The sequence below is a fragment of the Nostoc sp. UHCC 0870 genome, from assembly GCF_022063185.1.
Classification (GTDB): Bacteria; Cyanobacteriota; Cyanobacteriia; order Cyanobacteriales; family Nostocaceae; genus Trichormus.
Window position 1 is genome coordinate 6,092,200 of record NZ_CP091913.1, and the last position, 57,671, is coordinate 6,149,870.

The following is a 57,671-nucleotide window of genomic DNA, read 5'->3' on the forward strand; positions in this document are numbered from 1 at the left end:
GACACCTATATTACCTGCCAAACTAGTCAATTCTTTGTTAAGTTACCCATTCCAGAAATTGCTGGATTTTTGCAACAAGCCGAAACAATGGATTATCTGGAATTAGTAAAAATATTTCGTGATTGGGTGAAAAGTCAGTTGTCTTGACTTAGGTCAGATCCCCGACTTCTCAAAGAAGTCGGGGATCTAGAGGTTGAGTTGCAGTTTGATTAAATTTTGAACTTCGTGTATAATGGTCTTGATATATAGACACTACATTTAGAAAAATTTTTTTCCGCCTGACGGCGGGGGAATAAGAAGGGAAAAGAATAAAAAGTGCAGAGGGCTAAAGGGCAAGAGTGTAAAGGGTAAGGAATCCTCACGCCACAGCCACAGCCACCACGCGAAAACCAAAACTGATGTTACGATTCGCGCGCGCGTACCTAAGGCGAGCGTCAGAACGGCAAGCCCAGGCATCGGAGAACCAACTACCGCCACGCAGCAGCCTTATGTTATTATCGCTACCTATTAACCACGCGCTACCATCTGTCGGCGCGCCTTGGTAGCTATTATTGTGTACATCTTGACACCATTCCCAGATATTACCACACATATCATATAATCCGAAAGAGTTCGGCGGAAATATTCCTACATTTGTTGTTTGTTGACGATATTCACCTTTGGGTGCTGAACCGTAGGGATTGTTACCGCCATAATTAACTAAATCTGGGGTGATGGTTTCCCCAAAATAAAAAGGTGTAGTTGTCCCCGCTCGACAAGCGTATTCCCATTCCGCTTCGCTAGGTAGCCTGTAGGTTTTTCCTGTCTTCTGGCTCAATTTCTCACAAAATTCTACCGCATCATCCCAACTTACTTGTTCTACAGGTCTTTTCTCTCCTTTGAAGTTAGCAGGATTTGTCCCCATGATGGCTTGATACTGTGCTTGGGTAATTTCATATTTCCCCATGAAGAAGCCGGGAACTGTCACCTGTCTCTGGAGACTTTCATCTGATTCTCGGTCTTTCTCAGTTTCCGGTGAACCCATTGTAAATGTTCCCCCTGGTATCTGCACCATTTCTAAGCTGACACCATTCCCCAAGTCTTCTGTAAAGTATCTTGCTTCCTCATTACGGCGGTTGGTGATTTTCCCTTTTGCATCTACCGTCACCGTTTCAAATTGAAAGGTTTGTAAGCTACTGGAGGGAATGCGAAACGGTGTAATAGGAACTGAATTAGACTGTGATAGGCGCGGTACTACAATTGCTAAACCCAACCCAGCACCCGCAAACCCCACAGTTTTTATTATCTTTCGCCTTGACCAGCTTGGTGTGATGATTTTTGTTGGTGTAGCTGATGGCGGTGGTGGCGGTACTTGTCGCTGTTGTGGCTGTGGTATAGGTACAGTTGGCGTTACTTGTCGCTGCTGTGGCTGTAGTGATGTAATTGCTGCTAACGCCTCCACTGCTGAAAGATATCTATCCCGAAAGTAATCACTCACCATCTTATTTAACACATCTGCCAACTTCTCAGTGACATTTGCCAAATTCCGCCAAATTACCTCACCGTCAGTAGGGTCTTTTGGTAGTTCATTAGGTTGTAAGCCAGTTAAAGCTTGAATCCCTAACATCCCCACTGCATAGACATCGCTGCTTAACTTTGGTTGTCCGGCTGCTTGTTCACTGGGCATATAACCAAGACTACCAATGGCAACGCTAAAACTTGTTTGACCTTGGGTGTTCACCGTCATGGTGTTTACTTCTTTAACTGCACCAAAGTCAATCAGGACTATCTTACCATCTTGACGGCGACGCATTAAGTTTTGCGGTTTGATGTCACGGTGAATAATGTTCTTTTTATGAACTACTGCTAATATTTCTAAGATTTCTTGTAAAAGTTTAGTGACTGCTATTTCTGTTAACTTTTCACCGGGAATAATTTCATGGCTTAAGTCTACGCCATCTACAAATTCTTGCACTAAGTAAAATTCGCCGTTTTCTTCAAAGTGGGCGAACAGTCGCGGTATTTGGTCGCTATCATTACCTAACTTATATAAAACCTGCGCCTCACTATCAAATAATCTTCTGACAATTTGTAAGACTGCGGGGTCAGAGTTAGGTTTAAGGTGCTTGACTACACACTTTGGCTGTCCGGGTAAGTCTATATCTTGAGCTAGGTAAGTATCGCCAAATCCACCACTACCGAGGATTTTGATAATTTTATAGTGGTTGCGGAGGATGTCACCGGGCTGAGGCATGGTTTTTGAGTTTATTGTGCCAAATTTCTGGGTGTTTGAGCAAGTCAGATCCCCGACTTCTTTGAGAAGTCGGGGATCTAGTGTCCAAAACTACTTTGTTTCCATCCAGTTTTCACCGGCTCTTACTTCTACTAGCAATGGGACACTCAAATTTACTGCGCCTTCCATGACTGATTTAATTTGTGGTTGTAGTTCTTCCCACTCATCAGGCGGAACTTCAAAGACTAATTCATCATGAACCTGTAATAATAACCGTGCTTGATAGTTTCGTAAAACTTCATGGATTTGCACCATTGCAATTTTGATGATATCTGCACTCGAACCTTGAATTGGCGCATTGGCGGCGGAACGCAGTAAACCTGCATCGTAAGCACCTAAATTTTTTAATTTACTCAAGTTAATATCTTCTGGGTCGCTACCTTTGAGTTTGCGTAAACTGTTGATGGTAAACTCAAAATAGCGGCGACGACCGAGGATAGTTTCCACATAACCTTGAGATATCGCTTGTTTTTTCACTCCTTCTAGATAAGCGAAAACTTGCGGGTAGCGATCGTTAAACCGTTTAATAAATTCATTAGCTACGTTTTTATCAATTCCAGTGGAACGGGAAAATTTCAGCGAACCCATGCCATAAATTACACCAAAATTAATAGTTTTAGCTACTCTGCGTTCATCGGCTGTAATATCTTCTTTTTCAAAGACTAACTTTGCCGTTACAGTGTGAATATCTTCATTCTGCTGATATGCTTTTACTAAAACTGGTTCTTGACTCAAATGTGCCAAAATTCTTAACTCAATTTGAGAGTAATCAGCAGCCACCATTAACCAACCTGATTCGGGTAAAAATGCTTTGCGAATTTGCCGACTAAAAGCTGTGCGAATGGGTATGTTTTGTAAATTAGGATTAGAAGAAGATAGTCTACCGGTTGATGTTGCTGTCTGATTAAAATTAGTATGTACTCTGTGGGTATCTGGTCTGACTAATGCAGGTAAAGCATCTACATAAGTAGACTTTAATTTTGATAAAGTACGATACTCAATAATGGCATTAACGAAGCCAGTTTCATCAACTTCTTGCAGTTTTTCTAAAGTGGCTGCATCTGTAGAGTAACCAGTCTGAATTTTCCGTGAATATTTGGTACTCAATCCCAATTTTTCAAACAATATATGACTCAATTGTTTAGGAGAACCTAAATTAAATTTTTCTCCAGCTAATTCAGTTGCTTGTTCATGTAATCTTGCTAAATCTATTTCTAATTGCTGGGAAAGTTCTTTTAAGTAATCTGAATTAATGCGAAATCCAGTATATTCTACTGTTGCTAAAACTTGTTCTAGTGGCTGTTCTACCTCTGTTAATAACTGAGATAAAGCTGGAATTTTATCTAATTCCTCACGCATTTTTGGCACGAGTTGCCATGTTGCATACACTTGCAAACAACAATAATGAGCTACACCTACAATATTTATATCCGCAATGGTTTTACCTTTGGGAACTAACTCACCATAGTTTGTTAATTTTAATCCCAAATAACGCAAAGCTAAATCAGTCAGATTATGGCTAGTGTCTGGATTTAAAACATAACTAGCTAACATAGTGTCAAATACGATTCCTGCTAAGTTAATGCCTTGAGTGCGAAAAACTAAGCGGTCAAATTTACCATTTTGGAAAGTTTTGGGATAATCAGCACTTTCTAAGATTGGTCGTAGTGCTTTGAGTGCTAAATCCTTATCTAAATTTTCCCCTGTTTTGTGAGAAATGGGAATATAGGCTAATTCATCAGGTGCAGTTCCCCAGCAGCAGCCAATACCTACTAATTCAGCATCTCTGGGTTCTAAATCGCTGGTTTCCGTGTCCCAAGCTACAGGATTTTCTGGGTTAGTGAATGTCTGTAATATCTGAATTAATTCTATTAGTTTAACTTCAGTATTAATGATGCGCGGTTGAATGGGTGAATCGGTGGGTTGAGAAACATTTGCTGTGTCATCAGCACTGAAAAACCACAAATCTTCATCTTCTGCATCTGTGGTAGGTGATGCTGTGGTAATTTCCTCAACTTGTCCGCCAAACTTTTGCTGAAGTTCGTTGATTTTATTTAAATAGAAGTGAAATTCTAACTTTTCTAAGATGGGAGTCAGCAGGCTATGATCAAAACCTTTGAATTTGGAGTCTTCCAAATTCACTTCAAGGGGAACATCTACAACTATTTTGGCTAAATAGCGCGATTTTTCCGCATTTTCTTTGCCTTCTACCAGTTTTTTCTGGGTTGCTTCTTTAATTTTATCTAATGCTGCGTAAATCTGATCTAGGGACTCGTAGGAATTTAGTAACTGAACGGCGGTTTTTTCCCCAATACCCTTGACACCGGGAATATTATCTGATTTATCCCCACACAAGGCTTTAAAATCAACAACTTGTGTAGGTAAAATACCAAGTTTTTCTTTAACTTGTTCTGTACTGAATTCAGTGATAGTATTGGTCGAACGCTTGAGCGCATCAGGACTAAAATTTAAGACAGTGATTTCCTTCGCTGGGTCGATGAGTTGAAATAAATCGCGATCGCCTGTTAAAATTTTCACCTTATACCCAGCAGCTGTGGCTTTCTGCGCCAATGTTCCCAATACATCATCTGCTTCATAACCAGGCGCAGTGTAAATTGGCAGATTAAAACCTTGCAGTAACTCGTGCAGATTTTTCAAGTCTAAGATAAAATCCTCTGGGGTTTCTGCACGGCCAGCTTTATAGGTATCGTCAGCTTCGTGGCGAAAAGTTGGTAAACCCAAATCAAAAGCCACAGCCATTGCTTGCGGCTGTTGTGTATCCATGACTTCCAAGAGTGACTTGAGAAAGCCAAAACATACACTAGTAGGAATCCCCGTTTTAGTACGCAGTCCGCCATCTCGTCCTTTGGCAAACGCAAAGTAAGAACGATAGGCTAGGGAGTGTCCATCTATCAGGATGAAGGTGGGACGGGTAGAAGTGATAGAAGCAGAAGTTTGAGACATAGCAATATTGTAGCCAGAACCTTGTCCCACAAGAACAAAATAAGTAATGAGTAATGAGTAATGAGTAAATACCCAGCACTTATTTTTAATAACTTTTGTAAAATCTTTACAAAAAATTAAGTATATTCCACAAGCCTATTTATAAAGTTTCAGAGTTAGAAATAGGTGAGTAATCCTGCTGGCAATCAATTTTTAAGAAGATTATCACCCATGACAACAACACTTTTTAAGATTCTAGGAACTGCTACAACATTGGCAGGAATTATTGTCAGTGCTGGTTCTGCAAACGCTGCTTCCCTGACAAAAACAGCTAGCACTAGCTTTGCACCCACAAACATCCTTAATCAATCTATTGGTATTGAACAATTTAACACGTCTCTCGGCACTCTCCAAAGTGTAACTATAGACTTTACTGGTGACATCAAAGGAGATGCTGGCTTTGAAAACATAAGTCCAAATCCTGCTCAAATAAACGTTTCACTTGGTGGTAAATTAAGTTTATCTCTCAACAACCAGTCTCTATTAACACTAGAGCCGGAAAATGTTTCTAGCTACGAAACTGGTGCATATGATGGCACAATTAATTTTGGTGGGACTTCTGGACAGACAATACCTGGACTAATGGCCTCGCAATCGGGTACTTTTGCTTCTACTGATAGCCAGTTTTTACAGTCCTTCATCGGTGCTGGTAATGTAAACTTCATATTCTCAGCTTTAGGCAATTCAGTAGTTGGAGGTTCAGGTAATATTAGCTCTTTTGTGGCTACATCGGCTAAAACGAGTATCCGAGTTACGTATGAGTATGACTCTACTCAGTCTATACCTGAAGCTTCTGCTGTGTTGGGATTGGGTCTAATTGCAGGTATTGGTCTATTATCACAACACAAAAAAGGCTTGTTCAAAACAGCAAATTAATCAGATTCAATAAGAGAATAACTGTTATTGCCTTCCCTACGGGACGTTGGCGAAGCCTTCTTGAAGAGTAACGATCGCATGGACTCACTCTTAGTTAGAGATTTTGCGATCGCTACTCTTTTCTCGCAATGATATACAAAAAAGTGGGATGCTCTCGATCTTTTTCAGAATTATCTATTTGGGCTAAGTGGTAAACGTTTAATCGGTACGTTAACTACTGGGATTTTTTGAAAGTATTCACGAGAATAGTAGTTTTGCCTACCACTATTATCTAAAAATTGCGTGTAGCTTTGTACCATGATTTGTTTACCAGCATAGCCTAAACCTAAAAAGGTATTAGCAAAGCCCTTATTGTAATTAGCTGAACCATAACCATGATTAGTATCTTGGACATTAACACCATAGGTAGCTAATGGTGTAGTACCCCAATCGCAATCTGTAGGTTGACATTGACCAAAGACCCGAATATTTAATTGATTGCTACCAGCAGAGGTAATCACCAAGCGAGTAATACCGCGAGTATTAGCATCTTTATTTACCCAAGTGCCAACAAAATCACCAGGTGCAGCTAAAGTAGGACTAGCCAAAGCAGCAGTTAAAGCTACACTTGCAGCAGCAAGACTCAAAGCACGTTTTATCATTTTATTCACACTCCATTTAATATTTAATAGCTGAATCCTGATATTAATTCTTGTAGATAAATATCAGGCATTCAAAATGATTAATTAGTGAAAATTTGAATTGGGAATTTTAACGAGTTAATAATTGATTATCGCCAGTTTTCACTCCAAGCACCTGTCACATCAAAACCACCAGGAACAGGTGTTAAGTTTAATGAACCCCAATCAAAGGTGTTACAAAATGTACCGAAGTTATTGTCACAAATATCACCAGCACCATAACCATTAACAGAACGTGTTCCTACATGAGAATAGGTAGAACCGCCCCAATTACCGTTACCAAACCAAGTGGTGTTTTTCAGACCACCCCGCAGAAAACAACGCAAGCCATCACCATTACTACCTGAGAGGCTAGAAACCTGGTATTCATCGAAATATCCGCCACAGGTTTTTGGTCTGGGTAAAGGGTTGTAATTAGTGCTTCTGACTAATTGCCATTCTTCATTCCATGCACCGGTAACACGAATTCTTGAACCACCACCCAAGACTTGTACACTTAAATTTCCGGGGAAGTCGCCGTTAAAATATTCACCATTACCGTGAATATCAGAAGCAAAACCAACCAAATTGCGGCCTCTGTAGATGGCTTGTCCTACGTGACGATAGGTTGAACCGCTCCAATTTCCTTCACCATACCACGCCAATCTGGGAACTCGTGTACCTGGTTTACCTTCGCTAAATTTGACGCAACGGATACCATCACCTTGATTACCATTAAGAGATGTGACAACGTAAGTACGCAGATGCGGGCCACAATTAAAATTTTGATTTTGAACTAGCTGGAAGTTTTGAAGTATTGGTACTTGGGCTAAAGCTGTAGTTGCCGTAGTTAAGGCTACCATGCCCCCAAGTGTTAAAGATTTAAATCCTAGACGAAACATGATACTTTTTCCTTGTAGTAAAGTGTGTGCAGGTGTTGTTGAACACCTTCTGTTGTCCTATAGGTCGGCTTCTAGTTTTTTATGCAACCTCGGCAAAGCATCATTGAAATTTTTTCAACTTTTGTGCAGTTCGATGCCGATCGCTTCAGTCGGTGGGCGATGGAATCGCGCTTGCGTCGCAGCATTCAAAGTTGTCTCCACCAAACCCCCAAGGAAATTTCGGAACACTTTTGGGCGTTGTATTGGTATAAATTTTTGCAAGTTCCCGAAACTCAATCCTTAGCCAAGCAACATCTGATGGCTTATCTGCAAGAACCCTGTTATTGGACATCCCAAAAAACAGCCGCTAGTTTTACTAGTACGCAATACAAGCTGTCAGACTGTTTTCAAGTAGCGATCGCCCAAATTGATCGAGTCCTCAAAGGATTTAATCCCAGTCAAACCAGCACGCTGAAAAACTACGCTAGCATTATCTTTGGTAGTGCGATTCGGGAAACCCTACGCCAACGCCAGGAAGTTGATATCTGCACCGATTGGGGGCTGTTACGCAAAATCAGCCAAAAGCGATTGGATGAATCTTTGCAAAATGCTGGTTTGTCCCCAACAGAAATTCGGGCTTACATCCAGGCTTGGAGTTGTTTTAAAACCCTGTATGTGCCTACAAAAGCGGCTAACTCACGCCAATTATCTCGCCCAGATGATGCAACCTGGGAGGCGATCGCTAAAGCTTATAACTCCCAAAATACCCCAGCAAGCAACCCCCAAACTATCGAGAAATGGTTATTGAATGCGGCTAAAGCTGCACGCAAATATTTATATCCCAACCTAGATTCTCTGAATGTTACTAAGGGTAGTGATGATTCCTTTGAGATTTTAGATAATCTTCCTGGTACAGAACAGCCATCTTTAATTCAAGAAATTATTATCCAGGAGGAAGAACAAGCCAGAAATTCACAACAAGTAGAAATCAATCAAGTATTAGTTAAGGCAGTTTCTCAACTAGATGCTCAATTACAAGAGATTTTAATTTTATACTACGGTCAAAAATTGAATCAGGATGCGATCGCTCAACAATTAGACATCAAACAATACACCGTTTCCCGACGACTCAGCAAAACTAAGGAAACTTTATTGCGATCGCTAGCAAGTTGGAGTCAAGATACACTGCATATTTCTCTAACACCAGACATACTCAAGGGTATGAGTACGTTGATAGAAGACTGGTTACAGAACTACTACAATGTCTCGCACCCCTAAACTATGCTAAAACCGTCAAAAATTATTTATTAAGATTTGTAGATTTTTACGTCTGTTCGAGAAATAGCTAATTATCCAAAATATTCTTAATTCTTAATTTTGAATTTTGAATTGATCCCCCCGGAGTGTCCGTCATGACTGCTAACCCTACTGTATTTACATTTGCTGACTCAACAGACTTGATTTTAGAAATCCCTAATCAACCCCAAAATCAAGTAAATATAGCCAGTCAGTCCTTTTCACATCCTAGTTCCTGGTATCAAGCCTATTTAAACGAAATTTGCTTGAGTGCAGTCTTGCCGTGGTTGCAAGAAGATTTTACACGCCAAGCAAAGGTTTGGCCTTATACCAATTCTCTAGCCAGCATTTGGGAACTGGTAAATGGAACTGCCGTCACTCTAGACGTAACTAGATTTATTTTAGTTCCCAGTGAAAATATTGATTTAAGTGAATTACGTGTACCCCAAGAATGGGTAGATTTACCAAGTTGGGTGGGGGATTATTATTTAGCGGTGCAAGTAGAACCAGATGCTGGCTATGTTAGGGTTTGGGGTTACTGTAGTCATGCACAACTAAAAAATCAAGGTAAATATGACGCAGGCGATCGCACTTATACTTTAGATGCGAGTGATATAACCACTGACATCAGTGTATTACCTGTAGAATTACAATTTTGTTCCCAGACAGCCACACGCAGCCAACTTGCAACTTTACCCACTCTACCCCTAGCCCAAGCCCAAAACTTAATTACCCGTTTAGGAAACCCCGAAGTTATCACCCCCCGGTTAGCAGTCCCTTTTGAATTGTGGGGGGGACTAATGGAACATGGAGGCTGGCGCAAAAGCCTATATGAACGCCGCCTAGGGCTACCAGAACAGCGTTCAGTAGTGCAATGGTTGCAAGAGAGTATTTCCCAAACGGCTGAGGCGATGGGTTGGGGTAGATTGAACTTACAATTAAGTGCAGCCGGCGCGAGGAGTGTAGAAGGAATACAACCAGGAGTAACATTATCGCGTAGATTAGCGATCACTGGTCAAACCTACGAACTATTAATTTCACCCCAAGGCGAACCAGAAGAACCATCTTGGCGGTTTGAGTTAAGAAATGCTACTGTCGGCGCAGTCATTCCTGGCGGCTTTAAACTCAGACTCCTCACCGAAGACTTACAACCATTTCCCAACAATGAAGATATAGCCACAACCGCCGTAGAACAACTTTACGTCGAAGTTACCCTAGATGCTGGCGAAGGCATAGTTTGGCAAATAGAACCCCTACCAGAAAATTATGACCAAGAAATTTTAAGATTCTAAGCTGTTGGGAGTCTTTTTTTATTGATAATGTGGATAAACATTCTTTCTCTGTCCACATGAGATTACAAGCTATGAGAGAAAAATACAACCAACAAATGCGTGTCTGGGCTATGTTGTGTCATCTCTCAGCATTGTTAGCATGGATACTATTATTTGCCTTAATTTTATTGGGTATTCCCTTATTTATACCCCTAAATATTGCCCTCCCGCTAATCATTTGGCAAATGAGAAAAATCAAATATCCCTGGGTTGACTTTCAAGGAAAAGAAGCTTTAAATTTTCAAATCACCTTAACTTTTTACATTGTAATTATTGTCATGATTTCTTTATCAGTAGTCCTAGCTAGCTGTGGTATTGCCTTAGCTACCAATGGTGAAATCAATCAAATAAATACAGTTTTAGACAGCTTATTATTTATCTGGATGTCCTTTATCGTCGCCCTCTTTATATTACAATTATTCCTAGTAACCTTCGCTGCCACCAAAGCATATAACGGCGAACATTACCGCTACCCCTTCACCATGAGACTCTTAAAGTAGTAATCGTATTTCGCACATACTGCAAAGCAGAACCCCCAGGGTAAGCAAATATAATCTAGCTTTACCATTAACTAACAATCTAAACCCATCCCACATTTATGCAACACCAAAGAAAAAACTCCTCTTTCTCTCTGCGCCTCTGCGCCTCTGCGTGAGATAATAATACTCTTATTACACCCAGCCAAAATTTATAATTAATGACTTTAGAATTACAAAATAAAATTGGCATAGCAATTGTTGGCACTGGATTCGGTCAAAAAGTCCACATCCCCGCATTTCAAGCCCATCATCGTACAGAAATAGTGGCGATTTATCACCGCGATATTAATAAAGCCAAAGCCATTGCCGAAGCTAATAATATTCCCCATGCCTGCGACACAATTGCTGAAATTTTAGCCTTACCAACAGTACAAGCAGTCAGCATCTCAACACCGCCCTTTCTACATTATGAAATGGCAAAACAAGTATTACAAGCAGGGAAACATTTACTACTAGAAAAACCCGTAACTTTAAATGTTACAGAAGCCAAAGAACTGTATCAATTAGCCAAAAAACAAAATGTAATTGCTACCGTAGACTTTGAATTTCGCTTTGTACCCGCGTGGCAACTTTTCGCTGAATTATTGACATCAGACTATGTAGGCAACCAACGCTTAATTAAAATTGATTGGTTAGGTTCTTCCCGTGCTGACACTTCCCGCCCGTGGAATTGGTATTCATCTCAAGAAAAAGGCGGCGGTGCATTGGGTTCTTTAGGTTCTCACGCCTTCGATTACATTTACTGGTTATTTGGCCCAGTCAAGAGATTAAACGCCCATTTGACTACTGCTATCCCCGCACGAGTTGAACCGGCTAGCGGTGAATTAAAGCCAGTAGAAACAGATGACACCTGTCTGTTGTCCTTAGAATTAGCTAACGGTACACCTTGCCAAGTCGCCATCAGTGCCGTAGTTCACGCTTCCCGGACACATTCGGTAGAAGTGTATGGCGATCGCGGTACTCTAATCATAGGCAGCGACAACCAAAAAGATTACATACATGGCTTTAAAGTCTGGGGTTCTCACCCAGGCGAACCCCTCCAAGAAATCGAAATTCCCCAAAGATTACTATTTCCCCAACATTACCCTGATGGACGCATTTGTGCATTTTTGCGCGTAGTGAATCAATGGATACAAGGAATTGACACTCAGCAGCAAACAATACCATCCCTAAAAGAAGGCATTTACTCACAGTTATTAATGGATTTATCCCATAAATCCCATAACACCTCAACCTGGGTAGAAGTACCAAATTTTACTTAAAAATACTCCGCGCCCCTCCGCGTTTAAACATCAACATTTAGCTGTTCTATATGTCTAGCGGCTTTCTCCCACAGCTTTGCCGTAATCTCATCCTGCCAATGACTTCTGAGATTTTCAGCTTTTTTGTGGCATATTCGCTCTAACATCTCTAGAATTGCAGCTAATGTCAACTTATCTATTAACGCTTCTAAAACATCCATATCATCTGTTTTCATCGTACTCACTCGGTAGACATCCTTGATTTATCTCTCTCTCCTAAACTTACGAGAAAAGATTGAAGAACTTGTGAGGAGATACTTATGAATTATGATGACATCTTCGCCGCAATATCCGCCGGCTTACCAAAATAGAGAGAACTAGTAACCAATAAATCTACCCCAGTGGCGGCATATTCCTGGACATTATTCAGTGTAATACCGCCGGCGGCTGCAAGTTTAACATGAGGATACCGTTGTTTAAGATTCTGGGCTAGCTCCTTGAGTGTACCCAGTGACATCTTATCAATTTGGATGATATCAACTCCACTTACTGCCACTACCAAAGCATCTTCTACCGTTTCCACTTCAATACAGATTTTATGTTCTTGAAATCGCTGCTTCAGGGGTGTTATCTGTTCTAGCAATCCAGACAGACCCCCCATATAGACTAAATGCTGCTTGAAAATCAGAATACTTTCCGAGAGTCCTAGGCGATGAGGTAGCGCACCACCCGCAACGATCGCCTTCATCATTAATGCTCTAGTTCCTGGAAATACCTTGCGCGTAGTCACTACAGAAATAGCCGGATTAACAATTTTTGCCGCCTTCACAAATTCATTGGTGCGCGTCGCTATTCCTGAAGTATACTCCAGCAAATTTAAAGCTATTCTCCAGGCGATGTGTAGAGACTCTGCACTACCTGTAGCTGCCAAAATTAATTGATCTGCCTCTAAATGAGTACCACTTTCTACAGAGAAATGTGCTTTTGCTCCACATTTTTCTATCACCCTCACCGCTTCTTCCGCAGCGCAGACAGTCATGGGGTGGCGAGTATAAAATTCTATTTTCCCCTGTTCCTTGCCAATACCCAATCCCAAGGTTGTCAAGTCAAAATAGGGAACATCTTCTGCAATTAAATTGGTAATTGCCTCATCAGACAAACAAATACGCATAGTAGGCTTTAATGATGGCGTGTGGAGAAAGGGAACATTTTCTTCACTTTATGCTCAGTCAGAGTTAAATGTCTGTGCCGTTTTTTATTTTTTGATAATTTATGTAGCCGAAGTCGCTAATGGTTGATTTGCTGCCTTCCAACCGTTGATACTGGGGGGAAAGCCTCGTACATTGTCATAACCCAAAAGGCGTAAAGACATCACCGCCATTGCTGAACGATAACCAGAAGTACAGTAGATAACGACAGGCTGATTTTGGGGAATTTGTTCAAGGTTCTGAGTCAGTTTTGGCAAAGGAATATTAATAGCATTACCAATATGCCCAGTTGCATACTCAGAAGGCTCTCGCACATCAATTAAAAGAATATGATCTTCGTTGATCAAACGTTGCAATTCTTCTACATTCCCCACGGTGTAATAGCCTCTGGGGATGGAATTGAGATAAGTATCCAATGCCGTTTTTACATCTGAATTTGAATTAACCACTGCTGTTACTTTTGTAGTTGGGGTAGATAAACTTTTAGTCAATGACAGGGGAAATGCTAACGCTGACGAATGATAGCCGATATCAACCAGAAGATAGATAAATAGCCCTAATCCCAATAAATTTGCCATCCAATTTTGTTTTTTCATTTTCTACACTGTAATACTTTTTTGCTATATAACAATATAGTAATACAATTGATTAAATTAAACCACAAAAATTGTTAAGAAAAGTAACAATTTTTGTGGTTCGTAGTAAGGACTAAAGTCCTGATTTTTCTAAGGACTAAAGTCCTTACTACAAACTTGCTTATCCATCAATTTAAACTTGACGCACTAGTTAGAGTAGTCCGTGCTGAGTTAAATTTTGTACTTGCTAGTTATTTCTATTAGTTCGTATCAGGTTGATAACATTGCCAACCGATAAACTTAGCACTACCATAAACAATACCTTCGTTAAAATTTAGAATCATCAGACATAAAAAAAAGCCTAAATCCTCAAAAACCAAGGGTTTCAGCCTATGAAAGTTAGATTTAAATCCATAACTCAAAACTTCCATGTTACGTAGTTTTTTAACAGAATTAAAGGTATTGAGAAAAACTCAGTAACACAATCATGATGGTACTTATTCTGAATCAACTATCCTTCAAAGGATGTATTAACTTTAAGTTTTTTAGCAACATCCCGTAAAATATTTTTAATCTTGAATTGCTTATGCCTTTTTACCGAGTTAAGACAAATCAGCAACAATTACCCCGTTTAAATCAACTGACCAATGACATACCCCCTCTACTGCGAGATGAGTCTGAAGAAATTGATGCAGATTATGAAGTAATTGAGTCAACTATATTAATTAGTTCTTTCCCTGACTGGTATGTTGAACAAGCCCAGCAGAGTATGCGGGAATTAAATTTTGATTTGCATTTAGCAGTCTGTGAGGTAGAAATAAAAAATGGTATCACTGCGAGTTTAGAACCTATCCCGCCACCTGAATTACCACCAGATACGACGATTTATAATTTAAATACCATCTTGGATTCGTAATTCGTAAGTAGAACGGCGAAATAATTAAAGGTTTGTAGTAAGGACTTTAGTCCTAAAAGAAGGACTAAAGTCCTTACTACGAACTGGGGTTCTATGGTTGGATTTGAGAGACTTGGCTAGAACAAAAACTAGTTACAACTTAGTCCCGCACTCAGAACAGAAGTTATAGTTTGGTAAGTTTTTCGTCCCGCAGTGGCTGCAATAGATTGGTTCTACATTTGCTTTTGGTGGTTGCTTGGGTAGACCAACCATCTGAGCATTACTCTTACCAGGAGCTACCATTGGATAGCAGTTTTCGTCTCTGGTGACGTGAACATCCAAAATTACAGGGCCATCGTAGGCTAACATTTGAGCGATCGCATCTTTTAATTGCTCACGCTCAGTTACAATTATCCCCTTAATGCCGTAGGCTTGTGCCAACAGTTCAATATTTGGCATCCCTACTTCCATATTTGAGGATGAATAGCGTTCGCCGTGGAAGGCTTGTTGCCACTGGCGTACCATCCCTTGCCAACCGTTGTTGATGATTACGGTCTTGACATTAATGCCATATTGTGCAGCAGTTCCCAATTCTTGCAAACACATTTGGAAACTGGCATCACCACTAATACAGATGACTTGCTCATCAGGAAAAGCTACCTTCGCACCAATCGCCGCAGGTAGACCAAAACCCATTGTTCCTAAACCTGCGCTAGAAATCCAGCGTCGAGGGCCATTCTTGAGGAATTGTGCTGCCCACATTTGGTGCTGACCAACATCAGTAGTATAGAAAGCGTGGGGTGCTTGGCGACCAACTTCAGAAATTACCTCTTGAGGTGGGATGCTGTCAGGATGTTGGGGGACGACTAAAGGATATTCTTCTCGCCAACGATTAACTAAATTCAGCCATTCTATATTTTGGTTGGGTGTGGTTTTTGCGCCTGCTTGTTTACAGCGACGCAACAAGTCAATTAAAACTCTCCGCACATCACCAACGATGGGTACTTCCGGGACGCGATTTTTACCGACTTCTGCGGGGTCGATGTCGATGTGAATGACCTTAGCACGGGAGGCGAATTCGTCTAATTTGCCGGTTACACGGTCATCAAACCTTGCACCTACACAAAGGAGCAAATCACAATCCGTCACTGCAAAGTTAGCGTAAGCAGTGCCGTGCATCCCCAACATCCCCAAAGATAGGGGATGGTGTTCATCAAAAGCACCGATACCCATCAAGGTAGTTGTGACGGGGATATTAAATAACTCTGCTAGTTCTTGAATTTCTGCATGGGCGTTAGATGCGATCGCACCACCACCGACGTAAAGTAAAGGACGACGGCTTTCTTGAATTAGTTGAATTGCGGCGTTGATTTGCCGGGGATTACCCTTCACCGTCGGACGATAACCCGGTAACTTGACTGTACCTGGTTCTACAGGCACATAATCAAATTCTTCAAAGGCCACATCTTTAGGCACATCAATTAAAACTGGCCCTGGACGACCTGTACTAGCAATGTGAAACGCCTCAGCTACAGTGCGTGCCATATCAGCCGGGTCACGCACTACATAGGAGTGTTTGACTATTGGTATAGTAATGCCGTAAATATCTGTTTCTTGGAAAGCATCTGTACCGATCATTTTCCGAGGTACTTGTCCTGTGACAATTACCATTGGAATCGAATCCATGTAAGCCGTAGCGATACCTGTCACCAAGTTAGTCGCCCCAGGGCCGGAAGTACCGAAGCACACACCAACTTTGCCAGTTGCGCGAGCATAACCATCAGCAGCGTGAGCCGCGCCTTGTTCATGCCTGACGAGAATGTGCTTAAGACTACCAGTTGCTTCTACTTTGTACAGGTCATCATAAATCGGCAGAATTGCTCCACCGGGATAGCCGAAAATATACTCAACACCGTGGCGCAGGAGGCTATCCAGTAGCGCAAAACCACCAGTTGCCCGTTTTGGGGTTACAACTGATGAAGTAGAGCTGGCAGACTGGGTGTGTTGCTCTGTTTGTGAGGGACTAGTCGGGGAAGGCAAGCTCACAGTCACGATCAAACCTCAGAGGATAGCTAAGTTAATATGGAATTTCTGTATTTAATATGTCAATTTTAGTGGAAAACTTCAACTAAGTTATAACTGAAATTTCTGTCTTTAGAGTGTAGCTGATATATCAATATCATGCTTAGGACTTGACTACACAAGATAACCCATGATTTTATTTTAGGGCTGCGGCGGGTAATATTAGTTAATTTTCCCTGACTTATTAGGGGACAGGGGACAGGTGACAGGGAAGGAAAAAACCTAATGACTAATCACTAATCACTAAATTACATCTTGCAAAACTCGACGGGTGTTTTTCCATGCCCAAACGCCGACGGTTGCAACTACAAAACTCATACCTATTAATACAGTTCTCAAACCTAGAGCATCAGTTAATGGCCCAGTAATAGCTAAAGGTACTGCTAGGGCAATGTTCACTGCATGATTTTGGAAGCCGAACACCGTACCATACATTGTGGGTGGTGTTTGGTGTTGAATTAGGGTTTGCATCGGTACACCGATTAAGGAAGCACCTATACCTAACAATGCACAAAGTCCTAAAGCTAGCAAGAGACTGTGAGTAAAGGTGAATACGCCTAAAACCAAAGCCATCACCAAAAATCCGATTAGGGGTAGGGGTTTGTGATGAAATTTATCTCCCCAGTGACCTAAAATAGCTGCACCTAACACCATACCTACCCCGGCTGCTGCTAAGAAAAAGCCAAATTGTTTTTCTTGTAACCCAAAATCTGCTGCTAATCTAATTGCCAAAACCATTAAAGCTGCAAATACACAATATAAAGTAGTTAGTTGCAGCATGGCATTCAATACCAGACGATTTTTTTTGAGATAGCGCAAGCCTTCCTTTAAATCAGCCCAAGGATCAATTCCTGATCTGCGATCGCTCACAGATTTGTGTTCTGATTTAAAATCAACTAACTGAAAGGCAATTGCTGACACTATATATAACCCACCCACCACTGCTTCTTGACCATAGACTGCTCCCAACCAAGACTTCGCCAAACTCAATATTGGTTCTCCAATAGCGAAACCAACAATTAAAGCCCCCATCATGGTGCTACTGTACAGAGCATTGGCTGCCATAAAATTTTCTTTGCGTACCAACACAGGAATCGCCGCCTGTTCTGCTGGGGCAAAAAACTGTGCTAAGGCAGAAATTGCAAAAGTCAGGACTAAAAACAACAGAAATTCTTTTGGTGAAAATGCTATTAACAGTACCAATATGGCCTGTAATATATTTGAGCCAACTAGAATGAGCTTTTTCGAGAAGCGGTCAACAAAAATACCACCAGCAGAACCCAATAAAATTGCAGGTAGAGTAAATGCCACCATCAAAATTGAGTACATGGAGTTTGCTGCTAAACCCGGAAGTGGTGGGTAATTCTCCAGCAACGCCACCATTAAGACAAAGAAGACTTTATCTCCTAACTGGGATAACAACTGTCCCATCCATAGGAGCATAAAATTTCGATTTTTTAGCAGTGCGCCAAACCCATTATTGACGGCAGCTGGTTCAGTTGGAAACATGGGTCACTTTGGTATTTTAACTAGGGTAGATGGGGACAAATCAATTCAAAATTCAAAATTCAAAATTCAAAAACTGGGGATTGGGGATTGGGGAACTCGGGGCCCCCTTTGGGGATAAGGGGTAATGGGGATTGGGGATTATTTACATCCTTTCGCTTACTTTGTTTGCCCTATCACCTGTAACCTGTCACCTGTAACCTGTAACCTGTCACCTATCACCTGTCACCTATCACCTGTCACCTGTCACCTGTCCCCTATCACCTGGAATATCCTTTATTTCTCACTCCTGTGTGCTTATACTGTTTTCCGGACTATTTCTCTTCATACCGTTTTAATAATAAATGTAGAAATTCGGCTGCTGTTAGACGGGTTTTTGGGGTGGTAATTTCACCTTTGGAGGAATCTACCCACCAGCCTTGTACGGTTTCGGGCGATCGCCACATGGTTAAATGATCAACTGGTGGTTCTGCGTAAAAGTTATCTTGCCCACTACCGAGTAATAATGAACTCCAATGAGTAAAATAATCATGGCTAAGACGATGAATGGGAAAATCTCCCCATAGTGGCACTCCCCATCCGTCGATAGCAATAAAGGCTTTGACATGACCTCCCATCATTTGCCATTGTGTAGCAGCCGCGATCGCTCCAACTACACCAGCACTAAAGCTGATGAATATAACTGGCGATTTTAGCCTATTGTGCAGGCGATCGTGCAGAACCTGCCAAATATGAAATCCTGATAAAGCTAAAACCCCTTCCACCGGCACAACTAATAAATCGGGAGTGGGGGCTGGGATGTAGGGGTTTAAGAGTAAAGAGTTGTTATTTCCCTCTTTATGAGAAAGCACCTGTTGATCTCTATTTTGACTGATTGAGTGATCTGCGCCTGTATATAACCATCCTGAAATAAAGCTTTCAGTTAATTCTGTTTCATGGATTCCAGGACAAATAATTATAGTCATTAGTCATTATTTAAATTTCTTTATCTCCTTGTCTACCCTGTCACCTGTCACCTGTAACCTTTCACCTTCTCCCCAGTCTCCATTCCTTAACCCTCTTTAACACTCGGTATCAAGTAATAACACTAGTATGTCTTTTGATGTATTCTTGTCAATTTTGTGGTTATCCTATCCCCCCGGATGGGATAATAGGTTACTAATTAGAGTGAACTCCAGCTTTGTCATAGCTGCTGATTTAGCTCTGAATTCTGGTTTATATTGAGGAACTCATTGTGGTTGCCACGCCGGAAAAATTACAAAACACCCAGGAACATTTATCAACTCACGACCGAGTAGCAGTGTTGCTCATGGGGTATGGTGAAGTCGAAAGCTACGAAGATTTCGCCAACTACAACGAACAGGCGTTAAATCTACTTACAGCAAAATTTGCACCTGTACCAACCTGGATTTATCCACCTTTAGCAAAATTATTGGCATTATTTGACCGCCACGAGTGGGGACACCAACACCACGATTTTATCTCCCCCCACAACGCCATCTTTGAAAAGCAACGCGCTGGTCTTGAAGAAATATTACAAGCTCAATGGGGTAATAGCATCCAAGTTTTCAAAGCCTTTAATTTTTGCGCTCCTTTTTTACCACAACAAGTTCTAGCAGAAATTAAAGACCAAGGCTTCGATAAAATCCTGATTTACCCACTACTAGTAGTTGATTCTATCTTCACTAGTGGGATTGCGATGGAGCAAGTGAACAAGGCTCTAGCTGGGATGACTGATGGTGAAAACCATTGGGTAAAAGGACTGCGTTATATTCCGTCTTTTTATAATGAGCCAGAATATATTCATTTGATGGCGCATCTGGTTGAGGAGAAAATCAACGCTGATTTAGCAGCCGCCTATTTACCTTCTCAAATCGGTATTGTGTTGATGAATCATGGGTGTCCTCATAAAGCCAAAGGATTCACCTCTGGTATTGTCGAAAGTCAAACATTGTATGATTTGGTGCGGGATGAGTTAATCAATCGCTATCCTCTAATTTCGGTAGGTTGGCTGAATCACGACACACCGTTAATTGAATGGACACAACCAAATGCAACACAAGCAGCCAATAACTTGATTCAATTAGGTGCAAAAGCAATAATCTTTATGCCTATTGGTTTTGCCACAGAAAACCACGAAACTTTATTGGATGTACACCACATTATTCATGCTTTAGAGAAAAAGTATCCCGATGTGGATTGTGTACAAATGTCTTGTGTTAACGACCATCCAGAGTTTTTGGCAATGGTTGCACAGTGGGCAAATAGTCACATTGCTGAGTTACAAAATCAGCAAGCAGTGGCAGTAAATCCACAGATAGCTATTAATCATCATCACCATCACCATCATTAAATCGGGTAGTCAAAAGGTTAAGGTATAGGGTGTGGGTAAAATAGTCTTAGACTACGCCCCATACCCTTAAACTTTTTGCGATCGCTGATTAACTTTTAACCTGTAAATCCGAAGATTTTCGCTAAGTCGTTAAGTCGTTGATAAACAGGGATAATCTTTTCTCCTTGCAGTTCGACGGTAGCCTCTGGATAATTACGAATAGCTCCAAGTAGGGTAACTTCACCATCTTGCTGAATAGATGCAGTTACAGCACTTCGGAGTGCTTTTTGGTCTAGTGGTTTTGCGGGGGGACGAACTACTTCCCCAATTTGAGAAACCAAAATTGGGCCTGTCCAACTAGAAAGCAAACTATTTAAAAGAGCAGGATTAGCTTTGATTCCATCTTGCAGTGCTTTACGAGCTAAATCTGGGTCTTGTTGAGATACCTGGAAATAAGCTAAGAGGGCTGGTGTAGTTTCACCAGTGGCTGCAAATTGATTTAATTCTTGAACAGAGATGGGAGTTTGAAAATTGCCATATTTTAAAACAACTTGTTCCGCAGCATAAACATGAGTATTTGAGAGAAAAACCCCAATGCTCATTCCTAAAGCTGCTGTTTGAGCAAATAATTGCTTGAATGGATATTTGTGAAGTTGCTGCAAAAGTGAAAAAATCTGCATCTTGTTAACCTTCCTAGTAGCTAAAGCGGACACAAGCTTAAGAATATAAACTGTGATTTGGGGCAATACATTTACTAGGTTATCTAAATAAATTAGAGTTTTTCAGAAATTATGTTGCGCTGAAAAAAAATCAACCATTCCTTTGTGCATCCATACTGAATAATGATTCTAGACAGTATATTGTTATAGGTTTTATCAATCCATGTAAAGGAAAATACAACTGTCAACGGAGATATCTTTGCTCAGTAGATTGTGGACTAATTTCTAGACTGTACCTGAAGTTCGGAACTAGAGGTTATCTCGCTGTTGTCGGCGTGCTTCGAGTTTGAGCATAATCTCTGCGTGCATCTCACGGGTGATGGGGTAGAAATAGGTTAAGACTAAGCCCAAAATTAAACAGATGGTGGGTAAGGGGCCAACGGCGATGCGAATAGCTAGTAAGGCTGATTCAGGTTGTATGGGTGGTGGACTTTGACCGGCTACAGTTTCTTGAAAACCGGATGCTTGCAAGGCGTTACCTACTAAAAATAGCCCGAAAGCTAAACCAAATTTTTGCAACAACACCATAAAGCCATAAAAAATCCCTTCCCGGCGTTGTCCGGTTTGGAGTTCATCTAATTCAATTACATCGGGAATCATCGACCAGGGAACTAAGTAAGCTGTGGATACGCCAACACCGGCCATGATAGCCATGACATACATCAGAACTATTTGACCAGGTTGTAAGAAAAAGAGTCCGGCGGCGGCAATTATCCATAAACTCATACCTAGGAAATAAACTAGTTTTTTACCAACTCTTTTACTCACAGCCGTCCAGACAAATAACATTAATAGGGCTGTCCCTTGAACTGCAATCATTACTGTCGGTACATCTGCGGTTTTGAGGGACATACAGTAAATGACAAAGAAAGGAATAATACTGGCGGTGATTTGTACGCCTAGCCAAGAAAATAGATAGATACCGATAACGAAGAGAAAAGGTATGTTGGTGAAAACAATTTTGAGTTGTGCAAAAAAGGGTATAGATGCAGATTCTTCAACTTGAATGCGTTGGGCTTCAAAAGCTAAGACGCGATCGCGCACGCCAAAAACACACCAATATAAAGATATAATGGAAATTACAGTACAAATTGCCGCTAAAACTATATATTGTTGTTGCTCATTGACTATCTGAGAAAAAACTACTTGCGCTAACAACAATGACAGAATACTACCACCAATAGAAAAGGCAAAGCGAAAACTATTCAGACTGGTACGTTCGTCATAATCTTGGGTAAGTTCTGGGGTGAGTGCGGTGTAAGGCAAATTCACCACAGTATAAAATACTTGGGAAACTACCCCAATCGCTACGTAATACCAAAACAACGCCCAAACGTTACTACTTTGGTTGCTACTAAATTGCGGTACGATCCACTGCAAGAAAAAAAAGATTCCGAAAGGAATTGCACCATAAAACATCCAAGGTAAACGACGACCCCAACGCCGTGATTGGGTTTTATCTGTTAGCACTCCCACAAAGGGATCGTTGACTGCATCCCATATTTTACCAATCAACAAGACACTACCAGCTAAACCTGCTGGAATCCCCGCGACATTGGTAAAGAAAATCAACAGAAAAAATATAGATATATTAGCGGTGATTGCGGGGCCTAAATCTCCCGCACCATAAGCTAGCTTGGTTTTTAAATCTAGTTTTTGACTGAGCTTATGCTTTTGGGGATAGTCATCAGCCGCAGAATCGTTCATAATGTTTTGCGCTCATACTAAAATAAGAAATTTGCGATCGCTTCGCTCACTCTAGGCATCGCCTTTAGTATCACCCATAAAATACTTACTTTATGCCAGACCTTTACGTTTCTTGGTCAGAATATCACTATAAAATTGAGCAACTGGCTGCTCAAATTTATCGCTCCGGTTGGGAATTTAATCAAATTGTCTGTCTAGCCAGAGGCGGACTCAGAGTTGGTGATATTCTCTCCCGTATATACCAAAAGCCTTTAGCAATTTTAGCCACATCATCTTACAGTGGACCTGGCAAACAAGAAAGAGGTAATTTAAGCTTTTCTCGTCATCTAACCATGACGACTGAAACATTAGGTTCGCGGATTTTACTTGTGGATGACTTAGTAGACTCTGGAATCACGCTCAAGGAAACTATTCCTTGGCTGGATGCAAATATCGACTCCCCAATTGAAGATATTCGCACCGCCGTAATTTGGTATAAAGCTTGTTCTGTCGTTGCGCCTAACTATTACATTGATTACTTACATGACAATCCTTGGATTCGTCAACCTTTTGAACATTATGAACAGATAAGTGCGGCGGAAATCGCGACTAAGGTGGGATGAGGGGACAAATGTTGACATCTCCCCCGGCTAGAAGCCGGAGGATTCTAAACTGATGTTGCTACGGGGTCTAAAAGACCCACTACGCAACGTTTGCGATATGATTTATTTAATCTCTTGAACAAATCAATTCGCTGTGGCACTGTCAAAGATGCCCTACCCACCTCGGCTAGGTCTAACCCTAACTGTGTGGCTACTTTTCTCATGATGTTGGCACTTCCATTGCAATCTGCATTGACAATGAAGCCATCACGACTTTTGTATAATCCTCGTTTTATCCTTTTCCCTGAAGCTTTCCACCCTTGGGGCTTTTCGCCGTGCTTGGGCAGGGAGTCGCAATCAAGAAAAGATGCCTTAGAAGTGTAAGCCTCCTCAGTAATTGTCAAAGTAATACCGTACTCAGGACAGATTTGTTTTAACCTCTCAATTAATCGACTAGTGGGAATAACCACAAAATTCTGGTTATTTCTTTTCCCCATATTGGAATTTTGCTTCTGTCCAGCATTCCAACCAATGACAATGTTACCCACTCGGTCATTAAGACACTGATTGATAATGAATCGGGCTGCTTTGTTAATCGCATCTCGCATCTGGTTATTCCGTTTGCGTTGTACTCTATCAAGGTTAGAATCCCAGTAAAAATCTGATTTCCCTTGCTTGTATTTGGCAACTAAACGGGAATATCCTTGATTCAACGATCTGAGTTTACGACCATCAATAATCAAACTTTTCCCACGAGTTGAGACACCTGTTAGCCAATTAGAACCACCGTGGTCAAAACTCCATGCTTGTGTGTAATCTAATTGGGGATTTTTTGCTATTGCTTCTTTGCCATCGTCAATCACCCAATCAATCCATAATTGCCCGAAATTTGGACGTACTGTTACTTCTTTAACCCAGTCAGAATCGATAAATTCTGGGAGATATAATCTAACCTCAGTCAGTAATTCTGGTTTACTTTCTTTACTGATTGAAGGCTTAAAATATCCCTCGCTAAAATTCAGAGCTTGACGCGGAAATGTGACAGCAGCCAAACCTCCCTTTTTGCGATATTTTGGCAGAGATGGTTTATCAACCTCGCCGTTGTAGTAAGCTTTCACCAGTCCGTTATAAGCTGTAATTGACTCGCCAACCGACTTTAACGTTTGTTGTGCAGATTGAGCCGCCATTGCTTTGTAATGCACGTTCTGCTTAAGAATCAAATCTAATTCAGGATAAGTTGTACTGCATCTATAAATTTTCCACCCACTACGTAATTCATCGCCATGCCAATAAGTAGTAAAAGCATTACCATTTTCTTGTAACTTAGCGTAATGAATTTTCTTGGTTTCGTACAATGCACAATTTATCAAGCTATTAGCATTCTCACACTGATTCAACCAAAAGGCTGTTTCTTCGTCATTAAATTTAGCTCTAATTGAACAGGTTTTATACACTTGTTTTAGCCTCCTGTATGCTTTACTATAATTGTTGTCAGAATATAAGTCAACAACATTTATTTAGTGGCTAAACTATCACCATCAGACCACGAATACAGACGCACAAGTGGCTCAGTTTCATCTCTGAACTACCATTTTGTATTTGTTCCAAAACGGAGAAAAGCGGTGCTAATAAAAGAAGTCGCACAGCGTTTGCAAGAAATCATATTAGAGTTAGTAGTTGAGCATGAGTGGAGACTTATCGCTTTAGAAATAATGCCTGACCATGTTCACTGTTTTTTAAATGTTCCGACCCATGAATCCCCTGCTGATGTGGCAAGATGGATTAAAGGCAGAGCATCTCATCATCTAAGACGCGAGTTCCCGCACCTAAAAAAACTTCCTTCCCTCTGGAGTCCTAGTTACTTTGTTGCTTCAACTGGTGCAGCAAGTACAGAAGTTGTGAGAAAATATATTGAAAATCAAAAAAGCAATTAAAACTAAAATGCCTGATAAATCAGGCAAATAGCTTTCATCCCCCGGCTAAAAGCCGGAGGTTCTCAGCATAGGTACGATAGCATTAATCTCTATGTGTTCTTTGTGGTGTTATTAAGAGCTTGTTAACCACAGAGACACAGAGGCACGGAGATTTCCAGCTAGAATAACCATAACCACATCGGCAGGGTGATGAGTAAAAGCATAGCTCCTACTGCTATGGTGGTGACTGCGAGATTGCGGTCTAGATTAAAGGTTTCGGCAATTACTAGGGAAGCGAAGGCTGGAGGCATAGCCATTTGTAGGATAATTACCTTGGCGGCTGGCCCTGTCAATCCTAAAAATGGCAAAGTACACCCCAAAAGAAAGGGGACGATGAGCATTTTAATGACTAAGCTGATTCCTACCTGTGGTAAGTTGACCCAAGTGTTAAGCTTTGCCAACCGCATCCCAATTAATACTAATGATAAAGCTACTGTAGTCCAAGCTAATATATCTAAGCTAAATGCTACCTCATCAGGAATTGCTATTTGACGGAATAATAAGCCAAAGCCAAAACTCCAGATGGCGGGGTTAACCAAAATAGCTTTAGCTACTTGAGTAATTTGTCCTTGATTTTGTCCATTGTCGCCAAAACGTGCGCCTAGAGCTACACCCAAGCCATACGCACCAGGAAAAGACCCCAGTAAATCGTAAAATAAAGCCCAAGCAAAGTATTCTTTACCGATCATTGCTAAGGTGATGGGGAAACCTAGATATCCTGTGTTACCAATCATGGCGGCTAATAACAAACTACCTTGAGCGGACTTTTGGGGGATGGTTTTGCTGAAGTAAGTTTGTACTTTGATGCCTAGCCATGCTAAAAATGCTCCTAGTAGAATAGCAAGGTAAGCGATCGCTGGAGCAATCCAAATCGGCCCTGATAAGTCGGCTTGTCGGACAAAAGCAATAATACTGATAGGTACTCCCACCCAAAACAGGAATTGAGCTAAACGAGTAGGAACTGTACTAGGTAGTTTCCGTCCCAGCATAAATCCTATGAGGACTAATCCCACGAGTTTGACGTATAGTTCTAGGAGATTTATCAATGTTGTATCTGGGAATATAGATGTAAAATGCTACCCAATCAGTTTATTTCTATTTAGTTTAAAATCTGTTATGAATTGTGAACAAAAGCAGGAGTTGACCTTTGAATAAAGCTGGATATTCTGGAAAACCAAAAGACTCATTAGGTGAACCTAGTGACGATATTCCAGCAGCTTTACGCGATACTCCTGATGTCGCGCGTAAGACAAAGTTGCAACCCATAGTTTTGTTGTTTGGGGGAGTAACAATATTTGTACTGCTGGCTATTATTAGCGGCTTTTTGTTTTCGCTCACCACACCGAAGAAAACCGTCGAATCTCAACCCTCACCAGTTAGTTCTGTTCCTACACCAACTCCTACAAACTCTCCCAATGATATTGATAGTGTATTGGGACATTTGGCATATCCAGAAGCACCTGAGTCAGAGTTAGTACCAATCACCGCCGATGGCCGGATCAGAATGAGAAAAAACGCCGCCGCCAGATATCAGGCGATGGTACAAGCGGCGCGGAGTGCAGGGGTAATTTTAGTACCTATTTCTGGCTTTCGTTCTGTGCAACAACAGGAGCAATTATTTTTTACCATTGGCGCACAACGCAATCAAACCCCAGCACAAAGAGCAGCACTCAGTGCGCCGCCAGGACATAGTGAACACCATACTGGTTACGCTGTGGATATTGGCGACGGAGCAGCACCAGCCACAAATCTGCAAGCTACCTTTGAAAATACCAGAGCGTTTCAATGGCTACAAGCCAACGCAGCCCGGTTTGGCTTTGAGATGTCCTTTGGACAAGATAATCAACAAGGGGTGAGTTATGAACCTTGGCACTGGCGTTTTGTAGGCGATCGCGATAGCTTGGAAACATTCTACAAAGCCAGAAACATCAAACCAGCAAAAATATCCCCATAACATTTCTAATATATTCACATTCCTCAGCCACCTACTAGCTGGGGATTTAAAATTTTGAATAGGACTTACGCAACGGGCATATTTTTCACGTAGGGTGTGTGACGCGGCAAAAGTATTTGAACGTAGTAATGAAACTTATAGCGTCACGCACCAACCATCGATTGTGAAACTTGCGTAAGTCCTGTTGAATAAAAAAAATTTAACATACTAAGCATTGAAGAAACAATTAATATCTATACATCTATAGGACTAATATTTGATTTTTGAAAAAGCTGCGTACATCTGAAGAGTAGGAAAATCAAAGGTGGTGTGTCGGATAAACCATTCAAACATCCATTTCAAATGGGGGAATGAAGGTATTAAAGCGCAGAAACGTCGAACCCAGGTTTTGGCTTGCAACCAAACATCCTCAATTGGATTTTGTATTGGGCAATTGGGAGCAAAACGAACGCAATGTATCTTCCACTGGTCAGTCGAAAGTCCTTGATTCACTTCATCTAAGAAATTTTTAATTTCTTGAGAACGATGGTAACTAGCTCCATCCCAAAAAATTAGTAATCGCTGATCAGGAGACTGTTCTAGTAAATAACGTAAATAATCAATCGTATTTTTTGAATTTCCTGCATCATAGCTTTTAAGTATTAATTCTCCTTCGAGATAGTCAATCGCTCCATAATAAGTTTGTTTTTCTCGCTCATAGCTAGTTTATACTCCAACTCTCCTATTTCCCAATAATCCTTTGTCTGAAGCCAACTCAATACCTCCTCTCGCTGCTCGGTACTCAAATAGCTCTTTCTTCCTTTGTAGTTTAGTCTTAGACCATCAATTCCATTTTCCTCATATACTTGTTTCCAACCTGTTATTGAACCAAGTGAAACGCCAAGAATTTTCTGGATTTCCTTATATAAGTAACCTTGATAAACCAACTTGACAGCTAACCCTTTTCTCGCTTCACGGGTATTTAGATTTTGAACTACAAATTCCTGTAGTTCAGCGATCGCCTGCTGCAAGTGCTGGTTCATCATTGTTCCTCATTATACTTGTGACCTATCTCCGTATTATCTCTTAGTTTTTTTCAAAAATCAAATATGATTCCTATATATCAAGTTAGTTTTGACAGTTCGTAGTAAGGACTTTAGTCCTGATTTTTCTAAAATACCTCTTGCAAAAGTCATAATTATAGCGTCCTTCTTTGCGTCTTCCCTGCGGGACGCTCCGCGAATGCGCCTACCGCAAGCGGAACGCCAGGGGCGAATGCGCGAAACAAAAAAATATTTATGCAAGAGGTATAAGGACTAAAGTCCTTACTACAAACTTGTTCATCCTTTTTAAACGCGCTGTCAGTGCTAATGAAAGATAGCTAAGTTGGTATCTGGGTCAAAAAAGTGAATTTTATCTGGCGTTAGAGATAACCAAAGTTGCTCACCTACATGGACTAATCGTTCTGGTGGAACGCGCACTTGCAGAGGATTGATAATATCAGTAAATTTAGATTGCTCCTCAACTAGTGTTGCAGTAATAAAAGCATCGTTACCCAGGTTTTCTACTACCTCTACTTGCACTTGTAAGTTTTTAGTAGCAGGTACAGCTAAGTTCAAGTGTTCTGGACGGATACCTAAAATTAAGGTTTTACCATCGTATTTTTGCAACGGATTAGCCCAAATTTCTGGGAGGGTAAGACGGAATTGAGAGTGGGTAATTAACAGAGGCGCGTGAAATTCTACAGGAATAAAATTCATTGGTGGTGTACCAATAAATTCAGCGACAAAGCGGTTATTTGGATTGTTGTAAAGTTCTAATGGAGAAGCGACTTGTTGAATTTGACCTTGATTCATGATGGCGATGCGATCGCCCATTGTCATCGCTTCAGTTTGGTCATGGGTAACATAAATGGTTGTTGTCCCCAATTGTCGCTGTAATTTGACGATTTGAGCGCGGGTTTCTGCTCTTAACTTCGCATCTAGGTTAGAAAGCGGCTCATCCATTAAAAATACTTGAGGATTGCGGGCGATCGCTCTTCCTAATGCTACCCGTTGTCTTTGTCCCCCTGATAGCTGTTTTGGTAAGCGATTTAGCAACATTTCAATTTGCAATAACTCAGCTACACCCCGCACCTGTTGATCTACTTCTCGCTCTTTCCCAGAGATATAACGTAGTCCTTTAGGTAGCTTTTTTGTCATCCCCACCAAGAGATTTTCTGCCCAATTTGGAAGTTGGGAGTGGTGATTTTCCCCATTTCCTAATTCCCGGCGACGTAACCCAAAGGCGATGTTGTCATACACCGTCATGTGAGGATACAAGGCGTAATTTTGAAACACCATTGCAATATCCCGTTCCTTGGGGGGTAAGTCATTCACCAAGCGATCGCCTACCCAAATATTACCGCCTGTCATTTCTTCTAAGCCAGCAATTAAGCGCAATAGGGTACTTTTCCCACAACCAGAAGGCCCCACCAATACCATAAATTCGCCATCGGGAATAGTCAGATTAATCCGGCGCAATACGTTGATAGTTCCTGCTTGTTCTGGTGCTATATCGTTTTTCTTACCAGATTCGCTTGGTAATACCACACCTTCCCCTCGACGGGGAGGAAAACTTTTATAAACGTTTTCTATAAAAACTTGTGCCACGGTTTTTAGTCAAGAGTCAAGAGCTAGGATAACAGTAAGCTAATTATGAATTAAAAAAAACCGCCTGCATCCCCAGTCAGCAGAAGTTCTTTAATTTTGCATTCGGAGTAAAGCCACATGACTAACCATGACATTGTAGACCTACAAACTACAGATTGTTGCATTGTTGGCGGTGGACCTGCGGGGGCTGTATTGGCTTTGTTGCTGGCGCGTCAAGGTGTGGCTGTGATGCTGTTGGAAGCACACAGAGATTTTGATCGGGATTTTCGCGGTGATACGATTCACCCATCGGTAATGGAGATTATGGAAGAATTGGGGTTGAGCGATCGCTTGCTGCAATTGCCCCATGCTAAGATGCGCCAAATTAGGATTAAAACCCCTGAAGATACCATCACACTGGCTGATTTTAGTCACCTGAAAACCCGCTACCCTTACATTACAATGCTTCCCCAGGTGAAATTCCTCGAATTCATCACCCAGGAAGCACAACAATATCCGAATTTTCAATTAGTTATGGGGGCTAATGTCCAAGAACTGATTGTAGAGGATGACGTAATTCAAGGTGTACGCTATCGGGGCGGCGGTGGTTGGCACGAAGTACGGGCTATGCTAACAGTTGGTGCAGATGGTCGTCATTCCAAATTACGACAGCTAGGGCATTTTGCCACTATTGAAACCTCACCACCAATGGATGTACTTTGGTTTCGCCTACCCCGTCAATCAGGAGACGGTGAGGGAGGAATGGGACGCTTTGCTTCTGGTCACATTGTAGCGATGCTTGACCGTGGTGACGAATGGCAAATTGCCTATGTTATTTCCAAGGGAGGCTATCAAAAGTTACGTGCTGAGGGTTTAGAAACCTTAAAAACATCTGTTGTGGAAGTTGTCCCAGAATTAGCAAACCGCATTAATAATTTACAAGATTGGTCACAGATAGCGTTTCTTTCCGTAGAGTCTAGCCGTGTGCAACGCTGGTATCGTCCAGGATTGTTATTAATTGGTGATGCAGCTCATGTCATGTCACCAGTTGGGGGTGTGGGAATTAACTACGCCATTCAGGATGCGGTGGTGGCTGCGAATGTGCTAACTAAACCTCTGCAAAATCACCATGTAGAATTGAAAGACTTGGCAAAAGTGCAGCATCAGCGCGAATTACCCACACGCATTATTCAAGCGTTTCAAACTGTGATTCAAAAACGAGTATTCGCCCCCATTCTCACATCTAATCGCACCTTTCACCCCCCGGTTTGGTTAGGCTTGCCGATTTTGCGGGATTTACCAGCCAGATTAATTGCTTTAGGCGTGTTTCCGGTTCATCTCAAAGAGTGCTGAGTAGTGAGTAAAAATTATATTCAAGGTATATTTTCGCTTTAAAGTGGTACAATTATACTACTCATGCAGAAATCAATGCTCGTTATAGTCAAGCGATGGTATTGCACAGTAGTTATGACAACTACTGTGCAATACCATCGCTTGGCTTTTATGCTAGGAAGGAATAACCGACAATCAATAGTCATAAATTAAATTCATAATTACGAATTACGTAGCTTGCTTCCGCGTAGCGGTATTACGAATTACGAATTATTAAGGAGGATGTCATGAACAGCTGTGTTTTAATGGCGGAAATCATTCAAGAACCGCAATTACGCTATACATCAGATAACTTAGCCATCACAGAAATGCTGGTGCAGTTTCCCAATTCCCAGCGTCCAGAAGATGCACCGGCGACTTTAAAAGTAGTGGGGTGGGGAAATTTAGCTACAGAAATTCAGCAAAACTATCACCAAGGCGATCGCGTGATTATAGCAGGTCGTCTAGGGATGCAGACGGTTGAGCGTCAAGAGGGGTTTAAAGAAAAACGTGCTGAGTTGACTGTACAACAAATTCAACCTTTAAGTGGTGATTTCACATCATCGCCAGCACCAGAAAGAATTCCATCTGTTACAGAAACACCACCACCAGCACCAAGTAATGTTCCCAGTTACGAGTCACCACGTCCAGCAGCTACTCCTGTTGCAAGTCCCGTGAATGTAACTCCCCAGGTGAACACCTACGAACCTGTCACCCAACCTAGTAGTTATAAGCCAGTGGTGGAAGAACCAGATCCAGATGATATTCCGTTTTAGAGATTAGGGATTGGTGACACGGAAAACAAGTTAGTAGGGTGTGTCAGTCAGAGAACACCTTGATATACCGAGAAATTATTCGTACTGACGCACCCTAAATAACCCTAAATATTGGATATTGTTTTATTTGGAAGTCTCTAACGCCTTTTCGCCTGATTCTTAAGACAAATATTTACGTTTATCTACATTAAATGCAAAACTACTGTTAAAATCCAAATAATTTTTACACGATATTCATACCGATACTCCTGTCAATAACTCAGGGCTAAAGCCACTGAGCTTGTAAAGAACAAACTTTACGTGTTTGACTAGCCCCGAAGAGACTAATCCTGATACGCACTTCCGAATGCTTCCCTAGTTCGGATTATCTGCAAGACTGTTTGTTCAGTCGTTGGGTTAAGCCAAGACATTTTGGATTAGTTGGGCGATAACGTAGTGTTAGCGAGTCTTCGAGCGTCGGGGACTTAAACAGGTTTGCTAGTTCCTGGGATTATATCCATTCAAAAACTAGCATTCTAATGACCACTGCGGTTTTAACCGCTCGTGTCGCCTCCCTCTCAGGGCTAAAGCCTCTGAGTTTCCCACTTACCGCGAGGTCTTATGAGAGAAACTGTCCTAGAAGTTCGTAATCTCCAAGTAGAATTTGCCGGTGATGGGGATACTATCAAAGCCGTTGATGGTATTTCCTTTGAGCTAAGGCGAGGTGAAACTCTAGGAATTGTAGGAGAATCTGGTAGTGGTAAATCAGTCACATCCCTAGCGGTGATGGGTTTGTTGCAGCATCCTGGTAGGGTTAGCGGTGGGGAGATTTTGTTTCATCACCAAGAGAATGCTAATCCTTTAAATTTGGTGGAGTTATCGCCAAAGGAAATGCAGCTATATAGAGGCGGTGACATCGCCATGATTTTTCAAGAACCGATGAGTTCCCTGAACCCAGTTTATAATGTTGGGTTTCAGCTCACGGAAGCGATTCAACGTCACCAGAATGTCACTACAGAGGAAGCCAAACAAATTGCGATCGCAGGTCTACAAGAGGTTAAACTTTTGCCTAGTGATGAACAACTGACACAGCAATACATCGACACCTGGCCGCAAACTAACCCCAACTCTCCCCTTGATGAATATAAGGTGGCGCAGTTAGTTAAGCAGCATAAAAAATCAATGCTGGAACGCTACCCTCATGAACTGTCTGGGGGTCAACTACAACGGGTGATGATTGCAATGGCTATTTCTTGCAACCCTTTGCTACTAATTGCAGATGAACCAACTACAGCTTTAGATGTCACAGTCCAAGCGACAATCATTGACCTCCTCAGAGAATTGCAGCAAGTCCGTGACATGGCTTTGATTTTCATCACCCATGACTTGGGGTTAATTTCCGAAATTGCTGACAAAGTGGCGGTGATGTACAAAGGTAAAGTCGTGGAATACGGCGCATCGGAGCAAATTTTTAAGCATCCCAACCATCCCTATACTAAGGGTTTGGTTGCTTGTCGTCCCACACTCACCCACCATCCCCACAAACTACTTACAGTCTCTGATTATATGACTGTGGAGGAAACATCAACGGGGCAATTGTTGATTCAGGAAAAACAACCCTCACCACCACCAGAAATTTCCCCGGAAGAAATCCATACTAGATTGACACAGTTGGAAGAAAAGCCACCTCTATTAAAAATCCAGAATTTGCAAGTTGGTTTTCCTGTGCGGGGTGTGTTTGGTACTAAGAAACGCTACAACATGGCTGTTAACGGCGTTTCCTTTGATGTCAAACCAGGGGAAACGGTGGGACTAGTGGGAGAATCTGGTTGTGGTAAGACAACCTTGGGTAGAACCCTGTTAAGGTTAATTGAGCCGATGGGTGGACAGATTATCTTTGAGGGACAAGATATTACCAATCTCAAAGGCGAAGCATTGCAAAAACTGCGGCGGGAAATGCAAATTGTCTTTCAAAATCCTTTTAGCGCACTCGACCCCCGAATGAAGGTTGGGGAAGCAATTGCAGAACCTTTGTTAATTCACTCTGTAGGTAAAACCAAAAAACAACGCCTACAAAGGGTAGCAGAACTTTTAGAAAGAGTTGGTTTAAGTGCAGATGCAATCAACCGCTATCCACATCAGTTTTCTGGTGGTCAACGCCAAAGGATTTGTATTGCTCGTTCGTTAGCATTAAATCCTAAATTTATTATCTGTGATGAGTCAGTATCGGCGTTGGATGTTTCAGTACAGGCGCAGGTATTGAATTTACTCAAAGAATTGCAAGAAGAGTTTCAACTAACTTATATTTTCATTTCCCATGATTTAAGCGTTGTAAAATTTATGAGCGATCGCATTTTAGTCATGAATCGTGGTGAAATTGTCGAGCAAGGTACAGCCGAAAGTATCTACCGCGAACCCAAGGAAGCATATACACAAAAGCTAATTGCTTCTATTCCTACTGGTAGCCCGGAACGGATACGCTCTAAATTGTAGGTGAGTGCTGAGTGCTGAGTTCTGAGTTTTGAGTGGGGAGTGGGGAGTGCTGAGTGCTGAGTTCTGAGTGGTAATCTGTAACAAAAATCGATTAACGTTATCTTGTTTTCAGTATCAACTTACGTTTACATAAAAAATTTGGAAATGCAACTTACAACTAGAGAAAAACCCAACGCACCTCAACCGCCAACTTTTAATTCTATTACCGAAGCCAGATTACATCGCCAACAACGTTTAGCAGCTGCTTTTCGCCTATTTTCTCGGTTTGGGTTTGATGAAGGCGTAGCAGGCCATATTACTGTTCGTGACCCAGAAAACTTAAATCATTTTTGGGTTAATCCTTTCGGGATGCACTTTGGCTTAATTAAAGTTAGTGACCTAATTTTAGTTAATCATGAAGGGGAAGTAATTTTTGGCGATCGCCCCGTTAATCGAGCTGCTTTTGCTATCCATTCCCAAATCCATGCAGCTCGTCCCGATGTGGTGGCGGCTGCTCATGCTCATTCGCTTTACGGCAAAAGCTGGTCTAGCCTGGGTCGTCTACTTGACCCCCTGACTCAAGATGCTTGCTCTTTTTACCAAGACCATAGTATTTTTGAGGAATATACTGGCGTAGTTCTCGACCCCCAAGAAGGTCAACGCATTGCTCAAACTTTAGGTCAGAATAAAGCCATGATTTTACAAAATCATGGTTTGTTAACAGTTGGACAAACAGTTGATGAGGCTGCTTGGTGGTTCGTCGCAATGGAACGTTCTTGTCAAGCTCAATTATTAGCTGAGGCTGCTGGTAAACCCAAATTAATCAACCCAGAGTTTGCTAGTGTGGCTCACAGTCAAGTAGGTTCATCACAAATGGGTTGGTTTAGTTTTCAGCCATTATTTGACATGATTATTCACCAAGAACCTGACTTGTTAGATTGAACTGTTCAACAAAACACATCTGTTAGATGATTTTGGCAATTGGCAAATGTTGAATGGATTAGCCGAGGAGTACATTGACCAGAGCCAAAAATTTCGCGATCGCCTTAAGCGAGAAGATGAAGAACGCCAACAAGAAAAGCTCTTAACAGCACGACGGCAAAATCAAGTTGTCACCATGTTTAGTATTGGTTTAGCTGGAGTAGCTATCTTTGCAGGTTATCAATGGTACAACGCCCAAAACAAAGCCAAGGAAGCAGCACAACAAAGTGCCGTTGCTTTGGCTCAAAGTTCTGAAGCTTCCCTACTGTCTAATAGGCAACTTGAGGCTTTTATTGCAGCTCTACAGTCAGGTAGACAAATTTCAGGTAAACCACTTAGGAATGAGACCAATTTAGAACAAGCGGCTAACCAACAAGCTGTAGTGGCACTCAAACGAGCCATTTACAATATCCAAGAACGAAACCGCTTGGAAGGGCATAGCTCTGAGGTCTATAGCGTAGCATTTAGCCCCGATGGCAAGACCATCGCTTCTGCAAGTAATGACAAGAGCGTCAAACTCTGGGATGCCTCTACTGGTAAAGCCATCATTACCCTTAACGGGCATAGCGATGCGGTCTATAGCGTAGCATTTAGCCCCGATGGCAAGACCGTCGCTTCTGCAAGTTTTGACAACAGCGTCAAACTCTGGGATGCCTCTACTGGTAAAGCCATCATTACCCTCAACGGGCATAGCTCTGCGGTCTGGGGCGTAGCATTTAGCCCCGATGGCAAGACCATCGCTTCTGCAAGTCATGACAACAGCGTCAAACTCTGGGATGCCTCTACTGGTAAAGCAATTATTACCCTCAACGGGCATAGCTCTGCGGTCTGGGGCGTAGCATTTAGCCCCGATGGCAAGACCATCGCTTCTGCAAGTCATGACAAGAGCGTCAAACTCTGGGATGCCTCTACTGGTAAACCAATCATTACCCTCAACGGGCATAGCTCTTGGGTCAGGGGCGTAGCATTTAGCCCCGATGGCAAGACCGTCGCTTCTGCAAGTTTTGACAACAGCGTCAAACTCTGGGATGCCTCTACTGGTAAACCAATCATTACCCTCAACGGGCATAGCGATGCGGTCAATAGCGTAGCATTTAGCCCCGATGGCAAGACCATTGCTTCTGCAAGTGATGACAACAGCGTCAAACTCTGGGCTTACTTAAATAACCTAGAGGATTTAATTAGCCACAGTTGCGCTAGGCTACGTGTTTATTTACAATCAAATCCCAATGTGAGCGATAGCGATCGCACTCTCTGCGATGGAATTGGTGAAAAGAGCGCACCATAGGCTACGTGCTGATTTATCATCAAATCTCAATATGAGCGATCTCATCACCTGTCCCCTAACCCCTTAAGAGGATGTTTGAAAAGTCCCTATTGGTGTAGCAAAACATTTCAGATCCCCCTAAATCCCCCTTAAAAAGGGGGACTTTGAATCTATTCCCCCCTTTTTTAAGGGGGGTTAGGGGGGATCAAAACGCTATAGGGCTAGGTTATTAGACTTGTGTGTACACGGTAGCCTTTTTAAGTGCGATCGCTTGATCTTGTAGGGTGCGTTAGGTGGCGATAATCTCTGACAAAAACCAAAATTACCAATTCACCGTAACGCACCTTGATATTAAAATTTACCGTAAATTCAAGGGTTTAAGACCTCTACGTCTACACGTAGTATCAGTTGAGTTGGGGTTTAAATCCCTAACTCCAACTGTCTTTAATTTTGAATTTTGAATTTTGAATTTTGAATTGTTAAGCGATCACCCACCCTACACCAATTCAGAAACAGCGTTAATGTTAGCTTACCGTAGGCGATCGCGTGTAGGTTGCCTTAATTAACTAAATGTAAATCACCATTTAAAATAGAAACAGTTATAAAATTGAGATGATATTTTCTAACTACATATTTATGGAACAATTAAAATTAATAGTTCAAGTAGCTGATAAAGAAAAAGCAGAGATGTTGACAAAGATTCTTACATCTTTAGATTTTGTCAACTCGGTAGAACTGGTGGAACATAAGCCAACTAAATCTGATGATGAGCAAAATTTTTTCTCTTTAGCAGGATTATGGGAAAATCGAGATATTACTACTGAATCTATTCGTCAACAAGCATGGATGAAAGATATTCAATGATTTTATGTGATACCAATATTATCATAGAATTTTCAAATTAACGCACCTCTCAATCTCAATATGAGCGATCGCATCCCCTGTCACCTGTCACCTGTCCCCTATCACCTTAAGAGACTTGGCTATTTGCTGATTCACATTAGCCACATCAAAACGCTGACTAGCAATATTCCTCGCCTGACTAGCGATGGTTGCAGTGATTTCCGTCTCCTGCACACAAGTATTAATTACTTCTGCTAGTTCTTGGGATTCTCCTGGTGTCACCAGAAAACCATTTACCCCATGTTCTACTAATTCCATTGCACCGCCGGCTTTAGCTGCAATTACAGGTGTTCCGCACAGCATCGCCTCAACAATCACTCTCCCAAAGGGTTCGGGTGCAGTAGAAGTATGGGTAACTAAATCACACGCCGCCATTAATTGGGGAATATCAGCCCGAAATCCTAAAAATTTCACGCGATTTTCTAACCCCAGTTGGGCAATTTGTTGGTGTAATTGTTGAACATAATCTTGCTCACCAAATAAGGCATCACCCACTAAAATAGCTGTGACTTGAGGTGGACATTTAGCTATAGCTTCAATCAGGATATGCTGACCCTTCCAAGGTGAGAGTCGGCTGAAGTGTCCGACAACGAATTTATTTTCTAACCCTAATTGTTGCCGCAGTTTTTGGATATCTTCATCACAAGTTTGATAAGTTTTGGGGTCGAAACCGTTATATACAACTGTGGTAAGTTCTGGCTTCCCTCCCGCCTGCACAAAAGCCTTTTGACTAGCTTGGGAATTAGCTATAACTAATGATGCAAACCGATTGGCTAAGTTAATAGCAACCCGTAAGTTAGTTTTACTAAAGTGTTCTAAAGAAAGAATATCGTGTAAATGATACACCAACGGACGACGAGTTACAAAGCTAGCGATCGCCCCTACAACTAAGGCTTTTTGAGTATTGGCGTAGATTATATCATATTTATAAGCCTTTTCTACCACCTTGGCGATTAACGGTGCTAGTTGCCCCAAACTGGCGAAGGCTTGGAGTAAATTGCTTTGTTTGCGAACTGCGATCGCCTGATTTGTCAAAATTTCGACCGGAATCTGATTTTGTTCTAATAAAGTTTTAAAATCACCATCAGCGAATAAACCAACCAAAGCGCGATCGCAGTAAGGTTTAGCAATATCAATTAAACACAATTCTGCACCGCCTGGTTTACCGCTTTGGTCTAAAAATAATATTTTCATATGATGTATTGTTTAATAAACATGAGTCTTACCTCCGTGTCTCTGTGTCTCTGTGGTGAAAAATAATTTATTTAACCACAGAGGCACAGAGAAAATGATATTTAGGCTAAAATTACTTGTCGCACGCGTTGACCAATTTTTTGCCAATCAAAGTTATTAATAGTATATTCACGGCAATCTTTTCGTGACGGGATAGGAAGTTTTTCTAGTAATATTTGTTCTAACTTTTCGGCAATCGCTGAGGTTTCGGTGGAATTAGTAATTAGTTCGGGGGAGAATGGGTGTAAAATTTCTGGCATACCTCCAATTGGTGTACATAAAACTGGAGTACCACAAGCTAGAGATTCTATAATTGCTAAACCAAATCCTTCAAAAGATTGGCTAGGCATCACAGTTAATTTAGCAGCTTGGTAAGCTAAAGGTAATTGCTCATCAGGGAGAAAACCTAAGAATTTCACGTTATTTTCTAGACCTAATTCTTTCGCTTGTTGTTCGAGGGTAGCTTGCAGATGACCACGACCTGCGATCGCTAGCAACACATCAGGTATTCTGGGTTTAATTATGGCTATGGCGGCTAATAGCTTATCTAGTCCCATGCGCTGCACTAACCGCCGAGATGTAAATAAAATGGGACGATGTTCTGGCCAGCCTAGTTGCTGACGCGCCGCTTGGGGTGATAAGTTAGGCTGGAAGCGATGAAGGTTAACGCCGCCAGGGATGACATGAATTTTACTCCAGGGTACTTGATATTGCTGGTGTAAAATATTACCAAATGCTTTGCTTAAAACCACAAAGCGATCGCAGCGATTATAAGTAGTTTGTTCTATTAGCCGACGCTTGAGAAAAATTCTCAATGGATTATTCCCTATTTCCTGTTGACTTTCAAATGCCCAAGGCCCATGAAAGTTAAATGTAATAGGTACTCCCTTGGGTAAAATGTCTAAAATAGGAAAACTATATAAAGCAAAATGTAAGTTAATTGCATCTGGTTTACTGACTCTAGTTTTCTGAAAATTAGCCCGAATCGACCAAAATCTTTGCCAAATTGCACTTTCTGGTGATGCTAAGTTAGTCAACTTGATTGATGTATTCAATTCAGTTTCAGGTAAACCAACTCCACATAATTCCACTTGGTCTTGATTAGCGACTAAGGTATGAATTAAGTCATAAACATACCTTTCTAATCCTCCAGGCGTTTGAGGAAACCAGCCTGTTCCGACTGTCAGAATAGACGCAGACATTGAATGATAATTTTCTTTTTTATCTTCCACAGCTAATCTCCAGAGTTAAATTTTGTAGTATAAGTTGACTTTTATACCAAGCTGAATGAATTATTTTTTGTATAAAATCGTAAATTGGTACTGTTTAGTATTTATATTCTGTTATTCACCAAGGTGATCAGTAAATTTTCCCTCTGGCTAGATAAAGATTTTATATAAACTTGTCTGTAGCAAAGATGGATGAAAATTATAGAACCCCGATTTATAGAAGCTAGTACATACGTTTAAAAAATATGTGTTTTTGATAAAATTTCCGTAAAATTCATTTCTTAGACAATAAGAATTTGTTATTTATGTATATGTGCTACTACTGAATCAGAAGATTACAACTCTAGATGAGTGATAAATAGAGATCGCAGCTTTTAGATTTATATCGACACAATCCACAATAATGGTTAAGATTAAAAACTATCTACAAGAATTACAAAAATCAATTCCCAATCAATGGCTAGAGAAAGTGCAATATTTACACTCTGATTTACTATGGCGATGGCTAGTATTCAGTGGAAGTGAAGCAATAGCCTTGAGCCAGAAATCAGCAATGGTATTTTCTCCCCATCAAGATGATGAAACCTTTGGCTGTGGGGGAATGATTGCCCACAAAAGAGAAAAGGGAATACAAGTTGTAGTCGTATTTTTAACTAACGGAGCAGGTGGGGATAATTTAAATCCAGATTTACAAAATCAAATTATCTTAACTCGCAAACAAGAAGCCGTCACAGCATTACAAATTTTGGGTGTAGAAGTATCAGATATTTACTTTTTAGATAAACCAGACGGACATTTACAAAATTTAATTGCTGAAGAAAGGCAGCAAACTATTAAACAGATAGCTGAACTGCTAAGATTATATCAACCAGAAGAAGTTTACATTCCTCACAGCAAAGATTGCCATAGAGATCATGAGGCTACCTTTCCACTAGTGAAAGCTGGTATTAATGAAGCGAATATTAAACCAGAACTTCTACAGTACGCGATTTGGTTATTCTGGCGATCGCCGTTATTTATTATTTTGAAATTGCAAGATTTAGCGGCTGCTTATAGAGTTTCAATTACTTCTGTACAAGAGAAGAAAAAACTGGCGATCGCTTCATACTCTTCACAATTGGCAAGCTTACCTCAAGGCTTTGTTAAGCAATTTTTAAGTTCTTATGAGATTTTCTTTAAAACTCAGATTTAAGGAAATCTATCTAGATAGATACAATTATTAGGGTTGCTTTTTACCACTGCTAAAGATTTAGTACAACGTTGGTTTTTACATAAGAAATAATTAACTAAAGTTTCAAGATTTTTTAATCTAAAAGCCCAAAGTAAATATTATGTGGAGAAAAGTTAAATGAGAATATTACATATTACCAATCATGTACAAAAAATTGGTAACGGTATTGTTAATGTGGCAGTAGACCTAGCCTGTTTACAAGCCCAAGATGGTCACGAGGTTGCTGTATCATCTGCTGGGGGAGAATATGAGACATTACTAGCCAGTTATGGTGTGCGACATTTTCATTTAGATCAGTCTAGGCAACCATTAAATATCATTAAAGCAGCTTGGCGTTTGCAGGAAATTGTGCAAAATTTTCAGCCAGATATTATTCACGCCCACATGATGACAGGGGTTGTGCTGGCAGGCATTTTGAAAAACAACAATGATTATAGTTTAGTTTCCACAGTACACAATGAGTTCCAGCGTAGTGCAGTCCTAATGGGATTAGCAGATCGAGTTATTGCAGTGAGTCATGCAGTAGCCGATGCAATGGTACGCCGTGGTATATCCAAAACAAAACTACGAATCGTCTCTAATGGTACACTAGGCAGTCCCCGCCATCGCCAACTTCAAGATTATCAACCACTACCTTTGCACAGACCAGCAATTACTACCGTCGCGGGGATGTATTCTCGTAAAGGCATTGCTGAGTTAATTACAGCCTTTATGAAAATTGCGGTTGAATTTCCCCAAGCACATTTATATTTAGTAGGGGATGGCCCAGATCGCACCATGTTTGAGAAAATGGTGCAAAACACGCCTCTGAGTAACCGTATTCATTTTGAAGGTTTCCAGCCAGAACCCCAACGCTATATGCTAGCAACCGATATTTTTGTTCTCGCTTCCCATTGCGAATCCTTTGGGTTGGTACTGACAGAAGCGCGAGAAGCCGGTTGTGCAATTATTGCCAGCAATGTAGATGGCATTCCTGAAACATTAGATAATGGAACAGCAGGTTTTTTAGTACCACCTAAAGATACTGAGACATTGGCAGATGCTTTAGCCCAATTACTCAAAGATCCCACCCAACTCTACACATGGAAAAGCTGCGCCCCACAAAACCTAGAAAGATTCCATGTAGCAAGAGTCAACGAGGAAACATTGGCTGTCTACCGCGAATTAGTCACAAATTTTAAGCCTCTTAAGGTAATAGCCAGAGAGGAAGTTTTAGTTAGTAAGTAAATTTACCAATACTCAGTAGGGAGTGCTGAGTCAACTCCCACTACGGTTAGGATAAGAGTATTGGTAGGTTGGGTTGAGGTTTTACGTTCGCGTAGCGTGCCGTAGGCAAACCCAACAAATGCTTACAAATGTTGGGTTTCATGCCTCAACCCAACCTACATATTTTGATTTTTTAGCCTTAACCGAACCGTATTGGGTCAAGTCCCACGCCGCTAACAGCACTTTCAACTCAGCATTCTTTATGATATTCTTGGCTGTCTTGATTGAAATTTAATACAAAGAGTTTTAACATTATAAATATTTTACATAACCATCTGTATACAAATAATAAAAACCAGATTTGATTCAAGATTGATATTAATAAAATTGCGTCAATTAATTAATCCTAATTCTGCTTCATTCTCAAGGTGATTCCAGTGTGGTTTAGCTTTTCAGCTTAAGTAGTTAAAAAAAATAAATATTTTTTTAGAACAAAAATAAAATATTTGCATCTAAAAAATCAGCAATTTTTATTATCAAAAAATATGGTTTAATGTACATATTTTTTGATTAATTACGTAAATATCTCAAGGTCTTACGGGTAAAATTCTGTTATTCTCATATCAATTAATACCAACAAGACACGATTGATGAGACAGTTACAGCAACCTGATCCTGTATTAGAGGAACTTTTTACTCAGATTCAACCAGAGATCCAGGATAGCCTGACTACAGAGCAAGTAACAGCCATCAAAAAAGCTTTTGGCTCTAATACTTGGACTCGTCGGCATCCTTTAGACTTACGAATTACACTCCCCATACCCGGACTAAGATTTTATATGGTGTTGCTGGGGGGTGAAGAAAAACGTTCCAAACAGCGATTGCAATACGCAAAAGCTTTATTCCCTCTGTGGACTCCCAGCAACATTATATTTCTGATAGTGTTTTCCATGATCCTATCGGTTTGTAGCTTTGCCACCTTTTCTTCTCTGTTATCCTCCTTTCGTTCCATCTCAAATTCCAATTCTTCCCCATCGCCTACATCTATTCCCTGGATTTTCGATAAATCTGAATGTGAACACACTGGCAGAACTTGGGAGGGTGGTAAGTGTTGGGATGATGAACATAATCCTATGTTTTAAAATATACTCTTATTCACGGCAGACACATCATGAACAAAGATTTAAACAAAGACATTTCTAAAACTGATCCTTTTGTACAAAAATTTTTTGCCCGTATTCCTCCTGAAACAGCAGCTACCTTTACTAATAACCAATTGGCAGAACTAAAAAGAGTATTTCATGCTCGCGTTGAACAACAGCATTCTGTAGATATCCGGCTTTCTGTGCCAATTTTTAAACGACGCTTTTATCTGGTTTATTTGCTGGGGAAAGAAAACCGCCGCTTAAAACGCGTACAAGCTCCTGTTTCAAAACCTGCAAACAGAATTTTACTGACAATAACAGGGTTTATACTGATAACATCTTTATTGGGTATGGTTAATAAACTGTGGGGAATTAATACCTTTCCAGATCAAGCAATCAAAGAATCTATCCGAGTTTTGCTCAACAAAGATTAGATTTAACAGGGCTGTATCTACCAATCATCAAGCTTTTGATCAGTTTTGCAATTACTACCCTTCATTTTAATTGCGATCGCATCCCATCTTCTTAGCATTCTCTACTACTTGTAGTCTATCCCCAGCAAAGCGATAATTAACGCTGTTGGTTTTGAACAGGGGCAACATGGGATACGACTTGACAACACTGGCAGCACTTTACAAAAACGCTCTCCTCAATGATGTTCTGCCATTTTGGGAACAGCATTCCCTCGACTATGAACAGGGTGGCTACTTCACCTGCTTAAATCGTCAAGGTCAAGTTTATGACACCGACAAATTTATCTGGTTGCAAAATCGCCAAGTCTGGACTTTCTCGATGCTTTGCAACCAACTAGAAAAACGCGAAAACTGGTTAAAAATTGCCAGTAACGGTGCAAAATTTCTGGCTCAACATGGTAGAGATACGGAAGGTAATTGGTATTTTGCCTTAAACCGTGAAGGACAGCCCCTAATTCAGCCCTACAATATATTTTCTGACTGCTTTGCAGCAATGGCATTTAGCCAATACGCCTTAGCCTCTGGTGAAGAATGGGCGAAGGACGTAGCCATGCAAGCATACAACAATGTTTTACGCCGTAAAGACAACCCCAAAGGCAAGTATACCAAAGCCTACCCCGGCACACGCCCTATGAAAGCCTTAGCTGTGCCGATGATTTTAGCCAATCTCACCCTAGAAATGGCCTGGCTACTTCCTAGTGAAACCTTAGAAAGTGTCTTAGCTAGCACAGTAAAGGAAGTAATGACGGATTTTCTCGACCAAGAACGGGGATTAATGTATGAAAACGTTACCCCTGATGGTTCTCACATTGATTGTTTTGATGGTAGGTTAATTAATCCTGGTCATGGTATCGAAGCCATGTGGTTCATTATGGATATTGCTAACCGCAACAACGACAGCAAAACTATCAACCAAGCCGTTGATGTGGTGTTGAATATCTTGAATTTTGCTTGGGATAGTGAATATGGCGGGTTGTATTACTTCATGGATGCAGAAGGACATCCCCCGCAACAACTGGAATGGGATCAAAAACTTTGGTGGGTGCATTTAGAGTCCTTGGTGGCTTTAGCAATGGGTTATCGCCTGACAGGACGTACAGAGTGTTGGGAATGGTATCAAAAAATGCACGATTATGCTTGGTCACATTTTGCTGATGCAGAATATGGTGAATGGTTTGGCTATCTGAATCGTCGTGGAGAAGTGTTGTTAAATCTCAAAGGCGGTAAGTGGAAGGGATGTTTTCATGTACCCCGTGCTATGTACCTATGTTGGCAACAGTTTGAGAAATTGGGTTAGCTACGCTGGGAGTAACGCGATATCGCCATCAGTTTAACCTTTGCTAGCGTACAAGTACAACTGACAGCAGTAATATCCTATGAATATTGTCACACCAAAGCGATTCACAATTGATGAGTATCATCAATTAATTAACTTGGGATTTTTAAAGGAGGGCGATCGTATAGAATTAATCCGGGGGGAATTGATGCAAATGGTAGCTAAAGGAACACCTCATACAGTCTGCGGTTCTATTCTGTGCCGCCAACTGGATAGAATTTTAGGTGATAGAGCAGTTATTCGTAGTCAAGATCCTATCACCCTTTCTAACCAAAGTGAACCTGAGCCAGATATCGTCATTGCAGAGGGTACAGATGAAGATTATCTTGCTCATCATCCCTATGCCGAAGATATTCTACTAGTTATAGAAATTTCCGATTCCACATTGATTTATGACCAAACCAAGAAGCTAGAACTCTATGCAGAAGCTGGAATTTCTCACTATTGGATCGTTAACTTAAATATTAGCCAACTTGAGTGTTATAGTCAGCCTTATCAAAATGCTCAAGGTGAATTTAACTATCTCAGCAAGCTAATTTCCTTACCCCATCAGTCGGTTGCAATTCCTGGATTTGCAGATGCGGTACTAAATCTGAGACGGATTTTTCCTACAAGGAACAGGTGACAGCAGAGGACGGAAAGAGTATGGGATTTACGCAGTGATACGAAGAATCAAGGGTTTGGGCGAGGGTATAGGGGTATAGGGGTATAGGGGTATAGGGGTATAGGTGTTCAAAACCCTTACACCCCTACACCCTCATACCCTTACACCCCTTCTTCACAAATAACCTCTGTGCGTAAGTCCTGGAGTATACAACCGGATTCTGCTATTTCCTGACACCCATTGCAACGTTCCCAGTGATTCGCTAGGCTAATGATATTCCTGTATCCTGTTATTTCTCAGGCGTGCTATGGATTTTGAAAACAAAGCCACTGCCCAAACTACTAGAATACATAAGCCATTGGTATTGTTGCGTGATACTGAAGCGTTAATACGTCGCCCTACAGTCACCACACTTACACCTATTTTGCCTCCCAAGTTAAGTAAAAGGTTACAAGAAGCCTCTACTTTAGCTGATGACACCTTACAGGAACTCGCAGAAATTGACTTGGAAACAATTAGCGACGTTGAATTACAACCAGCAAGAATTCTTGTCGGTTTAAGCTTCGTTGGGTTTGGAGCATTGATGATTTTGGTATTGCTGCTTTATTGTAATACATTGCACCCAGAAATTAGCACAGTTGAGCAGATACACCTATACTGGCTTCAATATATTTGGTTTGTGAGCTTGGGTGTGACAGGAATGTTTCTTCTAGGGCGTGAAGCTATGCGTTCTCAGCAATTCAAAAAGTTTTAATTTAATAAATTACTTTCGAGTCAGATATGAAGGTATAGAGTATTAGAGGGTATTTGAAAAGTTTTGTCAGGTATCCTTTGTCATTCTGAGTGGAGCTTTGCGGAAGGAAGAATCCGCGTTTTTACCGTTATACTGGGATGCTTCCTTCGTCAGCATGACATAAAAGGGGACTTTTCAAACACCCTCTTAGATGATATTTTTAACAGTCTGGCATGAGACCTAATGACTACCATCGAAAAAGACCCAGAATTTGAACAATTACTGGTTTATTTACGAAAAAATCGGGGATTTGACTTTACAGGTTACAAGCGTTCAAATTTGATGCGGCGTGTACGCAAGCGAATGCAATTATTGAATATAGAAACCTTTGGAGATTATTTAAATTATCTAGAAGTTGATCCAGAGGAATTTAATCATCTTTTTAATACTATTTTAATCAATGTTACAAACTTTTTCCGCGATGCTACAGCCTGGGAAGCTTTAGTTGAGCAAGTATTACCCCATATTATCAAAGGGAAAAAACATACTGATCAAATTCGCATTTGGAGTGCTGGTTGCGCTTCTGGTGAAGAGGCTTATACTATCGCCATTTTGATGGCTGAAATGTTGGGGGCTGATCAATTTCGGCAACGGGTCAAAATCTATGCCACAGACGTAGATGAAGAAGCTCTTAAGCAGGCGCGTCAAGCCGCTTATTCAGCAAAAGATATTCATCCCATACCCCAAGACCTACGGCAAAAATATTTTCAGGTTATCAATAACCGTTATGTTTTTCAATCAGACTTGCGTCGTTGCATAATTTTTGGTCGTCATGATTTGTTGCAAGATGCTCCAATTTCGCGGTTAGATTTATTGGTGTGTCGTAATATTTTGATGTATTTTAATTCTACAACGCAAGGACGAATTTTAACACGCTTTCATTTTGCACTTAAAAACACGGGTTATTTGTTTTTGGGTAAGGCGGAGATGCTGTTAAGCTATCCTAATTTATTTACGCCGTTAGATTTAAAAAACCGCATATTTACAAAGGTATCAGAACATAATTTACGCGATCGCCTCTTATTTATTCCTAATTCGGGAGATGAAACATCAGAAAATAGTTTATCTTATCAAATGCGTCTACGAGATTTAGCTTATGATGCCTCACCGACAGCGCAAATAGTCGTGAATTTTGATGGTAGATTAGTCATGATCAATGAACAGGCCAGAAATTTATTTGCTCTTTCACCTAGAGATTTAAATCGCCCGTTTCAGGATTTGGAAATATCTTACCGTCCCCTAGAGTTGCGATCGCTGATTGAACGGGCTTATGCGGAACGCAGTCCTGTTAGCATTAGTAATGTTGAACGCTATTTTTCCAATACAGAAACCCAATACTTTGATGTCAGAATTACACCTTTGCAAAATACTGACAGCAGTTTCCTAGGTGTCAGCATTGTTTTTCATGATGTCACTCACTTTATTCAACTCCAAGAAGAACTACAACGTTTCCGACAAGAATTAGAGACGACCAAAGAAGAACTCCAGTCTACCAATGAAGAATTAGAGACTACCAACGAAGAACTCCAGTCTACTAATGAAGAATTAGAAACAATCAACGAAGAACTGCAATCTACGAATGAAGAATTAAAGACCACTAACGACGAACTCCACTCGGCTAACCAAGAATTACATACAATCAACAATGAACTAAGTCAGCGTACTCAAGAACTTAACCGTACAAATATTGTTTTGGTGAGTATCCTGAAAAGCCTACAAACAGGCATAGTAGTGATTGATAACAGCTTCAATATTTTGGTTTGGAATTACATGGTCGAAGATATGTGGGGACTTAGAACCGATGAAGTCTTGGGTAATTCTTTATTTAGCCTAGATATTGGTCTACCCGTCGAGCAACTGCGATCGCCTATTCGCGACTCTCTTTCTGGGAAAGAAGTATTTCTAGAAATGATTTTAGAGGCGATCAATCGTCGGGGTAGACAAATTAGGTGTTATGTTGCTATTACTCCTTTATCTAGTACAGAAATGAAAGGGGCAGTGTTGATGATGGCAGATATAGAAACAGTTCATAGTATGGTTTCTAGTCAAGACATTGAGGCTAGGAGACAAAAATGACCCCAGATAACTGGACAAAAGCAATTGATGCAGCCAATCAAAGACTTGATATCCTACTACAGCGAGCTAGTCAACCACAGGATATGTCAAGGTGGCAAGATGCGCCTGTAGTGATGCTAACGGAAGCGATCGCTGAAATTTCTATTTCCTTAGAAGAATTAAACGTCTTAGCTGAAGAGCTACAATTACAAAATCAGGAATTAATCGCCACTCGTCAGCAGGTAGAAGCTGAACGCCAGCGTTACCAAGATTTATTTAACTTTGCCCCCGATGCTTACTTGGTTACTGATATTACTGGCATTATCCAAGAAGCCAACCACATTGCAGCGCAGTTATTACAAGTTCGTCAGTCTTATCTGATTGGTAAACCCATGTCTGTGTTTGTGCATCCAGACGCACGGGCAAATTTTCGGCAGTTAATCTTGGATTTGCAACAGCAAGGTCATATCCGCAATGCTGAGTTACGGATATTCTATAAAGAAGGTGAGACAGACTTTCCGGCTGAACTAACTGCTGTTACCGAACGCAATCGCACAGGCAAAGTTACTAGTTTACGTTGGCTATTTAGAAATATTAGCGATCGCCAGCGCACAGCCCAAAAACTCCGAGAACAAGCAGCATTACTTGATATTACCACCGATGCAATTTTAGTCAAAGACTTGCACAGTCAAATCCTATTTTGGAACAAAGGCGCAGAAAATCTTTATGGATGGACTGCAACCGAGGCTTTAGGCAAGAGTGGCGATACACTTTTGTTTACAAACAATTCCCCTCAACTGCAACAAGCAAAGAAAACCGTGCTTGAGACTGGTGCATGGCAAGGAGAATTACATAAAGTAGACAAAAATGGCAAGAAAATCATTATTGCTAGTCGTTGGACACTGATGTATGATGCAGCCGACTTACCCAAATCAATCCTTTGTGTTGACACCGACATCACCGAGAAAAAACAACTCGAAGCGCAACTATTGCGTATCCAACGCCTAGAAAGCCTGGGAACTCTCACCAGTGGGATTGCTCACGATCTCAACAATATTCTCACCCCCATTTTAACAGTTGCCCAACTACTACCTATAAAACATCCTCAACTGGAAGAAGATTCTCAACAGATGCTAGAGTTGTTAGCGACTAGTGCCAAACGCGGAGCTGATTTAGTCCATCAAATTTCTACGTTTGGGCGTAACTCTGAAAACAACAGCATAAACCTACAAATTGCCACTATAATTTCCGATATTGAGCAAATCATCAAACGTACATTTCCCAAATCAATTGAAATTAAGACAGATATAGCCACAGATTTAGCTAGTGTTTTAGGAGATAGTACCCAACTACATCAAGTATTGATGAACTTGGTAATTAATGCCCGTGATGCCATACCTGATAGCGGTGAATTATCTATATCTGCTGATAATCTATTCATTGATGAAGACTTCGCCAAACAGCACATAGGGGCAGAAGTCGGTTGTTATGTAGTCATTAAGGTAGCAGATACAGGTATTGGTATACACCCAGATAATCTAGATAAAATTTTTGATCCATTTTTCACTACCAAAGCAATAGGTAAAGGTACAGGATTAGGTTTATCTACCGTTATTGGGATTGTCAACAATCACAACGGTTTTGTTACCGTGTCTAGTCAGTTAGGAATTGGCAGTGAATTTCAGATATATATACCTAGTAATGATTCCCCAATTTCTTTATTGAAATTCAACCAAATACTACCAACAGGGAATGGAGAATTGATTTTAGTTGTAGATGATGAATTAGCAATTATTCAAATTACTAAAACTGTGCTAGAAAGCCATAATTACAAAGTATTGACTGCTGAAAATGGCATTGAAGCTTTATCTCTCTACAATCAATATCAAGATGAAATTCAATTAGTGTTGATAGACATGATGATGCCTATAATGGCAGGGGACATGGCTATTAGTACCTTACAAATTATTAATCCTCAAATAAAAATAATTGCTATGAGTGGACTAGAAACCATGAAAACTTTAATAGAATTTTCTCAGGCTGGAGTCAAAAAATTCTTACCCAAGCCCTTTACTCATCAAGAATTGTTACGACAAATTCATGAATTAATTTCACTTAATACCTAGTACCGCCGTGAAGTCAAAAGTCAAAAATTTAATTTTTGAGAACCTCACAAAACTTTATAAAACTTCTTTTCTATTACCTATTTCCTATTCCCTGGAAACCACGCAAAGATTACCACAAATATTTCGAGAATGAGTCTATCTAAAGGATGAAAAAAAACTATGCCAAATAAGCTTTAATCTTTAGAGTCCTCACAATGTACACTATTTTTTGGTAAGTTTAAAGTGGAGTGTAGACATTTATGGTTTTAACTCCCAATTCCTTGATCAATAGCGAAGGAACAAGCTATGAATACTGCTGTCAAATATGATATTGAGGTTATCAAGGATGAAGCCCGTCAACTAGTCTCTAAAAGACTTGTTAACCGTCAACAGCCAATTTATACTCTCTGTAAATATATTCCAGACCGTGATTGGCCATTCTTCGAGCTAGAGTTGGAAAAAAATGAATTTTTGCTCAGGGATAGAATTATTGACTTATTAAGTCATGAAAAATGGGAAGAAGACTGAGCCGACTATTAAACTGTTACCCCCATTAAAACATCCTTGATAAATTTACCTTTCAAAATTAAAACCCTCGAATCGATTCGAGGGTTTCAGTATTTGGGGGATTGGGGATTGGGGATTGGGGATTGGGTATTTATAGCGTTTCTGCTTTAGTGAGGTACAAGAACCCCACCCCCAACCCCCTCCTCCGAAGTTCTGTTCGGCGGAAACCGCCGCTCAGACTTCTCTCCGCCGCAAGGAGGGGGCTATGATATATCTCATGTGATTAGAAAACGCTATATTGAGCGATTATCAGAACTCACCACTCACCACTCTTTTATCCGTTTTAGCAGATTCTTGTGGATCAGCACTGCAAGAGAAATTACTGACAAGGATGTCAACAAAAGAATTAGGGTTTTCCCTATAAAATACTGGCATATCTTGCCAACAGTGGGGGCAAAACCAGTGAACTTCAGAATCACGGATATGCCTTAAAAGTAGTCTAGAACAACAAGGACAGTTAGTCATAACCTTAAATCCTCTTATTAAAGAGTTATTGATCGGAATAAACGTAGTTCAAAGGAAAAGAGTTGTTTATAAAATAAGTATTTCTATCTAGAGAATAGTTAGGGAATATGAGGTTTGTGTGAGGAAAACAATAATCAGCAATACTTCGTAACTTTTATACATAAAATTTGAAGCGTTTAATTAGGTGATAGGGGATAGGGGACAGGTGATAGGGGACAGGTGACAGGTGACAGGTGATAGGTGACAGGTGACAGGTGAGAGTCAATTACCAATGACTAATGACCTGCTCCTCAACCTCCCCTGCTCCCCCTGCCTTCTTCTGTCACTGATAAAAAAGGTATTGGCGAACTCAAACTATTGGGGAAATGGGATATTCATCAATACCCTGTTGAACTAATTAAACGAGTTAGGATTGTGCGTAGAGCCGATGGGTGCTATGTGCAGTTTTGCGTCAAAGTGGATAACCTGCAAGATGCACCATTAACAACAAGTGCTATCGGTATTGATGTTGGGTTGGAATATTTCTACTCTGATTCTTCTGGCAACCATGAAGAAAACCCACGGTATCTCCGCAAGGCTGAGAAAGATATAAAACGGGTTCAACGTAACATTTACAAAAAGAAAAAAGGGTCATCTGGTAGAAGAAAAGCGCGTGGTATTTATGCTCGTAAACATTTAAGAGTAACAAGACAAAGGAATGAACACGCTCTTGTACTAGCGCGTAACTTATGCCTAGCTAACGCTAAGGTCGTCTTGGAAGATTTAAATGTTTCCGGCTTGGTGAAAAACCATAAACTAGCCAAAAGCATAACAGATGCTTCTTGGTACAACTTCCGCCAGTGGCTCGAATACTTTGGAGGGAAGTTTGGGAGAGAAATTATTGCAGTCCCTCCCCACTTCACAAGCCAGGAATGCAGTAATTGTGGTGCGAGAGTCCAGAAATCTCTTAGTACTCGGACTCATTCTTGTCCACATTGCGGATATACAGAACAACGCGATGTGAATGCTGCCAAAGTAATTTTAAGTCGTGTGAACGCTACCGGAGGGCATCCGGGAAGTAACGCCAGTCGAGATGTTCCCTCTACTTCTATTGGTCGTAAGACCTGTAAAAGCAAGGAACGTCAGTGACGCTGGAATCCCCCGGCTTTAGTCGTGGGGAGTGTCAATAATATCCTCACAAGATCCTCAAATTATCTTCCTATAACCGGATGTGTAGGACTTAGGCGCAGGCGCGGCGGCAAAATATCCGCTAAGAGTAAGAAAAATATTACTCAGGACTCAGCACTGAGTGCGGTCAAATCCTCTTTTCTGTCCCCTGTCCCCTGTCCCCTGTGTTGCTGTTATTAGGAATATCAGACATGGTAAACACACTGCTAAATCCACAACCAGCTAATTTATCCTCTAGAGAACAAGCTTTAGTATTATCTTTCCATGAAGTGGGGATTGCAGACATCCCCCTCGTGGGGGGTAAAAATGCTTCCTTGGGGGAAATGATTCAGCAACTTAAACGCAAAGGCGTAAAAGTTCCCACTGGGTTTGCAACAAGTGCTTATGCTTATAGATATTTCATTTCTGCGGCTGGGATAGAAACACGACTCAGAGAGATTTTTGCAGATTTAGATGTTGAGGATGTGAAAAATCTCCGCCAGTGTGGGAAGCAAGCTAGATTGTTGATGCTGCAAACTCCTTTTCCGCAAGATTTACAGGATGCGATCGCCACAGCATACGCTACTCTATGTCAAGAGTATGGTGCAGATACTGATGTGGCTGTACGTTCTAGCGCGACGGCTGAAGATTTACCCGATGCTAGCTTTGCAGGACAACAAGAAACTTATTTAAATGTCCACGGGTTGCAAGGAGTTCTAAAATCTTGTCACAAGTGTTTTGCTTCTATTTTTACTGACCGCGCCATTTCGTACCGTCAAATTAAAGGCTTCGACCACTTCAACATTGCCCTGTCTGTCGGCGTACAAAAAATGGTACGTTCTGATTTGGCTAACTCTGGGGTGATGTTCTCCATCGACACAGAGACAGGTTTTAAAGATGCAGCTTTGATTACCGCCGCCTATGGTTTAGGTGAAAATGTTGTTCAAGGCGCAGTTAATCCAGATGAATATTTAGTATTTAAACCCACTCTAAAACAGGGATTCCGTTCCATTATTCAAAAACGCCTCGGTACGAAAGAAATTAAAATGGTCTACGACCTAGGCGGATCAAAATTAACTAAAAATATTTCTGTTGCACCATCAGAACGCAATGTTTTCGCCCTCAATGACGACGAAATTTTACAATTAGCAAACTGGGCTTGCATTATTGAAGAACACTATTCTCAAGTGCGTGGTGTCTATACACCAATGGATATTGAATGGGCAAAAGATGGCTTGACTAATGAATTATTTATTGTCCAAGCCCGTCCTGAAACAGTGCAGTCCCAAAAAACCAAAAACGTACTGCGTAATTATCGCTTGTTAGCGACTGGGGAAGGAAATCCCCAATCCCCAATCCCCAGTACCCAGCCCCCAGTCCCCATTATCATTGGTCGTAGTGTTGGGGAAATGATTGGACAGGGTAAAGCCAGAGTAATTCTCGATGTCCATCAAATTGGTCAGTTTCAAGCCGGGGAAGTGTTGGTAACAAATCGCACTGACCCAGATTGGGAACCTATTATGAAACGCGCCAGCGCGATTGTGACTAACTCCGGTGGTAGAACTTGTCACGCTGCGATTATAGCTAGAGAAATGGGTATTCCCGCGATCGTTGGTTGTGGTAATGCGACTACAATTATTAAAACTGGGCAAGAAGTTACAGTTAGTTGTGCTGAAGGCGAAACAGGTAAAGTCTATCCTGGGTTATTACCTTACGAAGTGAAAGAAATCCCCTTAGAGAAATTGCCCCGCACCCACACCCAAATTATGATGAATTTGGGCAATCCCGAAGAAGCGTTTGGTTTAACTAATATTCCTAACGATGGTGTGGGATTGGCGCGGATGGAATTTATTATTAACAACCACATCAAAGCGCACCCCTTAGCATTGATTCATTTTGATGAGTTAGAAGACGAACTAGCAAAATATAAAATTGCTGAATTAACCGCCCAATACACAGATAAAACCCAATTCTTCGTTGACCAACTCGCCCAAGGTATTGCGACCATCGCCGCCGCCTTTTATCCTAAACCTGTAATTGTGCGTCTCTCCGACTTCAAGAGTAACGAGTACGCGAACTTGTTGGGTGGTAGACAGTTTGAACCTTTAGAAGAAAACCCGATGATTGGCTGGCGTGGTGCTTCTCGCTATTATGATCCTCGTTACCGTGAAGGTTTCGCCCTAGAGTGTCAAGCCATGAAACGGGTACGGGATGAGATGGGTTTAACCAACGTGATTTTAATGATTCCCTTCTGTCGCACCCCCAACGAAGGACGACGGGTATTAGCTGAGATGGAAAAACATGGTTTGGTGCGGGGAGAGAATGAATTGCAAGTCTATGTGATGTGCGAGTTACCCAGTAATGTGCAGCTAGCAGACGAATTTTGTCAAGTTTTTGATGGTTTCTCCATTGGTTCTAATGACCTGACACAGTTGACACTGGGATTAGACAGAGATTCGGAATTAGTCGCCCATTTATTTGACGAACGGGACGAAGCCGTCAAGCGAATGATAGCGAAAGCGATCGCCACTGTCAAACAATACGGACGCAAAATTGGCATCTGTGGTCAAGCACCTAGCGACTACCCAGAATTTGCTCGCTTTTTAGTAGAACAAGGCATTGATTCTATTAGTCTCAATCCTGATTCTGTCCTGAAGACAATGTTAGAAATTGCGGACGCAGAAGGCAAGTCAAAATTAAAAACATAGAATTTTAATTTGAATTTACACTGAACGTCTTTGAATTATTAGTTATTAGTTTTTCATCATGGAATACTAATAAATAATAACTCAGGACTCATAACTCAGGACTCGTAACTCTTAATTATGTTTAACAAAATTTTAGTCGCGTTGAACAACAATGAAATGGGGCAGCAGGTTTTTGCACACGCCCTAACCTTAGCAACAGCAAGTAATGCAGAATTGTTATTGTTACACGTTATCTCACCTTTTAATGATGATTATCTCAACGCTTCCGCAATGGAAACACAAACTCACTATGGGACTTCTCAAACTCATGGTGTGGAATATTATGTGGGTCAATGGGAAAATTTAAAGCAAGAAGGAATTGAGTTTTTGACCCTGTTAAATAATCAAGCGATCGCTAAAGGCATAACAGCAGATTTTACTCAAGAACTCGGCGAACCCAGCCGGATTATATGTGACATTAGCCGGAGTTGGAACGCTGATTTAATTGTTTTAGGTCGTCGGGGACTAAGTGGATTAAGTGAATTTTTCCTAGGTAGCGTTAGCAATTATGTATTACATCATGCGCCCTGTTCTGTGTTAACAGTTCAAGGTTTAACTTCTGTGACTCCTGATAATCTCGTGACAGCATCAGCAATGTGAGAGGTTAAGCATATAAGGGTAGTAACTGATTATCTCCCTCATCCCCAATCCCCTGTCCCCTATCTTTCTTGGTAGACTAAGGTAAATTGCTAGAGGAAGCGTTGATGGCAAAAACAACCGGGGTGAAAAATGAAACGGAAACATCTGTACAAGAATTGCCTGTAGTTTCAGAAATTGAAGAGACTGTGACAACAGAAGATACGCCTGAAACAGTGGAAGGTGTGCAGGATGTACAGGATGTTCAAGATATCGATGAAATCTTAAACTCTCTTAAAGGCTTACTGAGTGCTTTAGAAAAGCTGCAAAAAGTTCGGCAAGACGTGGGCGATATCAAACCTTTGATTGGGCGGATGCTAGACGGTGAACTAGTTGCTGGTGAAGAACTGGATCAACTCAAAACAGGTGTAAACAGTCTATCTCGTCTGGTTCGTGCTTATAGCGACCATCAAACAGCACTGACTAAAGCACAACCTGCGAGGAATTTGCTCGATCAAGTGTTGAAAGTGTGAGGGAGAGGTGACAGGTGACAGGTGATAGGTGATAGGTGACAGGTGACAGGTGACAGGGGAGAGAGTAACTCATCCCCAATTACGAATTACGAATTACGAATTACGAATTACGAATTACGAATTACGAATTACGAACTGCGTAACATTCGCCATTGCTTTCCAGCCTAAAAATTTACCTATAGGTTCTGCCCTTTGAATGGCTATGCGGGTGAAACTGCCGCCTACTTTTTCATACCATT

49 protein-coding genes and 2 pseudogenes (2 of these 51 only partly in view) are annotated in these 57,671 nt (G+C 41.1%); 32 read left to right on the top strand and 19 right to left on the bottom strand.

Translation table 11 applies throughout. The features are described from left to right. A protein-coding gene (locus tag L6494_RS25815) for a Uma2 family endonuclease (protein ID WP_237990616.1) crosses the window boundary here: on the top strand, positions 1-147 show its 3' end. It extends 483 nt beyond the left edge of the window; 147 of the gene's 630 nt are visible here — the last part of the coding sequence; its start codon lies beyond the left edge, outside the window; its stop codon occupies positions 145-147. Positions 148-358: 211 nt separating this feature from the next. On the opposite strand, the gene L6494_RS25820 is transcribed toward L6494_RS25815, so the two are convergent. Both L6494_RS25820 and polA read right to left on the bottom strand, forming a co-directional pair. Beyond that, positions 359-2,233 carry a bifunctional serine/threonine-protein kinase/formylglycine-generating enzyme family protein gene (locus L6494_RS25820; protein WP_237990617.1) on the bottom strand — a complete coding sequence of 625 codons (1,875 nt, stop codon included), beginning with the start codon at positions 2,231-2,233 and terminating at the stop codon, positions 359-361. Positions 2,234-2,323: 90 nt separating this feature from the next. After that, on the bottom strand, positions 2,324-5,236 hold the full coding sequence (gene polA, locus L6494_RS25825) for a DNA polymerase I (protein ID WP_237990618.1): 2,913 nt from the start codon (positions 5,234-5,236) through the stop codon (positions 2,324-2,326). Positions 5,237-5,446: 210 nt separating this feature from the next. Here polA and L6494_RS25830 point away from each other — a divergent pair, with 210 nt between their 5' ends. Then, positions 5,447-6,151, top strand: a complete 705-nt coding sequence (locus L6494_RS25830; protein ID WP_237990619.1) for a choice-of-anchor E domain-containing protein — start codon at positions 5,447-5,449, stop codon at positions 6,149-6,151. Between the two features lie 170 nt (positions 6,152-6,321). Here L6494_RS25830 and L6494_RS25835 read toward each other — a convergent pair whose 3' ends face one another. Next, a complete protein-coding gene (locus tag L6494_RS25835) occupies positions 6,322-6,792 on the bottom strand; it encodes a hypothetical protein (protein ID WP_237990620.1) in 471 nt (156 codons plus the stop codon). Between the two features lie 128 nt (positions 6,793-6,920). Continuing rightward, a complete protein-coding gene (locus L6494_RS25840) occupies positions 6,921-7,712 on the bottom strand; it encodes a hypothetical protein (protein ID WP_237990621.1) in 792 nt (263 codons plus the stop codon). Between the two features lie 81 nt (positions 7,713-7,793). Here L6494_RS25840 and L6494_RS25845 point away from each other — a divergent pair, with 81 nt between their 5' ends. From L6494_RS25845 to L6494_RS25860, 4 genes are all read left to right on the top strand, one after another. Beyond that, positions 7,794-8,969: a sigma-70 family RNA polymerase sigma factor gene (locus L6494_RS25845; protein ID WP_237990622.1), complete on the top strand. Its 1,176-nt coding sequence runs from the start codon at positions 7,794-7,796 to the stop codon at positions 8,967-8,969. Between the two features lie 134 nt (positions 8,970-9,103). After that, positions 9,104-10,279, top strand: coding sequence for a DUF1822 family protein (locus L6494_RS25850; protein ID WP_237990623.1), 1,176 nt, complete (start codon positions 9,104-9,106; stop codon positions 10,277-10,279). A 71-nt stretch (positions 10,280-10,350) separates the two neighbouring features. After that, a complete protein-coding gene (locus tag L6494_RS25855) occupies positions 10,351-10,818 on the top strand; it encodes a DUF4870 domain-containing protein (protein ID WP_237990624.1) in 468 nt (155 codons plus the stop codon). Positions 10,819-11,015: 197 nt separating this feature from the next. Continuing rightward, complete coding sequence (locus L6494_RS25860) at positions 11,016-12,119, top strand: Gfo/Idh/MocA family protein (RefSeq protein WP_237990625.1); 1,104 nt, start codon at positions 11,016-11,018, stop codon at positions 12,117-12,119. A 23-nt stretch (positions 12,120-12,142) separates the two neighbouring features. Here L6494_RS25860 and L6494_RS25865 read toward each other — a convergent pair whose 3' ends face one another. The 3 genes from L6494_RS25865 to L6494_RS25875 all read right to left on the bottom strand — a co-directional run bounded on the left by L6494_RS25865 (position 12,143) and on the right by L6494_RS25875 (position 13,902). Then, positions 12,143-12,334, bottom strand: coding sequence for a hypothetical protein (locus L6494_RS25865; RefSeq protein ID WP_237990626.1), 192 nt, complete (start codon positions 12,332-12,334; stop codon positions 12,143-12,145). 89 nt (positions 12,335-12,423) lie between these two features. Then, positions 12,424-13,269, bottom strand: coding sequence for a ModD protein (gene modD / locus L6494_RS25870; RefSeq protein WP_237990627.1), 846 nt, complete (start codon positions 13,267-13,269; stop codon positions 12,424-12,426). 99 nt (positions 13,270-13,368) lie between these two features. Next, the gene (locus L6494_RS25875) at positions 13,369-13,902 is read right to left on the bottom strand and encodes a rhodanese-like domain-containing protein (protein WP_237990628.1); all 534 of its coding nucleotides are present in this window, start codon (positions 13,900-13,902) and stop codon (positions 13,369-13,371) included. A gap of 565 nt (positions 13,903-14,467) precedes the next feature. Here L6494_RS25875 and L6494_RS25880 point away from each other — a divergent pair. Further along, positions 14,468-14,797, top strand: coding sequence for a hypothetical protein (locus tag L6494_RS25880; protein WP_237990629.1), 330 nt, complete (start codon positions 14,468-14,470; stop codon positions 14,795-14,797). A 132-nt stretch (positions 14,798-14,929) separates the two neighbouring features. Here L6494_RS25880 and ilvB read toward each other — a convergent pair whose 3' ends face one another. From ilvB to L6494_RS25895, 3 genes are all read right to left on the bottom strand, one after another. After that, entirely contained in the window at positions 14,930-16,828 is a 1,899-nt protein-coding gene (gene ilvB / locus L6494_RS25885) for a biosynthetic-type acetolactate synthase large subunit (RefSeq protein WP_237990630.1), read from the bottom strand. Positions 16,829-17,101: 273 nt separating this feature from the next. After that, complete coding sequence (locus tag L6494_RS25890) at positions 17,102-18,367, bottom strand: MFS transporter (RefSeq protein WP_237990631.1); 1,266 nt, start codon at positions 18,365-18,367, stop codon at positions 17,102-17,104. A 311-nt stretch (positions 18,368-18,678) separates the two neighbouring features. Next, the gene (locus L6494_RS25895) at positions 18,679-19,329 is read right to left on the bottom strand and encodes a hypothetical protein (protein ID WP_237990632.1); all 651 of its coding nucleotides are present in this window, start codon (positions 19,327-19,329) and stop codon (positions 18,679-18,681) included. 269 nt (positions 19,330-19,598) lie between these two features. Between L6494_RS25895 and L6494_RS25900 the strand changes: the two genes are divergently transcribed. Beyond that, positions 19,599-20,717 carry a ferrochelatase gene (locus L6494_RS25900; RefSeq protein WP_237990633.1) on the top strand — a complete coding sequence of 373 codons (1,119 nt, stop codon included), beginning with the start codon at positions 19,599-19,601 and terminating at the stop codon, positions 20,715-20,717. A 95-nt stretch (positions 20,718-20,812) separates the two neighbouring features. Here the strand turns inward: L6494_RS25900 and L6494_RS25905 are convergent, their stop codons facing one another. Together L6494_RS25905 and L6494_RS25910 are read right to left on the bottom strand one after the other, a co-directional pair. Next, complete coding sequence (locus L6494_RS25905) at positions 20,813-21,376, bottom strand: alpha/beta hydrolase (RefSeq protein WP_237990634.1); 564 nt, start codon at positions 21,374-21,376, stop codon at positions 20,813-20,815. Between the two features lie 288 nt (positions 21,377-21,664). Then, positions 21,665-23,122, bottom strand: a complete 1,458-nt coding sequence (locus L6494_RS25910; RefSeq protein WP_237990635.1) for an MFS transporter — start codon at positions 23,120-23,122, stop codon at positions 21,665-21,667. 92 nt (positions 23,123-23,214) lie between these two features. Here L6494_RS25910 and L6494_RS25915 point away from each other — a divergent pair, with 92 nt between their 5' ends. Next, positions 23,215-23,724, top strand: coding sequence for a phosphoribosyltransferase (locus tag L6494_RS25915; RefSeq protein WP_237990636.1), 510 nt, complete (start codon positions 23,215-23,217; stop codon positions 23,722-23,724). Positions 23,725-23,768: 44 nt separating this feature from the next. Here the strand turns inward: L6494_RS25915 and L6494_RS25920 are convergent, their stop codons facing one another. Further along, positions 23,769-25,157, bottom strand: a complete 1,389-nt coding sequence (locus L6494_RS25920; protein ID WP_237990637.1) for an RNA-guided endonuclease InsQ/TnpB family protein — start codon at positions 25,155-25,157, stop codon at positions 23,769-23,771. Positions 25,158-25,223: 66 nt separating this feature from the next. Here L6494_RS25920 and tnpA point away from each other — a divergent pair, with 66 nt between their 5' ends. Next, a complete protein-coding gene (gene tnpA / locus L6494_RS25925; RefSeq protein ID WP_237990638.1) occupies positions 25,224-25,637 on the top strand; it encodes an IS200/IS605 family transposase in 414 nt (137 codons plus the stop codon). A gap of 158 nt (positions 25,638-25,795) precedes the next feature. Here the strand turns inward: tnpA and L6494_RS25930 are convergent, their stop codons facing one another. Next, positions 25,796-26,722, bottom strand: a complete 927-nt coding sequence (locus L6494_RS25930) for an AEC family transporter (RefSeq protein ID WP_237990639.1) — start codon at positions 26,720-26,722, stop codon at positions 25,796-25,798. A gap of 101 nt (positions 26,723-26,823) precedes the next feature. Between L6494_RS25930 and L6494_RS25935 the strand changes: the two genes are divergently transcribed. Further along, a complete protein-coding gene (locus L6494_RS25935; protein ID WP_237990640.1) occupies positions 26,824-27,630 on the top strand; it encodes a M15 family metallopeptidase in 807 nt (268 codons plus the stop codon). A gap of 249 nt (positions 27,631-27,879) precedes the next feature. Here L6494_RS25935 and L6494_RS25940 read toward each other — a convergent pair. Both L6494_RS25940 and L6494_RS25945 read right to left on the bottom strand, forming a co-directional pair. Beyond that, positions 27,880-28,655 (bottom strand): annotated as a pseudogene (locus L6494_RS25940) (transposase). Positions 28,656-28,976: 321 nt separating this feature from the next. Further along, a complete protein-coding gene (locus tag L6494_RS25945; protein WP_330911054.1) occupies positions 28,977-30,260 on the bottom strand; it encodes an ABC transporter ATP-binding protein in 1,284 nt (427 codons plus the stop codon). A 117-nt stretch (positions 30,261-30,377) separates the two neighbouring features. On the opposite strand from L6494_RS25945, the gene L6494_RS25950 reads away from it, so the two are divergent. From L6494_RS25950 to L6494_RS25975, 6 genes and pseudogenes are all read left to right on the top strand, one after another. Next, positions 30,378-31,592, top strand: coding sequence for an FAD-dependent oxidoreductase (locus L6494_RS25950; protein WP_237990641.1), 1,215 nt, complete (start codon positions 30,378-30,380; stop codon positions 31,590-31,592). Between the two features lie 266 nt (positions 31,593-31,858). Further along, a complete protein-coding gene (locus L6494_RS25955; protein WP_237990642.1) occupies positions 31,859-32,386 on the top strand; it encodes a single-stranded DNA-binding protein in 528 nt (175 codons plus the stop codon). Positions 32,387-32,986: 600 nt separating this feature from the next. Next, entirely contained in the window at positions 32,987-34,858 is a 1,872-nt protein-coding gene (locus L6494_RS25960; RefSeq protein WP_237990643.1) for an ABC transporter ATP-binding protein, read from the top strand. Positions 34,859-35,002: 144 nt separating this feature from the next. Then, complete coding sequence (locus L6494_RS25965) at positions 35,003-35,779, top strand: class II aldolase/adducin family protein (RefSeq protein ID WP_237990644.1); 777 nt, start codon at positions 35,003-35,005, stop codon at positions 35,777-35,779. A gap of 466 nt (positions 35,780-36,245) precedes the next feature. Next, positions 36,246-37,106: pseudogene (locus L6494_RS25970) on the top strand (WD40 repeat domain-containing protein); the annotation flags it as partial. 666 nt (positions 37,107-37,772) lie between these two features. Then, the gene (locus L6494_RS25975) at positions 37,773-37,949 is read left to right on the top strand and encodes a hypothetical protein (protein WP_237990646.1); all 177 of its coding nucleotides are present in this window, start codon (positions 37,773-37,775) and stop codon (positions 37,947-37,949) included. 87 nt (positions 37,950-38,036) lie between these two features. Here the strand turns inward: L6494_RS25975 and L6494_RS25980 are convergent, their stop codons facing one another. Next, positions 38,037-39,182 (bottom strand): glycosyltransferase family 4 protein, encoded by a 1,146-nt coding sequence (locus tag L6494_RS25980; protein WP_237990647.1) that lies wholly within the window; start codon positions 39,180-39,182, stop codon positions 38,037-38,039. Positions 39,183-39,283: 101 nt separating this feature from the next. Next, a complete protein-coding gene (locus L6494_RS25985) occupies positions 39,284-40,453 on the bottom strand; it encodes a glycosyltransferase family 4 protein (RefSeq protein WP_237990648.1) in 1,170 nt (389 codons plus the stop codon). Positions 40,454-40,853: 400 nt separating this feature from the next. Here L6494_RS25985 and L6494_RS25990 point away from each other — a divergent pair, with 400 nt between their 5' ends. The 15 genes from L6494_RS25990 (at position 40,854) to L6494_RS26060 (ending at position 57,432) form a co-directional block, all read left to right on the top strand. Further along, positions 40,854-41,642, top strand: coding sequence for a PIG-L deacetylase family protein (locus L6494_RS25990; protein ID WP_237990649.1), 789 nt, complete (start codon positions 40,854-40,856; stop codon positions 41,640-41,642). A gap of 156 nt (positions 41,643-41,798) precedes the next feature. Continuing rightward, positions 41,799-42,908: a glycosyltransferase family 4 protein gene (locus tag L6494_RS25995; RefSeq protein ID WP_237990650.1), complete on the top strand. Its 1,110-nt coding sequence runs from the start codon at positions 41,799-41,801 to the stop codon at positions 42,906-42,908. 118 nt (positions 42,909-43,026) lie between these two features. Beyond that, positions 43,027-43,182, top strand: coding sequence for a hypothetical protein (locus L6494_RS26000; RefSeq protein WP_237990651.1), 156 nt, complete (start codon positions 43,027-43,029; stop codon positions 43,180-43,182). A 355-nt stretch (positions 43,183-43,537) separates the two neighbouring features. Then, positions 43,538-44,029: a hypothetical protein gene (locus L6494_RS26005; protein WP_237990652.1), complete on the top strand. Its 492-nt coding sequence runs from the start codon at positions 43,538-43,540 to the stop codon at positions 44,027-44,029. Between the two features lie 29 nt (positions 44,030-44,058). Beyond that, positions 44,059-44,466, top strand: a complete 408-nt coding sequence (locus L6494_RS26010) for a hypothetical protein (protein WP_237990653.1) — start codon at positions 44,059-44,061, stop codon at positions 44,464-44,466. 166 nt (positions 44,467-44,632) lie between these two features. After that, positions 44,633-45,802, top strand: coding sequence for an AGE family epimerase/isomerase (locus L6494_RS26015; RefSeq protein ID WP_237990654.1), 1,170 nt, complete (start codon positions 44,633-44,635; stop codon positions 45,800-45,802). Positions 45,803-45,881: 79 nt separating this feature from the next. Continuing rightward, entirely contained in the window at positions 45,882-46,466 is a 585-nt protein-coding gene (locus tag L6494_RS26020) for a Uma2 family endonuclease (RefSeq protein ID WP_237990655.1), read from the top strand. A gap of 286 nt (positions 46,467-46,752) precedes the next feature. Beyond that, on the top strand, positions 46,753-47,199 hold the full coding sequence (locus L6494_RS26025) for a hypothetical protein (protein ID WP_237990656.1): 447 nt from the start codon (positions 46,753-46,755) through the stop codon (positions 47,197-47,199). A gap of 222 nt (positions 47,200-47,421) precedes the next feature. Next, the gene (locus tag L6494_RS26030; RefSeq protein WP_237990657.1) at positions 47,422-49,314 is read left to right on the top strand and encodes a CheR family methyltransferase; all 1,893 of its coding nucleotides are present in this window, start codon (positions 47,422-47,424) and stop codon (positions 49,312-49,314) included. Beyond that, positions 49,311-51,419, top strand: coding sequence for a PAS domain-containing hybrid sensor histidine kinase/response regulator (locus tag L6494_RS26035; protein WP_237990658.1), 2,109 nt, complete (start codon positions 49,311-49,313; stop codon positions 51,417-51,419). The genes L6494_RS26030 and L6494_RS26035 overlap by 4 nt, the downstream gene beginning before the upstream one ends. A 285-nt stretch (positions 51,420-51,704) precedes the next feature. Then, positions 51,705-51,926 carry a DUF4327 family protein gene (locus tag L6494_RS26040; RefSeq protein WP_237990659.1) on the top strand — a complete coding sequence of 74 codons (222 nt, stop codon included), beginning with the start codon at positions 51,705-51,707 and terminating at the stop codon, positions 51,924-51,926. A gap of 861 nt (positions 51,927-52,787) precedes the next feature. Then, positions 52,788-53,558 carry an RNA-guided endonuclease InsQ/TnpB family protein gene (locus tag L6494_RS26045; protein WP_330911055.1) on the top strand — a complete coding sequence of 257 codons (771 nt, stop codon included), beginning with the start codon at positions 52,788-52,790 and terminating at the stop codon, positions 53,556-53,558. Between the two features lie 230 nt (positions 53,559-53,788). Beyond that, positions 53,789-56,284 carry a phosphoenolpyruvate synthase gene (gene ppsA / locus L6494_RS26050; protein ID WP_237990660.1) on the top strand — a complete coding sequence of 832 codons (2,496 nt, stop codon included), beginning with the start codon at positions 53,789-53,791 and terminating at the stop codon, positions 56,282-56,284. 117 nt (positions 56,285-56,401) lie between these two features. Continuing rightward, positions 56,402-56,923: a universal stress protein gene (locus tag L6494_RS26055; RefSeq protein WP_237990661.1), complete on the top strand. Its 522-nt coding sequence runs from the start codon at positions 56,402-56,404 to the stop codon at positions 56,921-56,923. Between the two features lie 104 nt (positions 56,924-57,027). Further along, a complete protein-coding gene (locus L6494_RS26060) occupies positions 57,028-57,432 on the top strand; it encodes a hypothetical protein (protein ID WP_237990662.1) in 405 nt (134 codons plus the stop codon). Between the two features lie 114 nt (positions 57,433-57,546). Here L6494_RS26060 and cbiE read toward each other — a convergent pair whose 3' ends face one another. After that, on the bottom strand, positions 57,547-57,671 hold the end of the coding sequence (gene cbiE / locus L6494_RS26065) for a precorrin-6y C5,15-methyltransferase (decarboxylating) subunit CbiE (protein WP_237996286.1). It continues 1,087 nt past the right edge of the window; 125 of the gene's 1,212 nt are visible here — the last part of the coding sequence; its start codon lies beyond the right edge, outside the window; it ends in the stop codon at positions 57,547-57,549.

Excerpts from the sequence above, each read along its gene's own strand:
- L6494_RS25875 (WP_237990628.1), bottom strand. The coding sequence starts at position 13,902 with ATGAAAAAACAAAATTGGATGGCAAATTTATTGGGATTAGGGCTATTT.
- L6494_RS25830 (WP_237990619.1), top strand. The coding sequence starts at position 5,447 with ATGACAACAACACTTTTTAAGATTCTAGGAACTGCTACAACATTGGCA.
- L6494_RS26000 (WP_237990651.1), top strand. The coding sequence starts at position 43,027 with ATGCTTACAAATGTTGGGTTTCATGCCTCAACCCAACCTACATATTTT.
- L6494_RS26020 (WP_237990655.1), top strand. The coding sequence starts at position 45,882 with ATGAATATTGTCACACCAAAGCGATTCACAATTGATGAGTATCATCAA.
- L6494_RS26030 (WP_237990657.1), top strand. The coding sequence starts at position 47,422 with ATGACTACCATCGAAAAAGACCCAGAATTTGAACAATTACTGGTTTAT.
- L6494_RS25855 (WP_237990624.1), top strand. The coding sequence starts at position 10,351 with ATGAGAGAAAAATACAACCAACAAATGCGTGTCTGGGCTATGTTGTGT.
- L6494_RS26055 (WP_237990661.1), top strand. The coding sequence starts at position 56,402 with ATGTTTAACAAAATTTTAGTCGCGTTGAACAACAATGAAATGGGGCAG.
- polA (WP_237990618.1), bottom strand. The coding sequence starts at position 5,236 with ATGTCTCAAACTTCTGCTTCTATCACTTCTACCCGTCCCACCTTCATC.
- L6494_RS25995 (WP_237990650.1), top strand. The coding sequence starts at position 41,799 with ATGAGAATATTACATATTACCAATCATGTACAAAAAATTGGTAACGGT.
- ppsA (WP_237990660.1), top strand. The coding sequence starts at position 53,789 with ATGGTAAACACACTGCTAAATCCACAACCAGCTAATTTATCCTCTAGA.
- L6494_RS26005 (WP_237990652.1), top strand. The coding sequence starts at position 43,538 with ATGAGACAGTTACAGCAACCTGATCCTGTATTAGAGGAACTTTTTACT.
- modD (WP_237990627.1), bottom strand. The coding sequence starts at position 13,269 with ATGCGTATTTGTTTGTCTGATGAGGCAATTACCAATTTAATTGCAGAA.
- L6494_RS25850 (WP_237990623.1), top strand. The coding sequence starts at position 9,104 with ATGACTGCTAACCCTACTGTATTTACATTTGCTGACTCAACAGACTTG.
- L6494_RS25910 (WP_237990635.1), bottom strand. The coding sequence starts at position 23,122 with ATGAACGATTCTGCGGCTGATGACTATCCCCAAAAGCATAAGCTCAGT.
- L6494_RS25820 (WP_237990617.1), bottom strand. The coding sequence starts at position 2,233 with ATGCCTCAGCCCGGTGACATCCTCCGCAACCACTATAAAATTATCAAA.
- L6494_RS25895 (WP_237990632.1), bottom strand. The coding sequence starts at position 19,329 with ATGACTATAATTATTTGTCCTGGAATCCATGAAACAGAATTAACTGAA.
- L6494_RS25915 (WP_237990636.1), top strand. The coding sequence starts at position 23,215 with ATGCCAGACCTTTACGTTTCTTGGTCAGAATATCACTATAAAATTGAG.
- L6494_RS26040 (WP_237990659.1), top strand. The coding sequence starts at position 51,705 with ATGAATACTGCTGTCAAATATGATATTGAGGTTATCAAGGATGAAGCC.
- L6494_RS25880 (WP_237990629.1), top strand. The coding sequence starts at position 14,468 with ATGCCTTTTTACCGAGTTAAGACAAATCAGCAACAATTACCCCGTTTA.
- L6494_RS26060 (WP_237990662.1), top strand. The coding sequence starts at position 57,028 with ATGGCAAAAACAACCGGGGTGAAAAATGAAACGGAAACATCTGTACAA.
- L6494_RS25950 (WP_237990641.1), top strand. The coding sequence starts at position 30,378 with ATGACTAACCATGACATTGTAGACCTACAAACTACAGATTGTTGCATT.
- L6494_RS25980 (WP_237990647.1), bottom strand. The coding sequence starts at position 39,182 with ATGAAAATATTATTTTTAGACCAAAGCGGTAAACCAGGCGGTGCAGAA.
- L6494_RS25845 (WP_237990622.1), top strand. The coding sequence starts at position 7,794 with ATGCAACCTCGGCAAAGCATCATTGAAATTTTTTCAACTTTTGTGCAG.
- L6494_RS25960 (WP_237990643.1), top strand. The coding sequence starts at position 32,987 with ATGAGAGAAACTGTCCTAGAAGTTCGTAATCTCCAAGTAGAATTTGCC.
- L6494_RS25890 (WP_237990631.1), bottom strand. The coding sequence starts at position 18,367 with ATGTTTCCAACTGAACCAGCTGCCGTCAATAATGGGTTTGGCGCACTG.
- L6494_RS25955 (WP_237990642.1), top strand. The coding sequence starts at position 31,859 with ATGAACAGCTGTGTTTTAATGGCGGAAATCATTCAAGAACCGCAATTA.
- L6494_RS26010 (WP_237990653.1), top strand. The coding sequence starts at position 44,059 with ATGAACAAAGATTTAAACAAAGACATTTCTAAAACTGATCCTTTTGTA.
- L6494_RS25840 (WP_237990621.1), bottom strand. The coding sequence starts at position 7,712 with ATGTTTCGTCTAGGATTTAAATCTTTAACACTTGGGGGCATGGTAGCC.
- L6494_RS25975 (WP_237990646.1), top strand. The coding sequence starts at position 37,773 with ATGTTGACAAAGATTCTTACATCTTTAGATTTTGTCAACTCGGTAGAA.
- L6494_RS25835 (WP_237990620.1), bottom strand. The coding sequence starts at position 6,792 with ATGATAAAACGTGCTTTGAGTCTTGCTGCTGCAAGTGTAGCTTTAACT.
- L6494_RS26025 (WP_237990656.1), top strand. The coding sequence starts at position 46,753 with ATGGATTTTGAAAACAAAGCCACTGCCCAAACTACTAGAATACATAAG.
- L6494_RS26035 (WP_237990658.1), top strand. The coding sequence starts at position 49,311 with ATGACCCCAGATAACTGGACAAAAGCAATTGATGCAGCCAATCAAAGA.
- L6494_RS25965 (WP_237990644.1), top strand. The coding sequence starts at position 35,003 with ATGCAACTTACAACTAGAGAAAAACCCAACGCACCTCAACCGCCAACT.
- L6494_RS25860 (WP_237990625.1), top strand. The coding sequence starts at position 11,016 with ATGACTTTAGAATTACAAAATAAAATTGGCATAGCAATTGTTGGCACT.
- L6494_RS25990 (WP_237990649.1), top strand. The coding sequence starts at position 40,854 with ATGGTTAAGATTAAAAACTATCTACAAGAATTACAAAAATCAATTCCC.
- L6494_RS26015 (WP_237990654.1), top strand. The coding sequence starts at position 44,633 with ATGGGATACGACTTGACAACACTGGCAGCACTTTACAAAAACGCTCTC.
- L6494_RS25905 (WP_237990634.1), bottom strand. The coding sequence starts at position 21,376 with ATGCAGATTTTTTCACTTTTGCAGCAACTTCACAAATATCCATTCAAG.
- L6494_RS25865 (WP_237990626.1), bottom strand. The coding sequence starts at position 12,334 with ATGAAAACAGATGATATGGATGTTTTAGAAGCGTTAATAGATAAGTTG.